Origin of the sequence: Pseudomonas sp. R43(2017), assembly GCF_002112345.1 — a bacterium.
Lineage (GTDB): Bacteria > Pseudomonadota > Gammaproteobacteria > Pseudomonadales > Pseudomonadaceae > Aquipseudomonas > Aquipseudomonas kribbensis.
In genome coordinates, this window is record NZ_NEHJ01000008.1 from 114,004 (window position 1) to 171,674 (window position 57,671).

Consider the following 57,671-nt stretch of genomic DNA (forward strand, 5'->3'; position numbering starts at 1 on the left):
CTGCGCCGTAGCGCATTGGCTGCCACTTGATGCTGGCCGTCGCGCAACGATTGCTCCAGTAACGGGCCGAGGTGAAAGCGGTTCAACGCCGCTAAAACCAGCATGCCGGCGAACAGCACGACCTTGATCGCCAGCAAAATCCCGTAGGTGCCGAACAGGACTTCGCCCAACGTCGGGCCAACGATAAACAGGTAGTTCACCACGCCGGTCACCGACAGGATGATTACAATCGCCGCACCCACGCCTTCGAAACGTTTGACGGCATCGGCCAGCGAACGAACCCGCGCTTCGCTGCACAGAGCGTCGAGCCGCGACATCAAGATCAGCGCCAACATGGCGCCCAGCCACGCACCCGCCGCGAGCAGGTGCAGGATGTCGCTGAGCAGATGCCAGGCGCCATCCATCGCGCCGTGCCCGCTCCGGGCCAGAGAGGCGAGGGCGAGTGCGCCGGCCATCGACGCCAGCCACAATCCCGGCCAGATCATCACGACGACCAGCGCAACCATCCGCACCGCCCACGCCAGCCCGACATCGGTTTCGAACAGCATCATTTGCAGATGTGGCCACAGCGCCGCGAATTCCGTTTCGCCACTCATGGCGCGAGTCATCAGCACCAGTCCGGCCACTGACAGCAATGCCCCGATCAACGCCATCCCGCGCAGCATCGGCCGAAACCGCAGCGTCGTGCCAACGTTGTACAACCCGAACAACGCCACCCCGAACAACAACAGCAAATCCACGTACAACGCCATCCGCAGGAGGATGTTGATCAGGTCGGCCATCGGTCACTTCACTTTGAACGTGACGTTGCCGGTGATCGGGTGCGTGTCCGACGACACCGCGCGCCATTCGACCTTGTAGGTGCCGGCGGGCAAGGGCGCGGGCGGGGTGATGAACATGGTTTTCGGGTCGCTGCCGGCGCTGACCTTGGCCTTCATTGGCATTGGCGAGTGGGCCATGCCGGGCATTTCGGTCATCACCAGTTTGGCGCCGGAGAACTGGGTCATCAGGTTCTCGGAAAAGTGCAGTTCGATCTTCTCCGGTGGTGCGCCGTCCGCACCTTCGGCCGGGGTCGACGACAGCAGTTTCGGGTGGGCCTGGGCCAGTGAACTCAGGAGCAGGCCAGTGGCGAGGACGAGGGAGATTTTCAGTGTGCGCATGCAAGACCTCTGTGTTGTTTTTTGAAGGGATTCAGAACCACAGCCGCACGCCAAGGACGAGTCGCGCTTCGCTGCGATCCTCGCCTTCTTCCCGTGCGTAATCGGCGGTGTTTCCGTAGGTGCGATTCCAGGTCACGCCGATGTACGGCGCGAATTCGCGGCGGATTTCATAGCGCAGGCGCAAGCCGGCTTCGGTGTTCGAAAGGCCTGTGCCGATCCCGCGTTGCGGATCGTTTTTGCCGTAGACGTTGAGTTCGGCGGTCGGCTGCAAGATCAGCCGGTTGGTCAGCAGGATGTCGTAGTCACCCTCCAGCCGTACCGCGCTCTGGCCGTTTTCGCCGAGGAACGCCGTGGCTTCGGCTTCGAAGTTGTATAGCGCCATGCCTTGCAGGCCAAACGCCGCCCAGGTTTGCGGGGCGCCGGGTTTGAAGTCCTGGCGCACGCCGCTGACCACGTCCCACCACGGCGAAATCGCGTGGCCCCAGAGCGCCTGGATTTCCGCATCTTCAGTCTTGCCGTTGCTGCGTTCGCCTTCCGAGCGCAGCCACAGGCGATCGATATCGCCGCCGATCCAGCCGGACAAATCCCAGGCCAGGGTGTTGGCGTCGTCGCCGTTCTGCCATTCGAGTTTGTCGGCGAGGAAGTAAGTGTTGATGACGCTGTCGTGCACCTGGTGGCCGGCGTGGCTGGTGAACACGGCGGCGCGGTCGGCGTCGGTCAACTTCGAGATCGGCGTGCGGCTTTCGGTCGGCGCGGCGGGCTGCATCATGCCGTCGTCCATGCTTTGCAGATCGCCCATCTGGCTGTGATCCATGCCTTGCATGTCGCTGGCGGCGAACGCCGAAGACAACGACAGAAGTGACAACGAAAACACGGTAAATCGAGTCATGGTCGGTGTTCTCATTCTTCCACCCGCACTTCACGGAACATGCCCATTTCCATGTGATAAAGCAGGTGACAGTGAAAGGCCCAACGCCCCAGCGCATCGGCAGTCACGCGATAGCTGCGGCGCGTGCCGGGGGGCATGTCGATGGTGTGTTTGCGCACCTGGAAGTCGCCGTTTTCGTCTTCCAGATCGCTCCACATGCCGTGCAGGTGAATGGGGTGGGTCATCATCGTGTCGTTGACCAGCACCAGGCGAATACGCTCGCCGTATTTCAGGCGCAGTGGCTCGGCGTCGGAGAACTTGATGCCGTTGAACGACCAGGCGAATTTTTCCATGTGGCCGGTGAGGTGCAGTTCGATCGTGCGGCCCGGATCGCGGCCGTCGGGGTCTTCGAAGGTGCTGCGCAGGTCGGCGTAGGTCAGCACGCGGCGCCCGTTGTTGCGCAGGCCGAGGCCGGGGTCGTCGAGTTTCGGCGCGGTGGTCATGGCTTGCATGTCCACCAATGGATTGTCCTTTTCGCTGTCGGGGTGCGACTGCATCGGGCCCATGTTCATGCTGGCGTGGTCCATGGCGCTCATGTCCATAGAGCCATGATCCATGCCGCCCATGCCCATGTCGTCCATGGTCACCAGCGGTCGCGGGTCCAGCGCCGGCACCGGGGCCGACAACCCGGCGCGGGCGGCGAGGGTGCCACGGGCGTAGCCGGTGCGGTCCATGGCCTGGGCGAACAGGGTGTAGGCGTCGGCGGCAGGCTCGACGATTACGTCATAGGTTTCCGCCACGGCGATGCGCAGTTCATCGACGGTCACCGGTTTGACATGCAGGCCGTCGGCGGCGACCACGGTCATTTTCAAGCCGGGAATGCGCACGTCGAAGTAAGTCATGGCCGAGCCGTTGATCAGCCGCAGACGCAGCTTTTCACCGGGCAGGAACAGCCCCGTCCAGTTGGAATCGGGGGCGTGGCCATTCATCAGGAAGGTATACGTGGCACCGCTGACATCGGCGATGTCGGTGGGATTCATCTTCATCTGCGCCCACATCGTGCGATCGGCAACGGTGGCGCCCCAGCCTTTTTCGCCGACGTCCTGGATGAAATCGCCGACGGTGCGCTTGTGGTAGTTGTAGTAGTCGGACTGCTTTTTCAGGGTTTTCATCAGGCTGGCCGGGTCTTCGTCGGTCCAGTCGCTGAGCATCACCACATGCTCGCGGTCGTACTGGAACGGCTCCGGGTCCCGGGCGTCGATCACCAGCGGCCCGTAGACGCCGGCCTGCTCCTGCAACCCGGAATGGCTGTGATACCAGTAGGTGCCGTGCTGGCGGACCTTGAATTGATAGACGTACACGCCACCCGGTTCGATGCCCTTGAAGCTCAGGCCCGGCACGCCGTCCATGTTGGCCGGCAGCAGAATGCCGTGCCAGTGGATCGAGGTGTCGGCCTTGAGCCGGTTGCGCACCCGCAGCGTCACGGTGTCGCCCTCGCGCCAGCGCAGCAGGGGACCGGGGACGCCGCCGTTGATGGTCATCGCGGTACGCGACTGGCCGGTGAAGTTGACCGGGGTTTCGCCGATGAACAGCTCGAAATCGGTGCCGGTCAGTTCGTTGAGTTGGCCGGGACTGTTGAGTGCCCACGCTGGTGTGCGCCACAGACCGAGGCCGCCGAGCAGACCGCCGGCGGCCAGGCCTTTGACGAAGGTGCGTCTTGAGGTGTTGGAAAACATGCGCTGGAAGTCCCCGTTTGACCAATGACGGGGGAGGCTAACCAGCGGCAGCTTTCAGTTGGCTGAGGCGCGGATTACAGTTGCGTCAGGTTCAACCTACAACCCGAGTCCTTCCTGGACTACCAGCAGCAGGTTGTTTTCCGTCAGCGCAATCGCGTCCAGTTGTTGGCCGGTCTCGATGGTCTGCAACCACCAGTGACTCTCGCCGTGTTCGTCGACGGTGCGCAGCAGCGATGTTTCCTTTCCCGGCAGATTGATCTGCACGCGCCCGGCGCCATCTTCGGTGAATCGCGCAATGGGATCGAACGTCAGGCTGTGATGGTTGGCTTCGATGATCAACTGGTCGATGGCGTAGTCGTGGGGCTCGCCGTCCGGTGAGCTTTCGCAAACATGGGTAGGATTTCGCCGAATCTTCAGCCCCACCTCGGTGACCGGTTGCAACCAGCTCTCGATGCGGTGATACAGGTCGTACACCACCGCCGGCCAGCAATCGATTTCCAGTTCGGCGCAGGTGATGTCGTCCGCGTGAGTGTGCCGGGTTTGCTTGAGCTTCGCGGCGAGTTCGTCTGCTTTACTCATTTCGGGATCCCTGTTTGTGGTGTCTGCTTATTAATCGTAGACCTTTCAACGTAGTACAGCTTTGCCTTGCGTCATGCGCCTGCAACACTGGCATGACTCAATCAGCCCCTGACCATTTGACGGTCAGACCACAAAAACCACGGACGCACGCGTCCCAAGGAACGGGAATATGAAAAAGCTTTTTACAATTATGGCGCTGATTGCGCTGACGGTCGGTAGCATCGGCCTGAGTTCGGCGCGCCAGTCACACGCCAACAAGGCGCCGACGGAGTCGGTGGCGGGGGTGTTCGATTACTACCTGCTGACGCTGTCCTGGTCGCCGACGTTCTGCCTCACCCACAAGGACGACCCGCAATGCACCGGCAAGGGCTACGGTTTTGTCCTGCACGGTCTGTGGCCGCAATACGCCAAGGGCGGCTGGCCGGAGTCTTGCCCGCCAGTGACTACGCTCTCGGCCGCTGAAACAGCCAAGGGCATGACATTGTTCCCGACGAAAAAACTCCTCGACCACGAATGGAGCAAGCACGGCACCTGCAGCGGCCTCGGTGCGATGGGCTACTTCGACGAAGCGGACAAAGCCGTTGCGGCGGTGACAATCCCGCAAGAGCTGCAACCGTTCAGCAACTCTTATTACTTCGAAGCACAGGAAATCGCCGACCTGTTCCGCAAGAGCAATCCGGGCATTCCGGCCGACGGTATCGCCGTCATCTGCAGCGGCCCGGAACTCTCGGAAGTACGGGTGTGCATGGGCAAGGACCTGCAATTCGGTGCGTGCGGCAAGGGCGTGAAAACCCAGTGCCGGGCGGGGGATATTCGGGTTCCACCGTCGCGGTAACGCAATCGGTCACCGGCCATAAAAAACAGGCGCCTTTTCAGGCGCCTGTTTTTTTGCGTGCAGATTTGATCAGCGCCACGACTTTGTTCATGCTGCGCGCCCCACGGATGATGACGCGATACTGCAAGGAGTTTTTTCATGAGCGGAAAACCCGCTGCTCGAGTGACCGACCCGACAGCCTGCCCATTACCGGGACATGGCACCAACCCGATTGTCAGTGGTTCGCCGAACGTGAATTTCGACGGGCTGCCCGCTGCGCGTATGACGGACAAGTCGGCGTGCGGCAGCCCGATTACCGGTGGCGTTTCCTCCACGGTTTTCATCAATGGTCTGAACGCCGCCACCCTGGACAGCACCGGTGGTCACGGGAATGTGGTCATTGGTGGATCCGGCACGGTCATCATTGGCGATACCGTGACGAACGCACCGTTCAGCGGCCTGTTGCCAATGCCGGTGCACTTCACAGACAAGTTGCAGTTGGTGAATGACACGACCGGCGAACCAATGCCGAATCATCCGTACATGATCCAGCGTGCGGACGGTCGGATGGAGCACGGCGTGTCCGATGCTGGCGGTTTCACCCACACCATCAGTTCGCATCTTCCTGAATCCATCAAACTGTTTCTGGAGGAATGAGGCATGTGTGCGGAAACGGTTACGTGCGAGAAAGGCAACAATTACAAGCTGCACAAGGAACATACACTGACGGACAAGAAGGATGTCAGTGTGAAGGCTGTTCCGGTGGAGAGTACCAAGGCGGTTGTTGTGTTTGTGGGAGGCGCTGGGGATAAGGAAAGTTACTATTTTTCTGGGCCATATGGAAACATTCAAGAAGCACGTAAGTACTTCGATGAGCGCGTTCAGGATTTGGCAACCGAGGGGAAATATAAATCGGATTGGTTGGGGTACAACCAAGTCAAAGGAAAGAAAGATATTCAGCGGTATGTTCTGGGCCTGATCCCTTACAAGAGCTGCCCCGTATATATCGTTGGTCACAGCCTCGGTGGCTGGAATGGCGCGCACCTGACAAAGATCATGTCTGAATGGGGATACCGGGTTCAGATGCTGGTTACCCTTGATCCTGTGGGAGAGGGCGCTTTGGTCTGGTTGGGCTCAGATATTTATTTTGATCGTCCTGACCCGGTTGCGGCCAATTGGGTGAACATCAAGGCTACGCCCAGCAAAAGAGACTCTTCAGATGGTGTCGCCGACTTTGGCGAGAAATGGCTTATCACTTGTGGCCCGTCACTGAACGTGAATGTGGATACCAATCATGCAAACGCTTTGGGTCTGTTTACCGCACGTATTGCGGGAAACAAGTCTGCTGGTGATCTGCTGTTTGACTCGATCATGGAGGAATTTTCCTGATGTTTAGATTGTTCGTTTGCCTGCTTATCGTGATCTGTTCGGGTTGTGCAAAAGACCATGCATGGCCTCCAGCGAACTTGAGCTATGTCTCAGTTGAGAGAGACAGGTCTTTATATGTAATCAGATATCAGTCGAATGTTGATGTCTTGGATCTTTTTGGCCGGGGAGAGAGGGTCGGAATGGCTTCAGGCATGCTTCATTGTGCCTTGGCTGAAGATCAGGATTTCTCGGTTGGTAAAGCGATTCGGTTTTCAGCGTTTGGCCTGATATCGCCCGATAAAAGAGACGGAGCCCCAGCGGGATACTCTTATCTGACCCATGCTTTCATTTCCGAGACCTCTAGCGACCGAAGCTCGGAAAGATACTTGTCAGTGGCAGAAATCAACCAACTCCTCTCAGGCAAACAACAAATCCCCTGCAAAGTCGTCGTCACCGCCTACGGCTACAAACCCTACTACTCGAACACCATGAACCTCCCGGTCGCAGACCTGCTGCGCGAAGTCAACAAGCCCTGAGTTCAGCGCCAATCGGGGGGATCAAGCCAGTCCCCCCGCATCCACCCCCAGTTCCCCCCGCAGAAACTCCACCAACCCTCGCTGCAACCCGCTCAACACCCCCTCGCGGCTGACCAGCGCCAGCTCCGTCGGTGGAAGCAGCGGCAAGTCTGTGCACACCCGATGCTCCGGCAACACTGCTGATGCCGGCAATACTGAAACGCCGAGCCCGGAAGCCACTGCCGCTTGAATGCCGGTCAGGCTGTGGCTGCCGAAGGCCACGCGCCAGGGGCGTTGCGCCACGTCGAGCAGGCGGATTGCCCGTTGCCGGTACAGGCAGCCTTGTGGAAACAGCGCCAGCGGCAGCACGCCACTGGATGAGTCGAACTCCGTGCCCTTGACCCAAACCAGTCGTTCCGGCCACGTCGCCCAAGCGGGGCCGCTGTCGGGTTCGCGTTTGATCAGGGCAATGTCGATTTCGCCGCTGTCGAGGCGTTGTCGCAGATCGAGGCTCATGCCGCTGATGGTTTCCAGCCGCGCTTGTGGGTGGCTGCGGGTGAAGCCGGCGAGGATCAGCGCCATGCGCCGGGCGTCGAAGTCTTCCGGCATGCCGATGCGCAGGATTTCCAGATCCAGATCGCTGGCCAGGGCTTCGCTGGCCTCGGCCGACAAGGCCAGCAAACGGCGCGCGTAATGAATCAGCAGTTCGCCGTGTTCGGTGACGCTGACGTTCAGGCCGGTGCGGTCGCGCAACAATAGGGCGTGGCCGACCAGATCTTCGAGTTTTCGTACCTGTTGGCTGACCGTGGATTGGGTGCGATGGACGCGTTCGGCGGCGCGGGTGAAGCTGCCTTCATCGACCACACAGACGAAGGTTTTCAACAGTTCCAGATCCAGCATGGCGGCGGTCTCGATATTTGTTTGGCAACTGACGGTTGGCTATTTATTTAATTTCACACTATCACCCCGAATTCATAAGCTGAAGCCCTCACTTGCAGAGGAATGCCCCCATGACGTTGATCAACACACCGCGCCCGCAATGGCTGACCTTCGATTGCTACGGCACCTTGATTCAATGGGACGAAGGCCTGCGCGCCGTGGCCGGGCGGATCCTGAGCGAGAAGGGCGAACACCGGGTCGATGCCGGGCGCCTGATCGAGGTCTACGACCGCCACGAACATCGTCTGGAGCAGACGCCGCCACACCGCTCGTTCCGCGAGTTGAGTACCCTCGGCCTGCAACTGGCCCTGCAGGAACTGGGGCTGGCGAGTGCCAGCGAAGACAGCCAGCGCCTGGCCGCCGCGATTCCGCAGATGCCGCCGTTTCCCGAAGTCGTCGAAACCCTCGCTCAGCTCAAGGCCAAGGGTTTCAAACTGTGTATCGTCTCAAACACCGATGACGACATCATCGCCGGCAATGTCGCTCAACTGGGCGGCCATATTGACCGTGTGATCACCGCGCAACAGGCCGGCGCCTATAAGCCGGCGCCCCGGCTGTTCGACTACGCTCATGAGCAATTGGGCGTCAGTCGCGATCAGGTGGTGCATATCTGCGCCAGCCCTATGCTCGATCACACGGCGGCCCGCGACATGCATTTTCGCTGCGTATGGATCGACCGCGGGACCGGTCGTCAGTTGCTGCCGGACTACCGGCCCGACGCGATCCTCAGCACGCTGGACGAAGTGCTGCCGCTGTTCTCGTCCCTTGGCTGGTAATGAACCTCGCCCGTCATCAAGGAGCTTCGCCATGGCCCATACCCTGACCGGCAGCGTCCGAGCTGCACGTTTCACCTCGTTGAACCTCGACCGCGAAGCCGTCATCACCGCCCGCCAGGAGCTGGCGGCGTGCTTTCAACTGGCGGCGCTGCACGGGCTGGAGGAGGGGATTTGCAATCATTTTTCGGCGATGTTGCCGGGGCACGATGACCTGTTTCTGGTCAATCCCTATGGCTATGCGTTTTCCGAAGTCACGGCGCATAACCTGCTGGTCTGCGATTTCGAAGGGAATGTGGTGGACGGCGAGGGCCAGCCAGAGGCTACGGCGTTTTACATTCATGCACGCCTGCACCAGCGACTGCCTCGGGTGAAGGTCGCGTTCCACACGCACATGCCGAATGCGACGGCGTTGTGCCTGCTGGAGGGGCCGCCACTGTTGTGGCTGAGCCAGACCGCGCTGAAGTTCTATGGGCGCACGGCGGTGGACGAGCACTACAACGGGCTGGCGCTGGACGAACGTGAAGGTGACCGCATCGCCGGGGTGATGGGTGATGCCGACATTCTGTTCCTGAAGAATCACGGCGTGATCGTCGCCGCGCCGACCATCGCCGAGGCCTGGGATGATCTGTATTACATGGAGCGTGCCGCCCAGGTGCAGCTCTTGGCGATGGCCACGCAACGGGTACTGAAACCGGTGCCGCATGCGGTTGCGCAACGGGCGTACGAGCAGATGCGCGAAGGCGATCCCGAAAGCGCGCGGGCGCATTTGCGCAGTGCGATGCGACGGTTGGCGAGTCAGGGCTGATGCAGGCAAAACCGTGCGGGCAAAAATAATTCGCATCGCAGGTCATCCAATTGACCTGCGCGCCGATATCAACGGGGTCGGGATTGTCTCGGTGGCACTTGGTTGCCCCGCACTATCCGGTGGGCTACGCTCACAAAAAAACAAGGGTTTCGGGCCTTTGCCCCTGTCGTACCTGCCCAGGACACGCTTTTGCCTATCCCCATTCACGATCCGCATCAGGCCCCCGGCGGCACTCTCAAGCGTTTGCCCCTGCGCAAGGCGGCGGTGCTGTTCATCGTTGCCGTGTGTCTGTGCCTGTCCGGTTTGCTGTATTTGCAGATCGAACAGTCGCGCCGGCAGGATCTGGCGAATGCGCAGATGGCTTCGGCCAACCTGACCCGGGCGATGGCGCAGCAGGCCGAAGACACCTTTCTGGCCGCCGATCTGGTGATGACCAGCCTGGTCGACTGGATTCAGGAAGACGGTTATGGCGCGGCGCAGAGACCGCGATTGCAGAGGACCTTCGCACGCCGGGTGCAGCAGCTGGAGCAGTTGCACGGCATGTTCCTGTTCGATCGCGAAGGGCAGTGGGTGATTACCTCATTCCCTGATCTGCCCCGCGGTAACGGCGTGGCGGATCGCGAGTATTTCAAATATCACCAGCAGAACGTGTCGTCCGTGGCGCACATCGGCCCGGCGATACGCAGTCGCGAAAACGGCGAGTGGATCATCCCGATTTCCAAGCGAGTGAACGACCACGCCGGCAATTTTCAGGGCGTGCTGATGGCCGGCATCAAGATGTCGTACTTCGACAAGTTCTTCAAAAGTTTCAGCCTGGACGACAACGGCACCATGTTCCTCGGCCTGACCAACGGCACCTTGCTTGCGCGCCGGCCGTTCGACGAGTCCTTGATCGGCACCTCGCTGGCCAAGGGCGAGATCTACCAGACATTGCTCCCCAACGCCTCGGCCGGCACGGCAATGATCGATTCGGTGGTCGACGGGGTCACGCGCCTTTATGGCTATCGGCAGCTCGAAAGTTATCCGCTGGTGGTGTCTGCCTCTTCATCGCGGGACACGATTCTCAAGGGCTGGCATGACCGTGCCTTTCAGTCCAGCGTGATCGTGGCGCTGGTGATGCTCGGCGTGGGGCTGTTTGGCTGGGTGTTCATCCATCAGGTGCGCGACGGTGAGCGGATCGAGAAAAACCTGATCAAGGCCCAGCGGGCGCTGGAGCTGATTGCCACGCACGACAGTCTGACCGGACTGGCCAACCGGCGCCTGTTCGAGCAGTCGCTGGAGATTGAGTTCGCCCGGGGCGCCCGGCAGTCGAGCCCGGTCAGCCTGATCATGCTCGATATCGATTTCTTCAAGCGCTACAACGACGCCTACGGCCATGTGGCCGGCGACCACTGCCTGACCCAGGTTGCCCAAGTGGTGAAGAACTGTTGCCAGCGCAAGCCCGATCTGGCGGTGCGCTACGGTGGCGAAGAGTTCGCGGTGCTGTTGCCGGACACCGACATCAATGGCGCGCTGGCGATTGCCGGGCAGATCCGCCGCAGCGTCATGGACAAACACATCACCCACAGCGGCTCCCCCACCGGTTACCTCACCGTGAGCCTGGGCTGTTATTCGTTCATTCCGCTGGGCAACGACAGCCCGGAACTGTTCATCCAGCGCGCCGATGCGGCGCTGTATCAGGCCAAGAACGCGGGCCGCAATCGCGCGGCGGTGTTGTCGATGGACGGTGGCGTTGGCGAGTTGATGCGTTCGGATCGCTGACGGAAAAGGGTTCAGACACAGACCATGATGCGCTCACCATGGCCTGCTCTTGTTCGTTCAGCCGCCGGTGCCGGCCCCGGAACCACCCGTTCCGCCACCCGCTGCGCCCGTTCCACCACCCGCGCCCGAACCTGAGCCGCTGGCGCTGCCGTTGGTTCCGGTTCCTGTTTTCATCCCGTCGGATGGGCCGTCGTTAGGTCGTTTAGTGGTGTTGTCTGGCGGCATGCTCGTCCCGCCGTTGGCGCCGGACTGGGTGCCCGACGTGCTGGCACCGTCATTGGCGGCAAAACTGGCGGCGGACGCTGTGGCCAACAAACCGGCCAGCAGCATCGAGGTCAATGTGCGCGTCTTCATGGTACGTCTCCAGAAAGGGGATTTACCTGATATTGGTCTGAAGCGCGCATCGCTTGGTGCCGACCGGGTGACCAGTGGTACTCAGAAATCCACGGTGGCCGAAACCTTTAACGTACGCGGTGCGCCCTGGGTCAGGTAGCCGCCATTGGCCGAGGCCCAATAGGCTTCGTTGGCAACGTTTTCCAGATTGGCGCGCAGGGTGATCTGCTTTTCATCGAGTTTGAAGGCGTAGCGCGAGCCGAGATCGAATCGGTTCCACGACGGGATGCTTTGGGTGTTGGCCGCGTTCAGGTACTGGCCGCCGGTGCGCAACATGCGGGCGCTGAGGGCTGCGCCTTCGAGTCCCGGAACATCCCAGTCGGCGCCGATGTTGAACTGGAAGCGTGGCACGCCAATGGCGCGGTTGCCGTCGTTGACGCCGTTGCTGCTGCCGTCGAGTTCGGTCTTCATCACGGTCGCGCCGCTGAGCAGGCGCAGGCCGTCGACGGGTTCACCGTAGACGTTGAGTTCCACGCCTTTGTTGGTCTGTTGGCCGTCGACCCGGAAGATCCCGTCCTGGGTGTAGCTTGACGGCTGCTCGATGCGGTAGACGCCGAGGCTGGCGCCATAGCTGCCCATGTCCAGCCGCACGCCGGCCTCGACCTGTTTGCTGCGCACCGGGGCGAAGGTTTCGTCGCGGTTGATCGCGCTGGTCGGCGGCGTCGGGCCCTTGGCCAAACCTTCGATGCGGTTGGCGTAGAACGACACATGTTCCCAGGGCTTGATCACCAAGCCGTAGACCGGAGTGGTGATCGATTCGTCGTAACTCGAGGTGCGCGCGCCGGTGGCCGTGGCCCAGCCATCGACTTTCATTTGCTGGCGGCGCAGACCGAGGGTCAGCAGCACGCGGTCATCGAGGAAACCGAGGGTGTCGGAAATCGCTTCGCTGCGCAGGGTGTTCTTGCCGACGACGCGCGGATCGTTGATGTCACCGGCGAACGAGGTGGCCGGCGGGCGCGGCTTGTCGGTGACGTTGTACAGATTGGTGGAGTAGCGCGAGGCGTTGCCGATGGTTTCGAACGCCGAGCGTTGCTCGCCCCAGATGCCTGCCCAGCCGACATTCAACTGATGGCTGACGGGGCCGGTGTCGAAGTGACCGTTGAGGCCGGCCATTGCGCTTTGGTTGTCCTCGTCGTGGGGCGGATAGAGCATGCCGCCACGGGCGTTGCCGTTGAGGTCGGTGACGGTCAACGACGAGTACACGCCGTTTTCCCGGGTGTGCTTGGCGCCGCCGGACACGTAGGCGGTCCAGTTATCGTTGAGGTCGTATTCGGCGCGGGCCATGCCGAAAGTGTCTTCGAGTTGCGAGTAGCTCCAGCTCTGGGCGTAGCTGGCGTTGGCGTGCGGCACCTTGGGGGCTTTGCTCAGGCTTGAGTCGACATAGATCACCGAGCGGCCCTGATTGATCACCTGCTTCTGATAGCCGAAGTCGGTCGAGACCCGCAGGCGCTCGCCGCGGTAGTCGAGGCCGACGCTGAACAGCGACGAGCGCTGGTCTTCTTGATCGACCGCGGTGTCGCCCTCGCGCTGCATCAGGTTGACCCGGGCACCGAAGCGGTTGTCCTCGCCAAAACGCTGGCCGAGGTCCAGATGCGTGCCGACCCGACCGTCGGCGCTGTAGTCGAGGGTGATGCTGCGGGTCGGGGTGTCCATGGCGCGTTTCGGTTGCAGGTTGATCCCGCCGCCAATACCACTGCCGCTCGGGGTCACGCCGTTGACGAAGGCATTCGGGCCCTTGAACAACTCGACGCGATCCAGCGCTTCGGTGGCGATGATCTGCCGGGGCAGCACGCCGTACAGGCCGTTATAGGAAATGTCATCGGAGGCCAGCGGCAGACCACGGATCATGAACATCTGCGAGAAGTTGCCGAAGCCATTGGACTGGCGCACCGAGGCATCGTTGAGCAACACGTCGCCGATGGTTTGCGCCTGCTGGTCGGCCATGGTCTTGGCGGTGTAACTGGTGACGCTGAAGGGCAGGTCGTTGACTGCCTGATTGCCGAGCATGCCGACCTGCGCGCGACGGGCGACCTGTTCGCCGCCGTAGGTGTCATCGCTGTTGTCGTGCAGGGCGCTGACGGTGGTGGCGCCCAGTTCCAGCGCGCCGTCCGTCGCGACTTTCGGCGCCACGGTGTAGCCGTTGTCGCCGGTGCTGATCAGTTCGAAACCGCTGCCTTCCAGCAGCCGGGCAAAACCGCTTTGCGCGGTGTAATTGCCTTGCAGGCCCGGGCTCTGACGATTGCCCAATTGCGCCGGGTCGAACGACAGCGGCACGCCGACGCTCACGGCAAATTGCGCCAGCACGTGGCTGAGCAAGCCCGGGCCGATGTTGACGTTCTGGCTGGCACTTTCGCTGATGCTGTCGGCTGCGTGGCCGACAGTCGGCAACAGTGCGCCGAAAGCCAGGGCCAGGCTCAGGGCCTTGAATGGAAAAATGGCGGGGCGGGGCGTGAGCAATGCGGTCATTCGGCGATCCTGTCGGGCGCGTGGAATTGAAAGGTCTATCCACTCACCGGACGAGGCGCGAAAAGGTATCAGTGAACATTGAAAGTTTTTTCCAAAGGCTCAGACGCGAGGCTCCACCGACAGCCAATAGCGGGTCAGGCTGTTGATATTCAGCGGCAGAGTTTCACTGAGCAGACGCAGGCTGGCGTCGGTGTCGCGCAGGGAAAACGCGCCGGACACACGCATCGCCGCGACGTCCGGATGACAGCGCAAGACGCCGCGACGATAGCGGCTCAACTCGCCGAGCAATTCGTCCAGACGCATGTTGCTGGCCAGCAGCATGCCCTTGTCCCAAGCCAGGCTGGCGGTGTCGAAGGTTTCGGCGCTGTCGAAGCTGTTGAGCTTGAAGCGCTGGCGCTCGCCGGCATTGATGATCGCGTTTTGCTTGAGCAATTCCGGGGTGATTTGCACTTGGCCCTCCAGCACCGACACCAGGCTGCGCGAACCCTCGGTGCGCACGCAGAAACGCGTGGCGAGCGCACGAGCGAGGCCTTGCGGGGTTTCGACTATGAACGGGCGGGCGGCAGCATCGCTGGCGGTGTTGATCAGCACCTCGCCGTTGAGCAGCAGCACCCGGCGCTCGACCGGGCTATAAGCAATGTTCACGGCGCTGTCGGTGTTGAGCAATAGTTGGGTGCCGTCCGGCAGTTGCAGCGTTTTTTGTTCGCCGACGGCGGTGCGCTGGTCGGCGGTCCATTGCTGCCACGGCACATGTTGCGAGGCGATGCCCAACGGCCCGGCCATCAACAGCAGGCCGAGGCGGGTGAGGGTCTGGCGACGACTGAGGCCTTCTTTGCGCGAAGCCCGTTGCAGGGTCTGGATCGCGACATTGGCCGGCACGCTGCGCAAATCACCGAGCAGGGCTTCGGCCCGTTGCCAGGCAATGGCGTGTTCAGCGCTGCGATTGCGCCATTGGGCGATGGCCTGATGATCGGACGGCGAAGCGGTTCCCGAATGCAGCTGCACCAGCCAGTCGGCGGCTTCACCGAGAATCTGCGGATTGATCATCGACGAACTCATCAGGCGACACTCAGGCAGGCAATGAACGCGGCGCGCATATGGCGTTTGACGGTGATCAGCGAAACATTCAGGCGTGTGGCGATCTGCGCATAGGTCAGGCCTTCGATCTGCGACAGCAGGAAAGTGTCGCGGGTCTGCGCCGGCAACTCGCGCAGCAACGCTTCAATGCGCCACAGGGTTTCGAGAATCAGGTAGCGGGTTTCCGGCGACGGCACCTCGGCGGCGGGCAGGCTGGCGATGGTTTCCAGGTAGGCGCGCTCGATGTCCTGACGCCGCCAGCGGTCAATCACCAGACCTTTGGCGATGTGCGTCAGCAGTGCCCGGGGTTCGCTGCCCAGCGGTTTGACCACCTGACGGCTGAGCAGGCGCAGAAACGTATCGTGCGCAAGGTCGGCCGCATCGCAGCGATTGCCCAGCTTGCGCTGCAACCAGCCCTGCAGCCACCCGTGGTGTTCGCTGTAGAGCGTCTGGACTTGCTGATTCAATGGCGGATCAAAAGGCGACATGGGCGGCAGATACTCGTTGCGGGCATCCGATGCCTGGCTGCAATTAGAGTGCAATTAAGAATGGATCGCATTCTAGTGGCGTGGAACGAGCGCTGGCAATTGCCCTGTTGCACTTTCTTTTCTGGCGCCAGAAAGGAGTGGCCTACCCGTCTTCCGGGAGATTGGCTATTTGTTTGGCCCGGCCCCGGGACTAACGTAGCCACACATTCACTCGCCCCGGAGAACCACCATGAAACCTCGTGCCGATTTCTACACCGCTTCCCCAGATGCCCTGAAAGCGATGATCGCCCTGGAAACTGCCGTCTCGAAACTGCCGCTGGAAAAGACCCTGATCGAACTGGTGAAACTGCGCGCCTCGCAAATCAACGGCTGCGCGTTCTGCATCGACATGCACACCGCAGACGCGATCAAGGGCGGCGAAACTCCACGTCGCCTGTTCGCCGTGACGGCCTGGCGTGAAGCGCCATTCTTCACCGACCGCGAACGCGCCGCGCTGCTGTGGACCGAGTCCCTGACCCAACTGAGCCTGACCCACGCCCCGGACGAAGATTACGAAGCCGTCGCTGCCCAGTTCTCGCCAAAAGAAATGGTCGACCTGACTGTAGCCATCAGCACCATCAACAGCTGGAACCGTCTGGCCGTGGGCTTTCGCAAAACCCCACAGGCCTGATCGGTCAATGTGCATCGGCACTCGGCGCGGCCGGTGGTTGCACCTTGCGCATCAAGGGCACCATCGCCGTGGCGATCACGAAGCACACCATGATCATCAGGAACGTATCGCCGTAGGTTTGGGTCTGCGCCTCGCGGTAGGTCAGCAGCCATAATTGATGCAGGCCGGCGGTGATGCCCACGTCACCGCTTTGACCCAGTGCGGCGAAGTTGCCGCCGACCTGGGCCAGCCACTGGTTCAAGGCTTCGTTGCTGCTGTTCAGATGCTCGGCCAACCGGGTGAAGTGCAGGTTGGTGCGGTCGTTGAGAATGGTCGCGCACGCGGCAATCCCGATTGCACCGCCCAGGTTGCGCATCAGGTTGAACAGGCCCGAGGCGTGTTTCAACCGCGCCGGGGCCAAACCGCCAAGGGTCAACGTCACCGCCGGCGGCACCGCCAGTTGCTGGGCAATTCCGCGCAGGGCTTGCGGCAGCAGCAATTGCCCGGCACCCCAATCGTGGGTGATCGGACTGAATTCCCACATCGACAAGGCGAACAACGCCAGGCCCGCCATCATGATCCAGCGCAGGTCGATGCGATTGGCCAGAAAGGCGTACAGCGGAATCGCCATGATCTGGAACACCCCGGTGGAAAAAACCGCCAGACCAATGTCCAGCGCCCCGTAACCACGCACCCGACCGAGAAACAGCGGCGTCAGGTAGATCGTCGCGAACAGGCCGATGCCGGTGACGAAGGAAAAGAAGCAGCCGAGGGCGAAATTGCGATCCTTGAGGGCACGCAGGTCGACGATCGGATTGGCCACGTGCAGCGTGCGCCCAACGAACGCCACGCCGGCGAGCGCGCTGATCCACGCGGTGGTGAGGATGGTCTGGTCGCTGAACCAGTTCCAGCGCGGGCCTTCTTCGAGGGTGTATTCCAGGCAGCCGAGAAACAGCGCCAGAAACACCATGCTCAAATAGTCCGCACCCTTGAGCAGCGACAGTTCCGGCTGATCGATCTTGACCAGCATCGGCACCGCCACGGCAACGAAAATCCCCGGCACCAGATTGATGTAGAACAGCCAGTGCCAGGACGAAATGTCGGTGATCCAGCCACCGATGACCGGGCCCAATGTCGGCGCCAGCGAAGCCACGGCGCCGATGGTGGCGGCAGCAATCACCCGTTGCTTGCCGGTGAAGAAAAAGAACGCCGTGGTGAACACCAACGGAATCATCGAACCGCCGAGAAACCCTTGCAGCGCCCGAAAGGCAATCATGCTCTGGATGTTCCATGCCGCGCCGCACAACAGGCTGGCAAGGGTGAAACCGACCGCCGAGGCGCAAAACAACCAGCGCGTGGAGAACACCCGTGACAGCCAGCCCGACAGTGGAATCACGATGATTTCGGCGATCAGGTAACTGGTCTGCACCCACGCCGTTTCATCGGTGCCGGCGGACAGTCCACCGCCGATATCCCGCAGCGAGGCCGAAACGATCTGGATGTCCAGCAGCGCGATGAACATGCCGATGCACAGGGTGGCGAAGGCGAACACTTTGGTCGAGGTCGCCATTTCGGCGGCATTGAACGGCTGCGCGGGGACGGCGAGGGCGCGGCTCATGGCGCGCTGGCCACGGCGGTGGTTTCAGGCTGGGCGCGGGTGTCGACTTCAGCGGTCACCGACAGGCCTGGACGCAGATGGCCGAGCACGCTGTCGGCGGGGTCGAGCAGGATCCGCACTGGCACCCGCTGCACGATCTTGGTGAAGTTGCCGGTGGCGTTTTCCGGCGGCAGAACACTGAACTGCGAACCGGTGGCCGGGGCGAGGCTGTCGAGGCGGCCATGGAACTCCTGGCCGGACAACACGTCGGCGCGGATGCTTACGCGCTGGCCCGGTTTCATCCGCGCCAGTTGGTCTTCCTTGAAATTGGCATCGACCCACAAACCGCTGGCCGGCACCACCGACAGCTGTTGTGAACCGGCCTGGGCGTAAGCGCCGACCCGCGCGCGACGGTTACCGATCACGCCGTCGACCGGGGCGCGCAATTCGGTGTAGCCGAGGTTGAGTTGCGCCAGATCACGCTCGGCCCGGGCTTGCTGGAGGGCGGCGCGGGCCTGTTGTTTCTGGGTTTCGATCACCGAGAGCTGGCGTTGCGCTGCGAGCAATTCGGCCTGGGCCTTGGCGCTCAGGGCTTGGGCAGTTTTGAAGGTGGCGTCGGCCCGTTGCGCGGCTTCCACCGAAACCGCATTGGTAGTGACCAGACGTTTGTAGCGTGCGTTGTCGTCCCGGGAACGGGCGGTTTCGGCACCGGCAGCATCGATGCCGGCGCGGGCCTGACCGATTACTGCTTGCTGCAATTGTTCGGTGGCATCGAGGTTGGCCAGCAGCGCTTCTTCAGCGGCGACGGCACCTTCGGCCTTGGCCAGATTGGCGCGGTAGTCGCGGGCGTCAAGACGGATCAGCACGTCGCCGGCCTTCACGGACTGGTTGTCGCTGACCAGCACCTCTTCGATGTAACCGGCGACTTTCGGCCCGATCACCGTGACATCGCCGCCGATGTAGGCATCGTCGGTTTCTTCGAGAAAGCGTCCGGCTCCCCACCAATGCACGGCATACAGCCCGGCGAATACCAGCGCGGCCAGCCCCGCAGTGGGCAACAGCAGGCGTTTGAGCAGGGGAGGTTTGGGAGCGCTGACCGGAACGGCGAGGTCGGGTTCAACGGTGGGCATGCTGGTCATGGCGTAATACCTGCGAAGCGAGGGTGTTATTACGGCTGTAATATGACGCGAGTAATATTTTGTGGCAATTGATTTTTATCGCCGGTCGTCAGTTGCTTATCTGAGCCAGGTGCCGGGTGTGCTGCCAGTCATGGATTTGAAGAACGCAATGAATGCGCTGTCGCTGGCGAAGCCCAGTTCAAATGCGCAATAGCCGAGGTTGCGCCCGGTGGCGAGCAATTCCATGGCACGCATCAGTCGCCACTGCTGGCGCCATTGTTGATAGCTCATGCCGGTTTCGCGCTGGAAGATCCGGCCGATGGTGCGGCTGCTGGCGCCGATCTGTTGCTCGAGCACTTGCAGTTCCGGGGGGAGTTTTTCGGGTGTGGCAAGAAGCGGCGCCAGACGTTTGTCCCGGGGCAGAGGCAGGAGCATCGGTTGCTGCGCCGCCCCGCGGATTTCACTCAGGCACAGCCCCAGCAGATGGACGAATTTGCCCTGCTGCCAATCGGTATCGAAATCGGCAATCGCCATCGGTTCCAGCACGGCGCGCAGCAGCGGGCTGACCTCGATCACGCAGACCTGTTGCGGCAGGTCGTGGCACAACTCGGGTGTCAGATAGATGGAGCGGTAATCGACGCTTTGCTGCATCACCGCTCGATGCGTGACGCCGCCGGGAATCCACGCTGCACGCGACGGTGGCAGCAGGCACAACTGCTGCGCCAGGGTGATGCGGGTGCAGCCCTGTCGGGTGTAGAGCAGTTGCCCGCGCTGATGTCGATGCAGACCGGAGTCGTGATCGCCGAGGGTGGAAGCGATGCCGACTACCGGCGCCGGGAAGCGATCCGGGTCAAAACGGTCGTGGGCTTCGAGCCAGGCCATAGGTTGTCCGATTTCAACGATAAATTGTCAGGGTTCGGATAATACGCCAGCCACAACTTTTTAAACTCCTCGGCGTTTTTGTTGAGGAGTCATGGTGATGAGCCATAGAACGTTTTTGATGTTGGCGATTGCACTGCTGATGTTTCCGCAGATCGCCCAGACGTTGTTCAGCCCGACGCTGGGGGATATCGGCCGGGCGTTCGATGTTGGTCCGCAAGTGGCGGCGCAGACGTTGTCGGTGTACTTCCTGGCGTTTGCCTTTGGCGTGGTGACATGGGGGCGGGTATGTGACCGGATTGGCCGGCGGCCTTCGATGCTCGCCGGTCTGGCGATTTATGCGGTTGCCTGCGTACTTGGCTTGAGCGTGCGCAGTTTCAACGGTCTGTTGATGGCCCAGGCGCTGGCGGCATTCGGCGCTGCTGTTGGCTCGGTGGTGACCCAGACTTTACTGCGCGACCGTTTTCGCGGAACCGAACTGGCCCACGTATTTTCTCTGGTGGGTATGGCACTGGCGGCCAGCCCCGCCATCGGTCTGTTCAGCGGGGCGAGTCTGGTTCAAGGCTTTGGCTATCGCGGTGTGCTCGTTGCGTTGTTGCTGCTGGCTTCGATCTTGTGGATTTGGAGTTGGCGCACCTTGCCGGAAACCCGTCCGCCACAACTGACCTCCGTCGGCCTGTTCGCAACCATGGGCGATATGTTGCGTGATCCCGGTATCTGGCGTTCGGCACTGTGGATTGCATCGTTCAACGTCGCGTTGCTCAGCTATTACAGCCTCGGACCTTTCCAGTTCGAACGTCTCGGCCTAAGCGGCGAGTGGTTCGGCTACAGCGGCGTGATGCTCGCACTGGCCTCAGGGTTTGGAGCATGGCTTAACAAAAAATTGCTGCAAATCGATTGCCATCCACTGCAGTTGATTCGCCTGGCAGCTCTGACCGGTTTGCTCGGTGGCATCGGCGTGTGGCTGCTGGAAGCGTACGTCTGGTTCGTATTGCCGATGCTGCTGGTGGTACTGGCGTTCGGCATGGCAATCCCGAATATCCTCGGCTCAGCCTTGCGCAATTACACGGATCGTTTGGGTACCGCCGGCGCATTGCTGGGGCTGTTTTATTACCTGCTGATCGGTGCGGGATTGATGTTGGCGGCGTGGTCTCAGGCCCTCGGGGAAACCCTGATGGTCTGCAACTTGCTGGCGTTATCGCTGGCGATCCGTGCTAAAAACGCATTTGTTTAAGAAATGTAAGCGATGTAGGAAGCGTCTTGCATTTGTGTAGGAAGGCTCTGACTATCACTGCAATTGATGGGATGGCATTAAGCCATTTGATTGCAAGGATGTTGAGTGCCGTATTCGATTCGCGCTGTTTCTCGTCGTAGTTATCTGCCTCGTCCGCTGTTGTCGGCCTTGTTGTTGAGTGTGTGTGCGCCCAGCGTTTTCGCCGCCGAACTGTCGAATCCAGGCCAGGAAGTGCTGCGCCAGCAGCAACAGCAACAGCGCGATCTGCAACAACTGCAACTTGAACAGCGCAAGCGGCAACTGGAGCGCGGCGCGTTCGGCCCGACGCCTGCCACCCCGGCCATTCCCGATTCGATCAAGCCCGACGAACGCTGCTGGCCCCTGAGCGGCACGCGCATCGGCGGGGTCACGCTGATCGACAAAGACCAGCTCAACGCCCGGATCAAACCACTGCTGGCGCCGTGCATGGGCGTCGGCCAGATCAACCATCTGCTGGCGACCATCACCGCGCTCTACGTGGAGAAGGGCTACATCGCCAGTCGGCCATATCTGAGCAGCGCGCCAGCGGCGGGGCAGTCGCTGGATATCCTGATCGACGAAGGCTACATCGAGTCCATCGAACTGGCCGACCAGAGCCTGCCGGTGTCTCTCGGTGGCGCATTCCCGGGCATGCTCGGCAAGCCGCTGAATCTGCGGGATCTGGAGCAAGGGCTGGATCAGTTGAACCGTCTGCGCTCGCTCGATCTGACCGCCGACATCGCCCCCGGCAGCCAGCCCGGGGCGTCAAAAATCATCCTGCGCTCGCGTACTTCCGGGCAGTCGCGCTGGGCCCTCGGCGCCGGTTTCGACAACCTTGGCAGCGCCAGCACCGGGCGCGACCGCAACACGCTGAGCCTGAGCCTCGATAGCCCGCTCGAACTCAACGACCTGTTGAGCGTGAGTGCCAGCGACACCCTCAATCAGGGCGACCGCTACAACCGTAACGCCAGCCTCTATTACGCAATTCCTTATGGTTACTGGACGTTCAGCACGTTCGCCAGCCATGCCGAATACCGTGCGCCGTTCAAACTGCCGGGCACGACGCTGTACAGCACCGGCATCACCGATCAGCTCAGCCTGCGCGCCGACCGCGTGTTGTGGCGCGACCAGAGCCATCAGCTCAGCGCCAACCTGCAACTGGCGCACAAGGATGTCGACAGCTATCTGGAAAACGTCCGCCTCGGCATCCAGAGCCCGACCCTGACCGTGGCCGAGGCCGGGCTCAATCTGTTCTGGCTCGACCGCGCGGTGTGGAACCTCGACTTCAACTACGCCCAGGGCCTGCGCTGGCTGGGTGCCGACGACGATGCCGATCATCAGGTCAAGAACCTGCCCAAGGCACAGTTTCGCAAGTACCGCGCCGGACTCAGCCAGTGGCGCAACGGCCAGTTCGGTGCGCAAGCCTGGCAATGGCAGAGCCAACTGAACGTGCAGTACAGCCCGGATCCGTTGCCGGCCATCGAACAACTGCTCGGCACCGACGATTCCGCCGTGCGCGGTTACCGGGTCAGCAGCGCGTCCGGCGCCAGCGGCGCGATCTGGCGCAACACCTTGCGCCTGCCGCTGCGCACCGATCTGCCGGTGCAGCTCACCCCGCGTGTCGGCCTCGACCACGGCTGGATCAAGGCCGATCACGGCGCCCCGGTTCAACGCCTGAGCGGCGCCAGCATCGGCCTCAACCTGGGCTGGAAAAACCTGCAGGTGGATGTCGATTACCAACGCAGCCTGAACACCCCGACCGGCCTGCACCGCGAGCCTGAAACCTGGCTGATGCGGGTCGGATTACAGATATGAACGTCAGTGAACAACAGCCATCGGACCTGAGCGCGACAGCCGTGGCCTTCAACTCAACGCGCAACGTGATGCCGCACTACATGGAGAGTTTTTTATGCCAATGAATACCTTTGCGTTTCATCTTTCCCCACGGGGCAAACTGCGCTGGGCCATCGCCAGCCTGTTCCTGGTCGCTCACCTGCCGGGCGCCATGGCCGGCGGTGTGGTGGTCGCGCCCGGCCCCGGCGGCACCGCGCAACTGCAAACCCAGGGCGGCGTCCCGATCGTCAACATCGTCGCGCCCAACGGCTCCGGCCTGTCGCACAACCAGTTCCTCGACTACAACGTCGACCGTCAGGGCCTGGTATTGAACAACGCCTTGCAGGCCGGGCAATCGCAGCTCGCCGGGCAACTGGCGGCCAACCCGCAACTGCAAGGGCAGGCCGCGAGCGTGATCCTCAACGAAGTGATCAGCCGCAACCCGTCGGCCATCAACGGCGCCCAGGAAATCTTCGGTCGCGCCGCCGACTATGTACTCGCCAACCCGAACGGCATTTCGGTGAACGGCGGCAGTTTCATCAACACGCCGAACGCCAATCTGGTGGTCGGTCGTCCCGAGCTGAACGACGGCAAACTGCAAGCCCTGAGCACCCGCGACGCTACCGGCCAGCTGCAGATTCAGGGCGGCGGGCTGCGCAATGGCGAAGGCTCGATCAACCTGATCGCGCCGCGCATCGACAGCCAGGGTGCGATCACTGCCCGTGATCAACTGAATCTCACCGTCGGGCGCAATCAGATCGACTACGCCAGCGGCCAGGTGAAAGCCGTGGACCCGGCGGGCAACACCACCGATCAACGAATCGACGCCAGCCTGTTCGGCGCGATGCAGGCCGGGCGCATCAACATCGTCAGCACCGCCGAAGGCGCGGGCGTGAAGGTCGGCGCGGTGCAAGTCGCCGGGCGTGACGGTGTACAGATCCGTTCGGCTGGCGACCTGAGCGTCAGCGGTCAGGCGATCCCCGACAGCCTCGACGTGACCCGCGCCGGCATTCGCAGCAGCCAGGGCGACGTCGGCCTGCACAGCGGCAAGGACCTGACTTTGGCCGCGACCGATGTCAGCGGTCGCGACGTCAAGGTCGATGCCAAGCGCAACCTGACCCTGACCACCGTCGAAAGCCGCAGGCTCCAGGAACAGCGCGAAAACTGGAACAACAGCACCATCGGCATCACCTGGGAAACCTACGAGCGCACCAAGACCGACAGCGATTCGCGCCAGCACGGCAGCCAGATCATTGCCAGCCGCGACGCGCAATTGTCGTCCGGCAAAGACACCGAACTGAAAGCCGCCAAGGTCGACGCGAAGAACAATCTCAGCGTGCAAAGCGGCGGCGACCTGCGCCTGACCGCCGCCACTGAAAGCCACGTGCAAACCGATCAAGGCAAACACCGCAAACACCTGTGGAAAGCCGACTGGGACAGCAGCAGCGAAGAGCAGCGCAGCGTCACCAGCCAGTTGAAGGGCGGCAACATCGCCCTGCAAACCGCTGCACTGTTGCGCTCCGAAGGCGCCGAAATCGACAGCGCCGGCGATCTGCAACTGGCCGGCAAACAGGTGGAAATCACCACCGCGACCCGCACCAACCGCAGCAGCGACAACCGCTATTCCGGTGATCTGGTCGGCGGCGGTTTCTTCGGCAAGACCGGCGACGCCGACAAGGGCCAGACCCAGCATCAGGGCAGCAAGATCAACGCCGCCGGCAAGCTGCTGGTCAAGGCCGATGACGTGCGCATCAGCGGCAGTCAGGTGCGTGGCGCCAAGGACGCCAGCGTGATCAGCGACAACGGTTCGCTGATCATCGACGGCGTGCAGGACACTTCGCACAGCAACAATCACGACAAGGACAGCAAGTTCTTCGGCATCACCAAGGACGAGTCGCGCCAGAACAGCAAGGACAGCACCACGGTGCGCAGCAAGCTGGCTTCCGACAGCAACCTCAAGCTGAAAAGCGCCAAGGACATCGAAGTCGCCGGCTCCACGGTCAAGGCCGGCGGCTCGCTGACGGCGGATGCGGCGGGTGATGTGAATGTGCATTCGACGCAGAACACCCACGACAGCAGCAACAGCACCCAGACCCGTGGCTTCGACGCTTACGCCAAGGAGCAGACGGCGGAGCAGTATCGCGCCGGCGTGCATTACGAAGACAAATCCCAGACCGTCACCGCCAACGACGTCGCGCAGCAGGGCTCCAGCCTCAGCGGCGGCACCGTGCAAGTGAAGGCGGGCGGCGACGTGACGCTCAAGGGCGCCGAGGTGAAATCCACCGCTGGCGACACCACCCTGAGCGGCAAGAACGTCTCGTTGTTGGCCGAGCAGGACAGCCACAGCACCTCGACCGAAACCCGCAGCACCGGCGGCGGTTTCTACTACACCGGCGGCCTCGACCGCGCGGGCAGCGGCGTGGATTTCTCGCACAGCACCTCGCAAGACACCACCGCTAAAACCACTGCGCAATCCACCGGCGTGCAGAGCAGCGGCAGCCTCAACATCAACGCGGACAAACTTGCCACCGAAGGCGCGCAGCTCAAGTCCGGCAACGGTCTGAACGTCGCCGCCAACGAAGTCGACAATCGTGCCGCCAGTAACACCGAAAGCAGCACCCACAGCGAGAGCAACTGGTCGGCGGACATCGGCGCCAACGTCGAGTACAAAGACATCGCCCGGCCGATTGCCGGCGCGGTGAAAGAAGTGCTCGACGGCAAGGTGCCGGACAAGGACGCACTGGCCAATCTCGGTCAGCCGAACGTCGGTATCGACGTGGCGGTCGGTCATGCCAGCGCCGATAAAACCGGGCAGAGCAGCAATGCCGTGGTCAGCCGGTTCGACGGCCAGACCGTGGACGTGAAGGTCGGCGGCACGCTGCACGATCTGGGCACCCAGTACAACGCCAGCGCCGGCAAAGTGAACATCAGCGCCGACAAACTGGTGGCCGACGCGGCCAGCAACACTCGCAGCAGCACCGACAACGCGGTGGATGCCAAGGTCGATGTGCGCGTCTACACCAAGACCGGCGAAGACGTGAACGTGGCCGGCAGCGGCGCGGGTGGCAGCAGCCAGTCGAGCAAGGACAGTTCCACGGCAGTGGTCGGCGGTTACGCTGGCAATCACGGCGTGAACATCAATGTCACCCGCGACGCACAATTCGAAGGCAGCCGTTTCGACGGCGGGCAGGGCGGTGTCAGCGTCAAGACCGGTGGTGATCTGGCGCTGAATCAGGCCAATGACCGTCAGAGCAGCGACAGCTCCAGCCTGCGCGGCAACGGCTCGCTGACCGTCGGCACCTTGCCGGGCACCGATGGCACCAACGTCGATCTCGGCGCCGGGTTCCAGCTCGATCACAAAGGCAACAAGATCACCGATAGCCAAGCGCACGTCGCCAGCCTCAGCGGTAACGGCCCGGTGCAATTGAGCAGCGGCGGCAATCAGGTTCAGCAGGGCACGAAGATCGACAGCGCTGGCGCTATCGACCTGAAGGCTGACGGCAAGCTCGACCTGCAAGCAGCCACTGATTCGCACATCGCCACCGGCAGCAATCTCGGCGGCGGTCTGAAGGCCGGCGGCAGCAAAACCAGCAGCGAGAAGAGCCGCGATCAGGGCGGCAACCTCAGCGGCAACTTCAACATCGGTCGGGTCAATGAGAACACGCAGACTCTTACCGGTGGCCAGCTCAACAGCCAGAACGGCATCGCGTTGAGCGGTGATTCGGTGCGCCTGCAAGGCACTCAGGTCACTGCGCCGAACGTCGGCATCGACGCGCAGAAGGGCGGTTTCGTTCAGGAGTCCGCGCAGTCCACCGACAACCGCAACAACTGGAATGTGGCGTTGAATGCCGGTGGCAATCTGAGCAAAAGCACACCGACCGCCGCCGATGAAAAAGTCAGCAGCGACCACGGCTTCAATGCCGGGGCCAAGGTGGGCGTGGATTACCTGCAAGGCACCACCCAGCAGAACAGCCAGATCAAGGCTGACTCTGTGGTGTTGAACAGCGCGGGCGATGCGAGCCTGAGCGGTGCGCGGATCGATGCGCGCAACGTCAGCGGCAACGTGGCCGGTGATCTGTCGGTAGAGAGCCGTCAGGACTCCAGCACTCATGCCAAGGTCGATGTGGATCTGGGCCTGACTGCCAAGAAAACCCCCGCAGACGACAAAGGCAAATTGGCCGGCACCGACTACAAGCCGACGCTGAAAGCCGAAGGCGAATACGCGCACAAGGACAGCGTCAAACAGGCTTCCGGCATCAGCGGTAGCCAGGGTGTGAATCTCACTGTCGGCGGCGCTACGCAGCTGACCGGCGCGCGGATTTCCGCCACTGAAGGCAAGGTCGATCTGGGTGGTTCGAAGGTCAGCAGCACCGACCTGAGCAACCGCGACTACGGCGTAAAAGCCGGCCTTGATCTGCCACACAAAACCGAAGAAAACGCACCGAAGGTTTCCCTTGAAAACGGCAACCTGAAAGTCGGCCCGGTGACCCTGAGCGGTCATCTGGACAGTCAGTCCCTGCAAGCGGGGATCGACGAAAAAGGTTGATTCACCGTCAGTGAAACCGGCGGGAGCGAGCCAGCTCGCTCCCGCTTCTGATGTGCGCCTCTCTCAAAACGGCAGCCACTGTCGTTTCCCGTCAAGTCGATAAATGCATGCGCTCTACACTCGGGTGAAACCGGGAGGCCGCGCCATGCACGACAACGTCCAACACCTGAGAATCCAGCTGGCCTGCGCCCTGCGCTGGGCCGCGCGCTTGAACCTGCACGAGTCCATCGCCAATCATTTCAGCGTGGCCACTTCAGCGGATGGCCGCGAGTTTCTGATCAATCCTTACGGCAAACATTTCTCGCGGATCCGCGCCAGTGATCTGCTGCTTCTCGACGCCGACGATCCGGCCAGTCTCGACCGCCCGGACGCCCCGGACATCACCGCTTGGGCCTTGCACAGTGCCTTGCACCGCAACCAGCCCCAGGCCCGCTGCATCCTGCATACCCACAGCAAATACGCGACGACGCTGGCCTGCCTGAAGGACTCGCGCCTGCCACCGATCGAGCAGAACAGCATGCGGTTTTTCGAGCGGGTGGCGATTGATGATGGCTTCGACGGCATGGGGTTGGGTGAAGAGGCGGAGCGGGTGAGCAGGCTGCTCGGCGACAAACCTATCCTGCTGATGGGCAATCACGGACTGCTAGTCGCGGCGCCCAGCGTGGCCCAGGCGTTTGATGATCTGTATTACTTCGAGCGAGCTTGCGAGGTTTACATCACGGCGTTGGCTACCGGGCGCGAATTGCGCGTGGTCAGCGATGAAGTGGCGCGCAAGACCTGCCGGCAGTGGCTGGATTATCCGGGGTTTGCCGACAAGCATTTCAACGCATTGATGGGCATCCTCGATGAGGAAGAACCGGTGTACCGGCAGTGACTCACTCCTGTGACACGTGCGCCTTGCTCAACGGCTGACGCATCACCGGCGCGCTCCACGCCTGACGCCGGTCCTCGCTCGGCGGGCAGCCGAAACGTGCGCGGTAAGTGCGGGAGAAATGCTCCAGCGAGCCGAATCCCGAGCACGCCGCCACCTGGGCCACGCTCATCTGCGTCTGTTGCAGCAGGTTGTGCGCCCGGGCCAGGCGCAGGGTGATGTAGTACTTGAGTGGCGAGAGTCCGGTCTGATGTTTGAACTGACGCTCCAGTTGCCGCCGCGACAGGCCGACTTCACTGGCAATCGCCTCGCAGTCCAGCGGTTCTTCCAGAGCCTTTTCCATCAATTGCACGGCGCGGCGGATCTTGTTGCCGTACATCCCGCTGTTGCCCAGTCCACCGTCGAGCTGATTGTCCGCCGGGGCGCGCATCTGGCCCATCAGCAGGTGCAGGCCGATTTCCCGGGCCAGATCAGGATCGATGCGCTGGCCGATCCAGCCCAGCAGCATGTCGAGAATGGTGGTCGCGCCGGCGCAGGTCAGGCGCTGGCGTTCGAGGGTGTAGAGCTGCGGTCGGGCGCGGACCTTGGGGTAACTCTCCTGAAAGCCTTGCAGGTTGTCCCAATGCACCGCCGCTTCGTAGCCGTCGAGCACACCGGCCGCCGCCAGCAACTCAGTGCCGGTTTCCACGCCGATCAACACCGCACCGAACAGCGCCTGCTTGCGCAGCCAGCTCTTGAGCGCCGGGTTGCGACTGTGTTGATGCACCTCGAAACTGGCCAGCACCACGCAGGCGTCGAAGGCCTGCTCGTTGCTCAAGCCGTCCTCGGCGATGCTCGCCAGACCGTTGCTGGCCGTCACCGGGCCGGGCTGCAACGACAACAGCGTCCACTCGAACAGCGTACGCTGGCTCAGCCAATTGGCGATGGCCAGCGGTTCCAGCACCGCCGCCAGACCGTAATTGGAAAACGCCGGCAACAACAGCACCGCCACTCGCAGCGGTGCTTCATGGCGCGGTACAGCTTCAGCGGATCGGGTCATCGCCATCTCTGCTTTATCGTTGTTCGGTCTGCCAGTGCGGATGGCTCCACACCGGTACATCGGCGGCTGGCAGCGGGGCGAGGTTGCGGATCAGGTCACTGGCCTTTTCCGCGATCATCACCGTCGGTGCGTTGGTATTGCCGCTGACGATCACCGGCATGATCGATGCGTCCACCACCCGCAATCCTTCGAGGCCGTGCACCCGTAGTTGTGGATCGACCACGGCTTCAGGGTCGCCAATCGGTCCCATCTTGCAGGTGCCGCTGGCATGGTAGCCGGTTTCCGTGACTTGCCGCGCCCAGGCGTCGAGTTCGGCGTCGGTCTGCACCGAACGGCCCGGCACCAGTTCTTCACCCTTGAACGAGGCCATGGCCGGCTGGTCGAGGATCTCGCGCACCAGCCGTGCCCCGGCGCGCATGTCGGCACGGTCCTGCGCGGTCTTCAGGTAGTTGAACAGAATCCTTGGCGGCCGCCGGGGTTCGGCGCTGTGCAATGTCACGCTGCCCAGGCTGGTGGGGCGCATCAGGTCGATGTGGATCTGGAACGCGTGGGTCGGCACCAGCTCGACACTGCCCGGTTGCACGGCCAGCGGCATGAAGGTCAGTTGCAGGTCCGGGTGCTCGATGCCGGCCCGGGAACGCAGGAATGCACCGGCCTCGAAATGGTTGCTCGCCGCCAGACCATCGTGACGGACGAACCAGCGCGCACCGATCCACCATTTGCCCGGCGCGGTGGTCCAGCGATACAGCGACACGGGTTGCTTGCAGCGAAACTGCACCACGGCGTCCGGGTGATCGTTGAGGCGTTTGCCGACGCCGGGCAGGTCGTGTACGACGCTGATCCCGAGGTCGCGCAGTTCTGCCGCCGGGCCCACGCCCGAGAGCAACAGCAACTGCGGCGAGTTGATCGCCCCGGCGGTCAGCAGCACTTCCCGACGGGCGCGGACGGTGTTCGTTTCACCGTTCTGTTCATAGTCAATCCCGACGGCTCGCCGACCCTCGAACAGAATGCGCAGCACCAGCGCATCGGTGACCACCCGCACATTGCCCCGGGCCAATGCTTCGCTGAGATAACCGCGCGAAGTGCTCCAACGCCGACCGTTGCGTGTGGTGCGATCCACCGGGCCGAAGGCTTCCTGACGGTAACCGTTCAGATCCTCACTGACGCCATAACCGGCCTCGGCACCGGCCGCGATGAACGCCGCGCACAACGGTGTTTCGACATCGCCGGGAGTGACGTGCAGATGGCCGCCGGCACCACGATAGTCATCACCACCGTCGGCGTGAGTCTGCGCACGCTTGAAGTACGGCAGCACTTCGCGATAGCTCCAGCCGGTGCAGCCCTGTCCGGCCCAGCCGTCGTAATCCCGGGCGTGGCCACGGATGTAGACCATGCCGTTGATCGACGATGAGCCGCCGAGAGTGCGGCCTCGCGGCGTGCCGATCCGCCGGCCGTCGAGGTACGGCTCCGGCTCCGACTGATAGCGCCAGTTGTAGCGCGACCCGCCCACCACAAGGCCTACGGCGGACGGCATGTCGATTGTCCAGCTCTTGTCCTCGGGGCCGGCCTCCAGCAGCAGGATGCGCACGTTCGGGTCTTCGCTCAGGCGATTGGCCAACACGCAACCGGCCGAGCCGGCACCCACGATCAGGTAATCAAACCCGGTTTCGTCCATGGTTTGCTCCGTTCTGACAAATGACGAAGGAAGGGCGGATCAGTCCACGGAGTGGCCGTGAATGCCGTTGAACACCAAGCGATGAAAGTGATGCACCAGATGCTCGCTTTCGTTGCTGCGCTGGGCGTCGATCATGTAGCGGCCCTGGTCGTAACCCAGCGAGCGCAGGCCCTTTTGCACCGAGATGTTCAGGGCGATGTCTTCGGGGCCGAGGTCTTCGTTCATCCACTTCATGCATGCCGTGCTGACGGCGGCCGTCTCGGGGTTGCTGGAGTAGTAACCGAAGCGCAGCAGCGAGCGCTCGGCATCCAGCGGAATCATGATGAACGAGCCGAGAAACTCGGAGAACGGGAAGGTGTAGAAGGTGTTGTTCGGCCACATGCCGATGTTGAAGAAGCATTCCTGCGGGTTCAGTTCGCTTTTCAAAGGCACGCCATAGGCCTCGGTTGCCGACAGGTTGGCCGGTGCGGCGTAGGTCCACCAGTTGTCGCGTTTGATCAACTGGTAACCCTTGAAATCGATCAGCCGGGCGAGGTCGATGTGGCACGGGCCGGACAGCTTGAAGTGATAGCCCTCGATGGAATTGTCCATGATCACCTTCCAGTTGGCCGGCACGATCACGTCCTGTTCCTCGATCAGGCGCATGTCGGTCAGGTCCGGGAACACCCGGTGCATTTCTTCGTGGGCGCCGGGGAACAGATCCCGCAGCGACGGCGCATTCGGGTCGAGATTGAAGTAGACGAAACCGCCGAGTTCTTCGGTGCGCACCTGGGGAATGTTGAACTGCGCCAGCTCGAAATTCTTCATCCGCTCGCAACGGGGCGCACCGCGCAGACTGCCGTCCATCTCGTAGCACCACGAGTGATAGGCACAGCGCACCACGCCGCCGGTAGTGCCACGGCGTTCTTCGAGCAAGCGATTGCCGCGATGCTGGCAGACGTTGTGAAAACCATGGATCTGCCCCTGCCGGTTCTTCGCCACCACCACGCTCTGGTCGAACAGATCGGTGACCACGAACTGCCCCGGTTCGGCGAACTCACTGACATGCCCGGCGACATGCCAGGCCTTCATGAAAATGTTGTCGCGCTCGGCACGGAACAGGCTGTCGTCGTAGAAATAGCGCGAGGGCAGGGTGAAGGCCTGCTCCGGATCCTGCTGATCCCAGGTATCGACCGGGCTGTGCTGCTTGCGGGTCTGGAAACTGTGCATGAGGCGATCTCCACGGCGTGTTGTTGTGGGATCTAATCTAGGGTGCGAGGCGGTGTAGGGGTTGATGGATTGCGACCAGTTGCTGGGCGGAATGATCAATCGCAGGCTGGGCCGGGGAGGCCTTGACAGCCCTGCGATAATCAAACTTCACCGCGATCATGATGCAGAGGAATTTTGTCCATGGACAATCAAGCACTCAAGGCTTTGTTCGACCAGCAGTCCGCTGTCTATGACAAGCAGTGGAGCGGCATGGCGCCCATTCGTGATGCGCTTTATTTGCTGCTGGATTCGGTGTTCGCGGGCCTGCCGGAGAATGCCCGGATACTCTGTGTCGGCGTGGGCACCGGTGTGGAAATGGCGCACCTGGCGCTGCGGTTTCCCGGCTGGCAATTCACCGGAGTCGACCCTTCGGGCGCGATGCTCGACGTGTGTCGTCAAAGAGCAACCGAAGGCGGCTTCCTGGCCCGTTGCCGTTTTCACGAAGGCTATCTCGATACGCTGACGGATGAATCCGCTTACGACGGGGCCACCTGTTTTCTGGTGTCGCAGTTTTTGCTCGACCCGCAGGCCCGTATCGATTTTTTCCATGAAATTGCCCGTCGTCTGCTGCCGGGCGCGGTTCTGGCGAATGCTGATCTCGCTTCTGACACCGCGTCGCCGGCCTACGAAGCATTGCTGCGTCACTGGATGACGCTGATGGCTTCGGCCCAGGTGCCGCCGCAAATGCTCGAACGAGCGCGTGCGGCGTATGCCAGCGATGTGGCGATCCTGCCGGCGCCAAAAGTCGCCGAACTGATCGAGTCAGCGGGGTTCGAGGCGCCGGTGCAGTTCTTTCAGGCGGGGTTGATGCATGGCTGGTTTTGTTCGCGCAAAGCGGAGATTGCCGCGAGTTAGAGCGCTGGAGTTATTGGAGGAAAACAGTTTGGTCGGCATTCCCGAGGAATCCATTGCTTCGGCTTAATAGGAAGCATTACTATTCACGCCCCTTTCCTCAGCACGCCGCAATGATCCCCATGCTGCCCCGCAGACCCGGCTTTCTCGAGCATTACGAAGAGTTGATCGGCACCTGGACCCGACGCCTGCGCAATCGCTCGCAGGCCGAGGATCTGGCGCATGACACCTTTGTGCGGGTGCTCGAATCCGATTCGTCGGCGGTGCAGCAACCCCGGGCGTATCTGCATCAGACGGCGCGCAACATCGCGGTGGACGGCTATCGGCGTGAGGACCGGCGGGGTGCCATGGAGTCGGAGGCGATCGATCTCAGTGAGTCGCCGACCGGCGACCCGGAGCATTACATGCATGCGATCCAGCTGGCCGATTCCATCGAACGGGCGCTTACCGAGTTGCCGGTCAACTGCCGTCGGATTTTCGTCTGGCAGAAGATCGAAGGCCTGACCCAGGCGGAAATCGCTGAACGCCTGGGCCTGTCCAAGAACATGGTGGAAAAGTATATGATCCGCACCCTGCGGCATCTGCGTGATCGCCTGGACGGGGCGCAATCATGAGCCGCGGCGTCTTTTCATCCCCAGCCAAACAGGACATTCCATGATGGATACTCGTGATTGCGCGTGCGGGCAAACAACGGTGCGCGATGAGGCGGCACGCTGGTTTGTGCGTTTGCAGGAGCCTGCTGTCGACGCCGAACAATATCGGAACTTCGAAGCCTGGCTGAACGAACATCCGCAGCACCGTGACGAATTCCAGTTGCTGCAAGGCCTGTGGACGGCGGCGGATCTGCTGCCGGCGCCACGGCTCAAGGCCCTGTGTGAAACCCCGCCAGCGCGTCGTGAGCGCCGTCCGTTGCTGCGTTATGCGGTGGCGGCCAGTGTGGTCGCGGTGGCCCTCGGGCTCGGTCTGTTCAGTGGCTTGAATCATCCGGCGGGTTACAGCGCCGAATTCGCCACGGCACTGGGCGAGCGCAGGCATGTCGCCTTGCCGGACGGCTCGGTGATTGATCTCAACAGCCGCAGCCGCCTGCAGGTGCGATTCGAGAAGGATCGGCGCCTGATCGAGCTGACCGAAGGCGAAGCGATGTTCAGCGTCGAGCACGACACTTCGCGACCATTTGTGGTCGAGGCCGGCAGCGGCAAGGTCACGGTCACCGGCACCCGCTTCGATGTGCGCCGTGATGTGACGCAAACCCGGGTCGCGGTGGAGCAGGGCACGGTCAAGGTGCAGGGGCGGCATGCGCCGGACAACGAGTTTATCAACCTGACGGCCGGCCTCGGCACCCATGTCGATGCCCATGGCGTTGTGGCCCAGGCCTATGCAGTCAACCCGGCGGAGCTGACGGCCTGGCGCAGCGGCAAACTGGTGTTCAACAATGCCAGTCTCAGTGAAGTGGTCGAAGAAGTGTCCCGTTACCGCGACAAACCATTGACCGTCGCCAACACGGCGGTGGCCAGTTTGCGTCTGACCAGCGTGTTCAAATCCGACAACACCGACGCCTTGCTCAAGGCCTTGCCGAGCATCCTTCCGGTGGCCGTGCGGACCCACGCCGACGGCAGTCAGGAAATAATTTCAAAATAAAATTCAGGTTTTTTTCGAGTTCGTCGTCTTCCTGTCCAACTGCAACTGGTTTGCATTAACAGCCGCACACTCTTGCGATCCACAGGACTCCGTACGACGTGAAAAACACCACTGCCAACAACAAAAAATCCCCCTGGTTGCCGCTGGCGCTCGCGCTGGCGGTCAACGCTGCGATGCCGCTGGCATTTGCCGCCGACGCCATTCATATCCGCGCGCAGCCACTGGGCCAGGCGCTGAGCGAATTGGGTCAGCAAACCTCGCTGCAGGTGTTTTTCAGCCCGGACCTGGTCGCCGGCAAACAGGCTCCGGCCGTCGATGGCAATCTTTCGCCGGAGGATGCGCTGCGCCAGTTGCTGCAAGGCAGCGGCCTGAACTATCAGATCAATGAAGGCTCGGTGACCCTGTCGCCAGCGCCGACCGCGGCCGCCAATGGCCCGCTGGAACTGGGCGTGACCGACATCAAAGTAGTCGGTGACTGGCTCGGCGACGCCGATGCCGCCGTGGTGCAGAACCACCCGGGCGCGCGGACCGTGATCCGCCGCGAAGCGATGGTCGAGCAGGGCGCAATGAACGTCAGCGACGTCCTCAAGCGTGTGCCGGGCGTACAGGTGCAGGACTCCAACGGCACCGGCGGCAGCGACATCTCGCTGAACGTCGGCGTACGTGGCCTGACTTCGCGCCTGTCGCCGCGCTCCACTGTATTGATCGACGGCGTGCCAGCCGCGTTCGCGCCGTATGGTCAGCCACAACTGTCGATGGCACCGATTTCCTCCGGCAACCTCGACAGCATCGACGTCGTGCGCGGCGCCGGTTCCGTGCGTTACGGGCCACAGAACGTCGGCGGCGTGATCAACTTCGTGACCCGTGCGATCCCGGAAAAAGCCACCGGTGAAATCGGCACCACCCTGGAAACCACCCGTTATGGCGGCTGGAAACACATCGATACCGCGTTCCTTGGCGGCACCGCCGACAATGGCATGGGCGTCGCGCTGTTGTACTCCGGCGTCAACGGCAACGGTTACCGCGAGCGCAACAACGGCAACGACATCGACGACGTGCTGCTCAAGACCCACTGGGCGCCGACCGATCAGGACGATTTCAGTCTCAATTTTCACTACTACGACGCCAGCGCCGACATGCCCGGCGGCCTGACGCAGAAGCAGTACGATGACAAGCCGTACGACTCGGTGCGTGACTACGACAACTTCAGCGGTCGCCGCAAGGATGTGTCGTTCAAGTGGATCCGCCAGATCGACGAGCGCACCCAGGCCGAAGTGCTGACCTATTACACCGACAGCTTCCGTGGCAGCACCATCGCCGCCCGCGACCAGAAAACCCTGAGTTCGTACCCGCGTTCCTACTACACGCTGGGCATCGAACCACGCGTCTCGCGGGTATTCGATGTCGGCCCGACCACTCAGGAAGTCAGCGTCGGTTATCGCTACCTGAAAGAGGCCATGCACGAGCAGTCGAGCCGTCTGGCGCTGGTCAACAATGAGCCGGTGGTCACCAAGACGTCCGACGGCCACGTGTTCCAGGACCGTACCGGCGGCACCGAGGCCAACTCGGTCTACGTCGACAACAAGATCGACGTCGGCAAATGGACCATCACCCCGGGCATTCGCTTCGAGCACATCAACACCGACTGGCATGACCGCGCCGTGCTCGACACCGCCGGCAAACGCGTGCCGGAGAAAAACCGCAGCATCGAGAGCAACGAACCGCTGCCGGCGCTGAGCGTGATGTATCACCTGTCGGATGCGTGGAAGCTGTTTGCCAACTACGAAACCTCGTTCGGCAGCCTGCAGTATTTCCAGCTGGGCCAGGGCGGTTCGGGTGACCAGACCGCCAATGGTCTGGAGCCCGAGAAAGCCAAGACCTATGAGATCGGCACCCGCTACAACGATGACGTGTGGGGCGGTGAAGTGACGCTGTTCTACATCGACTTCGACGACGAACTGCAATACATCAGCAACGATGTGGGCTGGACCAACCTCGGTGCGACCAAGCACCAGGGCATCGAGGCTTCGGTGCACTACGACATGGCGGCGCTCGATCCGCGCCTTGATGGCCTGACCGCCAACGCCGGTTTCACCTACACCCGCGCGACCTATGAAGGCGAGATTCCAGGCTTCAAGGGCCGCGACCTGCCGTTCTATTCGCGTCAGGTGGCGACGGTCGGCCTGCGTTACGACATCAACCGCTGGACCTACAACATCGACGGTTTCGCCCAGTCCAAGCAGCGTTCACCGGGCACCGGCGTGAATGCCGACGGCAGCTTCAGCAACAACTACATCACCGAAGGCACGGCGGACGGTCAGTACGGCGACATCCCGGGCTACGTGACCTGGAACGTGCGCGGCGGCTATGACTTCGGTGCGCAGCTGTCGAACCTGAAGCTCGGCGCCGGGGTGAAAAACATCTTCGACAAGCAGTACTTCACCCGCTCCAGCGACAACAACTCGGGGATGTATGTCGGCGCGCCGCGTACGTTCTTCGTGCAGGCCAGCGTCGGATTCTGACGCTGTTCGGCTCGTTCCCACGCTGCGTGGGAACGAGCTGGCTCAGACCTTCAGCGCTTTCCCGCCAATCGCTACTGCCACCAACAGCGCCGCCATCAACCCGAAGGCGAAACTCAGGCTGCTGGCATGGGCGACAAACCCGATCACCGCCGGCCCCGCCAGAATTCCCGCATAACCCAGCGTGGTGATCGCCGGCACGGCGATGCTTTCCGGCATCACCGTCTGCTTGCCCACCGCCGTGTACAGCACCGGCACGATGTTCGAGCAGCCAGCACCGACCAGCGCATAACCGACCAGCGCGGCTTCCCAGCTCGGGGCGAACGTCGCCAGAAACAAACCTGCCGCCGCCAGCAGACCGCCAAACAGAATGATCCGCGTCGCACCCAGTGCGCGAACAATCCGGTCACCGGTCAAACGACCTGCAGTCATCGTCAGCGCGAACGCTGCGTAGCCGAGGCCTGCATACGCCGTATCGATCCCGCGTTCCTGCGCCAGAAACACCGCGCTCCAGTCCAGCGCCGCGCCTTCGGTGAGGAACACGATGAAGCACATGCCACCGATGAACAGCACGATTCCGTGAGGGATCGCGAACGCCGGTCCCGAGCTTTCACTGCCGTAAGGCAACATGTGCGGCACAGCCTTGAACAGCGCCGCGATCAGCACCACGACCACCACCAGCATCGCCGCCAATGGCGACAACCCAAGGCCAAGCAGGGCGCTGACGCCTGCCGCGCCGACGATCCCGCCGAGGCTGAACAGGCCGTGAAACCCCGACATCATGTTCTTGCCGCTGGCCCGCTCGACGATCACCGCTTGCAGGTTCACCGTCGAGTCCACCGTGCCGAGCCCGGCGCCGAACATGAACAGCGTGGCGATCAACGCCGGGATCGACGACACCGTCGACAGCAACGGCAACGCTGCACAGATCAGCAACGTGCCGCCGGTAGCCACGCGCCGACAGCCGAACCGCGTAGCCAGAATCCCCGCCAGCGGCATTGCCAGAATCGACCCGACGCCAAGACACAACAGCAACAGACCCAACGTCCCTTCATCGAGCCCGGCCCGCGCCTTGGCGTACGGCACCAGCGGCGCCCATGCGGCGATGCCGAGTCCGGCGATGAAGAAGGCGATGCGCGTGGACATCTGTTGCAGGCGTCCGGGAGCGAGGGGAGGCGGGGTGTTGATGGCAGTCATGAAACGTCCTTGGTCTTGCGGTCTATGGCGTGATGCAGGGCAACATCCTTGCATATCAGTCCATGGGCCGCGACCTTGAGTTCCCGATCAGGCCGGTCGGCGAGAACGGATCACTGCTCGCGGATGCTTTGCGTCAACTTCAAAAAGCGCGGTACGACAGCCTCGGGCGGGGGCACCAGATCTTTCAGGCCGTCGGTGCCTTTCTGGAAAGTAAACATCTGCGCTGCGATCAGCGGGCTGGCGAGACCGCCGACATGGGCGATGGCGAACCAGGCGCGATCCTGTTCGGTGGTTTCCGGACGAGGGTCAAGACGCCAGCCTTCGAGGGTGGTCATGCGATCGCCGATGTAGAACTTCTCCATGATTTTCGACTTTTTCCAGATCTCGGCGTCGTAGCCGGGGCGGTAGTCGGTGTCGTAGGTGCCACGCGTCGGTTTGGTCGGATCGTTTTGCGAGGCGTTGATCAGACTCATGATCACGTTCGGAGTGCTGGTAAAGCGCAGGCTGTTTTTGACACTAAAACCGGTTTTGCCGTCGTCATGGATAAAGCCGTAAGGCATACAGACGCCGGGGCCTTCGGGCACTTGATAGAGGTCGCGGGCTTCGAAGCGGGCGGCAAGGTCCTTGATCCGTTGTGCGGAGTTTTCGGCGGGTTTGTTCATGTTGAAGTAGAACACCCGATTGTTGCGCCAGAGCAGGAATTCATAAGGCGTTTTTTTGCTGCCCAGGACATGGGAATCGGGTATGCCCAGGTCGTGTTCGTATTTTTTTGTCTTTTGAATTCGTTCGTCCAGCTGACTGATTCGTTCTTCTTGGGTTTTGACGATGTCGGCTGAGTATTTCATCTGTTTGATGGTCGCGAGCAGGCGCTTGTTGGTTTTGAGATCGTCCTGCAGAACCTTTTTATAGTGTTCGGTTTCGTAAACGATAGCGTTGCGTTGTCTTTCAAAACTCTCTCGTGTCGTGACATCGCTGACTCTGATGGTCATTTCGTCATAGTTGTAACTTACGAAATCGCTCACCGCATGAACGTTTTTCGAAAAAACATGGCCTCCAGCACTTTTCATGTTGCTGCGTTCAATTGCGAAGGTTGCCCACTCAAATGTTTCTGGCGACTGGAACCGCATGCGACCCAAGCACTCTTGCAGCTCAGTTTCAGCCCAAGCTGAGTGGGCGCCAAGCATGGTGGCGAAGGCGATGATGACTCTTATCATGAACTGTGCTCGTTTGAATGGGGCGTCTTGTTCGCGCTTGCGATGCGAACATCATTTTTCTTCTCGTCATGGTGAGCAATAATCGTCAGGTTCAATCCCGAATCGTTATTCTCACCCTTTGTCCAATTGATAGGTAACTCCGTGATGAAACCTTGAATCCCGATGGGGGCAGGATACGTTTTTACTCCAGCTAAAGTCTTGCTTTCCCAAAAGCCTTGTTCATGGGGCAATAGATCTGATGTCTGGCCACCTTGATCGAGATACAAAGTTGATCGATAAGTCCAAGTTGGCCAGATGGAAGCAGGGAAACCATCCTGATAAAGCTCTACAGTTGAGGACTCGATAACTTGCGATCGATTGTAGTTTTGCGGAATGAAGTTAAAGGAATACTCATAAGCCTTGGAATTGTCGGCTGCCTTGTTTTGAATGGCTTTCCAAGTTTTTTCAGCTGCTGGCTGATTGAGAAAGTCATCATCAACTTCAAAAGAGGACACAGGGCCATCTTTCTTCGCCTGACTCATCCCGAAGTGCTTCTTCCACAAATCCTTGCGCAACTTATTGATTGTCTTCCCTACCTTCTGGTTGTGTTTGCCGTCCAGCTTGGCTTCAGTCGATTCGCTGTCGCGCACAATGACTGCCAGCTCTGAGTCACGTGTCCCGCATTGACTGCGGTCATTGATATTGGCGCTGCCGAGAATCGCCACCCGATCATCCGCGATCAACAACTTGCTGTGCACGTAGATTTGTTCAGTGACGACTCTATCACCGAGGGTGGCCCAAGTCCGAAGGTTCAGCAGGGTCAAATATTTTGACCAGTCCTGTTGCGCATAAACTGGCTTATTTTTGCTATCCACCCGCTCAATAATCTTCCCTGCCTCTTCCTTGCTCGCCCCGCGATCCATCATGTCCTTCATCGCCATGTGCCGTTGAATGCGTTTGACCAGACTCTGTTCGCCAAATACCAGACTTTGCATGGTCAGATGAATCTGGTGCATGAGGTTCAGCACATTCAGCGCGCCTTCCGGGTGCACCGGCAAAATCAGGTACACGTGGAACGGACGGTTTTCGGCAATTGCCCGGCCGATGCGGTCGGCCAGCGCCTTGCCGATGCTGTTGGTGAGCTTCTGTTCTTTTCCCAGTTTCTGCGTCAGCCAGCCCTGTGCGTTGGTCTGCCAGATCGCCAGGAAACTTTTGAGAAAGGTGCGGGCCTCTTCGCCGGGTTCCTTGCTGATGGCGTTGACTTCTTTCCAGTCGATCCGGGTGAAGTCCTGGTCTTCCATCGCTTCACGCAACTTGATCCGGGCGACGAAATTCTCGTTCAAAGTGGACGGGTCGCGCAGGCTGGCCATCGGGCCGGACAGTGGCCGGCCTTCCGCCAGTTCGCCCTCGTCACCGAAGTCGGTCTGGAAGAACTGGTTCTCGATGTAGATGAAGTGCTGGGCACTGGAAATGGTCTGCAGCATGGCGCGCAGGCAATTGTCCTGGACGCCGCCAACGTTGAAACCTTCGGGCAGCGGCAGGTGGACCTTGGCCTGGTTTCGCCCTTTGGCTTCCTGAGTGGTCATCGCGGCTGAAGCGCTGCGCAACACCTGCACGCTGACGCCGCCTTGCGCCGTCTGTGGCGGTGTCGGCAGGGTCGGGGCCTGGTCGATCCACACCGGTTTGGGCATTGGCAACTTCAGGCTGATCTGATTGTTGAGGTCCAGGTGGTGGGGCAGGCCGGCGTCCCTGACCAGGGTGTTGACCCACTCCATCAGGGCGACGATGACAGTGGTCTTTTCCAGGCTCTTGATCTCGGCGATGTAGGCCTGTTGTCCGTTCCAGCGGTCGATGAAGTTGCGCGACAGGTCGTACACCGACGGCCCCTCGATGCGGCTGTGAACGTCTTGCCACGGCATGCGCGGCTGATCCTTGTCCAGCCGGCTGTAATCTGCCGAAGCCAGCGGCTGCGGTTTGTGTTTGAGATAGACAAAGGGTTCCTGGTGATTGGCCACGCGGTCTTGCAGCAACGCGTAAAAGTGCCCGAGCAATGAAGTGGTCAATTGACCGATGTTGTTCAGCCAGCCCATTTTTTCTGCGGGCATCGCGTCGTAACCCTTGTCGCAAAACATCGCGACGAGGCGGCCGAGATCGGTCGAATTCGTCCAGTTGTTGATCAGCTCGTAACTCTTCAGACGCAGCGAAGCCTGCAAATTGCCGGCGCTGCTTTCGACTTCGCGAATCCACACTTGAGCCTGGCCCTTGAGCGGTTCGGCAAGCGGCAGACGTGTCCAGTTGTGTTTGATCAGCGCGGTGATATTGCGGATGGCCGCGTCGGTCAGATATTCCCTGGGCCTGGCCAAAGGATCGATGGAGGACACGTATTCCTTCAGACTTTTGCCCGCCTTCATTGCCCGATCCAGAACGGGCAGGGGCGGGCTGGCGAAGAAGTTCTGAATCGCCGCGACGGCGTTGATCACGGCAGCGCGACTGGGCAACGCCAGTTTGACGTTGGTTTTTTCGGTGCCGATGGTCGTTTCGGCCAGTGGTCTGGACAGGTCGAACAGCGTGCCCAGCAGCAGGCCGGCTCGACTGACGTGTTTGTCCATGTCCATCCAGCCCAGATGCGGGATCCCCGGGTTGTAGGCGTCGTTACCCTTGCGGTCGCTGGCATCCAGGCTGAAGTTGTTGTCGTCGCGACGCCCGTACGCCAGGTCAATACCTCCGACATAGCCGATCTTGTTGTCGATCACCACGCACTTCTGGTGATGGGAAAAAGTCGAGCCCAGGCCCTTCATGTCGCTTTGCTGGATGGCCGGTGTGCAGAAGGCACGCGGCACCTTCAGCCCGGCGTTGAGCTGGAAAACCGCGAGCATGGTTTCGAAGTCATGAGTGCCGACGCTCGCTGCCGGGCTCAGCCACGGCATGACGTAGATTTTCAGGCCGGGCTTTTTCAGGGCGTTGCTCAGGCATTCCCACAAGGTCTGCTTGCCGTCCAGGGTGACGTCGTAGTTGACCTGCCAGCCGGTAATGAAAATCGAGGTTTCGGCCTTGGCGATTTCCTTGGCCAGATCCTTGTAGTAATCCTCGCCAGTGGTGAAAAAACGCACCTGGTTGCCACTGCGCTTGGGCGCGAAGGCAGACTTGTCCTGAATGAAAAAGTCTGGCGCATTGACGGCGGCCAGCGCTTTGCCGGCGGCCGTGTTGATCTGGCTGACTTCCTTGTGGCGAACGCCGTTGTAGGGGGTAGCGGAATCCGTCATGGTCATTCGTCCGTGCTGTGCAGTCGGCTGTACAAGTCACCGTCGGTGAGCAAGTCCTGCTTGCTGCGTTCGTTGCTGGCGCTGTTGATGGTTCGGTGGCGTGTGCTGTCATGAAAGTCGAGGGCGGCGAGGGCGAAGCGTTCCTTGTCGGCGTCTGCCGGCTCGTCATGCAGTGCCACGGGAACGCGTTGCCCCGGATAGCACAGCCACAACGGGCCGGCTTCGGCATAGGCTCTGGAGAGTTTCAGGCGTTGCGGTTCGTCGATATTGACGCGTCCGTTGTCGTCGGTCTGACCTTCGAGCAACGGTTCATCCACGCCGTCCTGGACGATCTGCCAGAGCGTGTGGGCCAACGGGAAACCTTCATCACCGGGCACGTCGGTCAGGGTAATGTCGAAAAAGTATTCCCGTGGCTCGGGCTTGGTCGGCATTACACCGGGTTGTGCGGGCACCATGAGATTGCCGGCCTTGGCCGACGGCGCAGGAATCGGCAACAGCGGCATCAGGATCGCAATCCCGGAACCCGTTCCCGCCGAACCACCGGCGTTGATCTTCACCACCGGCCCGACCACGGTGATGCCGCCGCCATCGAGTTTGATGAAGCTGCCACCGGCCTGGATGGTCAGTTCGCTGCCGGCCTCGATGACCATTTTGTCCCCGGCCTTGAGGTGGATTTCCTTGCCTACGCTGGTCAGTTGAGCCGTACCGAGCTTGATGTGCTGATCCTGGTTCACGGTCAGGTGGTCATTCGCCTTCACTTCCACCTTGCGATCAGAAATCGTGGTGCGATGTTCTTCAGCCTTCAGCTCGGTGTAGGTGTTTTTCACCACGGTGTCGTGGCGTTCATTGCCGACGCGGATTTTCTGGTCGTGCTCGACGTTTTCATCCCAGTCCCGCTGGGCGTGGATGAAGATTTGTTCGGCGCCTTTTTTGTCTTCGATGCGCAGTTCGTTGTAGCCACCGCCGCCCGGGGAGCTGAGGGTTTTGAAAACGGTGCGGGTTTTGTTCGCCGGGAGGGCGTAGGGCACCGGGTTTTCCTTGTGGTACAGGCAGCCGGTGACCAGTGGCTGGTCGGGGTCGCCTTCGAGGAAGGTGACGAGGACTTCCATGCCGATGCGCGGGATGGAGATGGCGCCGTAGCGGTCGCCGGCCCAGGAACTGGAAACGCGCAGCCAGCAGCTGGTTTTGTCGTCGGCCTGGCCTTCGCGGTCCCAGTGGAATTGCACCTTGATGCGGCCGTACTGGTCGCAGTGGATTTCTTCGCCTTTGGGGCCGGTGACCATGGCGGTCTGGCTGCCGAGCACGCGGGGTTTCGGGTGCTCCAGCGCCGGGCGGTAGAACACGTCCCATGGGGTGGCCAGGAAGCGGTTGCGGTAGCCCTGGTGGAAGTCGTCCTTGTTGTCGGTGGTGTCGCTGGTCACCGACTCTTCGAGGACTTGCGGCTGTTTGCCTTCGTGGAAGATTTCGGTGAGCAGCCACAGATCGTTCCACTCGCTGCGCGGGTGGTCGGACATTTCCATGAAGTGGCCGCTGACGAGTCTGGTCTGGTCGCCGCGACCCTCGGCCTGGCGGTAGTCGGCGCGGTGACGTTCGAGGGCGCGCTGGCTGAGGAACTTGCCGCGCGCGCGGTCGATGAAGCGGCCGGGGTAGTCGTAGTCTTCCAGATCCGGTTCGGTGCTCTCGCCATCGGGTTTGTAAGCCGCTTCCATTTGCAGGCGCGGTTTTTCGAAGTCGTAGTCGCGGCGGGTGGTGCGGCTGGTGCGGGTTTCCAGGCGCAGCCGGAAGCCTTTGATCACCGGCTCTTCAGCGACCATGCCGCTGCCCTGCACATAGGCGGTCGGTTGGCCGAGGTTCGGGAACACGGTCTGGTCATCGCCGAACACCAGCAGATGGCCCTTCTTGCTGTGCTGGAAGTGGTAGTGAATGCCTTCCTCTTCGCACAGGCGCTGGACGAAGTGCAGGTCGGTTTCGTCGTACTGCACGCAGTAGTCGCGATCCGGGCACGGCTGGCTCAGTTGGAAGCTGTAGGCGTTGCCCTTGATGCCGTGTTCGTCGAGGATCAGCGCGATGATTTTCGGCGCCGACATCTGTTGGTAGATGCGCTGGTTGGTGCGGTGATGCAGGTATTGCAGTTGCGGCACCAGCGAGACCTTGTAGCGGGTCAGGCGCTTGCCGGCATCGCCCTGGGCGACGCGGTAGATCTGGCCGTGGATGCCCGAGCCCTGTGGGTCGAGGGCGAGGAAGGCCTGTTTGTGCAGGAGCTTTTCCAGGTCCAGATCCGGGTTTTCGCTGACCAGTTCCAGGTCGAAACGGAACGGCTGGCTGATGCCTTCGGTGCCGGTGAACGACAGGACTTGCAGGTCGCCCACCTGCCCGCCTTGAGAGCCGTCAACGGTCAGGCTGAAGTGCGTTTCGTTAGCCGGATTGAACATTTGGCGCTCCTTGAAATGAAACCGAATCTCCTGAAAGTTCTACCGTCGGCGAAGACCTGATCCAGAACCGAGTCGGATCATAAAGGCTAAAAGTTGCGCAAAAAGTTGCGCACATGCCATGAAAGCACCGGTTTAGAAGGCTTTTTTGAAGTTGCTACGAAATATTTCTTGGCAAAGTGATATCGCTTTTGCTGATGCTTAAGCGTGGTTGTCGATCCCGTCAGGCAGTAGAGTGGAGCGCTGACAGGAACGTGAGAGCAGGAAGACGCATGGCCAGGTTCTACGATGCACGGGGCAATATCTATGGCGTGGTTTCACCCCGACAGGTGCGTGAGGCGGGCATCAACCTGCCGGCCAGCGCTGAAGATGCCGCTTTACTCAGAACCGCATGGAGCGAGCAGGCCATTGAGACATTCTGCCAATGGCCTGACGCGATTCGTCCTGCCGGTGCCAGACATCATCGCAGCGATGGCTTGTTGATCGGCCCGTTCCAGTTCTCGCCACCCTTCGATCTGCTGATCGTAAATACCGATGGCACACTGGCCGAGCGCAGTGGCAACGGCCTGACGATTTTCTCTCAGGCGCTGCTCGAACAGAAGCTGATGCCGGAAGTGGGCGTGACGTTGCGGGTGCATCACGACAAACAGGATGCGCCGTCGCCCGTACCGACCTCGGTCAAACCGGCCGAGGTGGCCGGCGTGCAAGGCTTCTGGCTGGATCTCGGGCAACCCGGTTTCGGTCCGGCAGCCGTCGGTGCAGTCGGCGTTGAACCCGTGCAGTTCAACAACGTGGAAGTCAGCCGCGTGAGGCCATTGGCGCAACTCGATCCTGCCTGGGAACACAGCCAGTTCGTGCGCATCGGCAATCCCCATTGTGTGACGCTGGTGCAGGATGAAGCCGCACTGCCGGGCAACGCGCAGATGCTTGAGTTGCCGCTGGCCGACAGCCTGACCGCCATCGCCTTCGCCATGCCCGTCGGCGCCGGCCAGCCGTGCCCGGCCGGGGTCAATCTGCAATGGGCGATGCACGCAGGCGATCAACGCATCGCCGCGCGAGTATTCGAACGGGGCGAAGGCCCGACGGCGTCTTCCGGCACCAGTGCCAGCGCGGTGGCGTGTGCGGCGTGGCGGGCGGGCTGGGTGTCGGCGGGAGAGGTGCAGGTGGTCATGCCGGGCGGGACAGCGCCGGTATTACTGGAGGAACAGGGCGGTGAACTGACTGGCGTGCGTCTGTTCGGCACCGCGCATCAGACAAAAAGGTGAAGTCCCTTTCATGATCGTCCCCCCGGGAACGATGGATCCCTTGGACTTCACTGTGAGCCGGTTCGCTGCGGTTGTCGCCTGTCAGATCTGACAGGGCGGCTCTATCGTTTTGCGATAAGGCCGCCCCGACCCATAACCTTCAGATCCCTTGAATCAGTAAGCCTTGAACAGTTTCACTGCAATCACGCCAGCGGTGTCCACCGTCAGATGCAGCAGTGCCTGCGGAGTGGTTTGAGCATCCTTGAAACATTCGACGATGACCGCTTGCGCCGCACAGGCCTGTATCGCCAGCCGGTCAGCGTCGCGCAGTTGCCGTTTCACCGCCGCACTGACCGGGATCGGTGGGTGGCCCTCACGAACCGCTGTGCAGAATTTCAGAGAGATTTCTCTTGGCGTGGGCGGTGGCGGTGAGGCCAGGCCTGCTTCTGCAAATAAATGATTGAGCTGCTCCGCCGCACTGACAGCTCGCGGAAAACCGGCAAAGGCTGAGGCTTGCAGCAGCACCTCGGTCATTTCGCCGGGCGCCAGGCCCGATGCGAGCCCGGTCTTGAGGTGCACGCTCAGCGGTGGCCCCACCATGCCCGATGCCACAACGGAGGCAAATGACACGGCCTCGCGCAATCGCGGGTCGAGACCGGGGCGCGAATGCAAATGCCCGTACACCACGCCAACGGCCAGTTCGCCCAACGCGGGAGCGGTATGAAACAAGGCATCGAGCCGGGCGCCGCCATCGGGCACCAGATCGATGAACGTATGACGGCCTTCGCGATACAGCGTGGCCATGGGATCGGAAGCAGTTTTGGGGTTCATGTCGCGTCCTCATGCAGCAATGAGGATGGCAGCGGAGCAACTACGCGCGAACTACGGCATGACAGGGCGTCCATCGGGAAAGGTCGGCGCCGTTGCGACGCCGACCTCTACACCTTAGACGAACTCCACCACCGGCATCTGCCGCTTCATCAACACCTTGCCGCCACGGATCGAATACAGCGGCAGGCCCTGGCTGCGGATGACTTCGTAATCGCTGTCCGCCGACAGGATCAACAGATTCGCCGGGCGACCCTGTTCCAGGCCATAACGCTCGCCGAGGTGCATGGCTTTGGCGCTGTTGTCGGTGACCAGGTCCAGTGCGCTTTGCAGATTGCGGTAACCGAGCATGTGGCAGATGTGCAGCCCGGCTTCGAGCACGCGCAGGATGTTGCCGTTGCCCAGCGGATACCACGGGTCGACGATCGAGTCCTGACCGAAACAAACGTTCATCCCGGCTTCGAGCAGCTCGTTGACGCGGGTCACGCCACGGCGTTTCGGGAAGTTGTCGAAGCGGCCCTGCAGGTGAATGCTTTCGGTCGGGCAGGAGACGAAACTGATCCCCGAGTGCCCGAGCAGGCGGAACAGTTTGGCGCAGTAGGCGTTGTCGTAGGAGCCCATCGCGGTGGTGTGGCTGGCCGTCACGCGTGCGCCCATGTCGCGGCTGCGGGCCTCTTCGGCCAGCACTTCAAGGAAGCGCGAATGCGGGTCGTCGGTTTCGTCGCAGTGCACGTCCACCAGGCAGCCGGTGCGTTCGGCCAGGTCCATCAAAAACTTCACCGAGCTGACGCCCTGGTCGCGGGTGTATTCGAAATGCGGAATCCCGCCGACCACGTCCGCGCCCATGCGGATCGCTTCTTCCATCAGTTCGCGACCATTGCGGAACGACTCGATGCCTTCCTGAGGGAACGCGACGATCTGCAGGTCGATCAGGTGCCGGCTTTCCTCGCGCACTTCGAGCATCGCCTTGAGCGCGGTGAGTTGCGGGTCGGTGACGTCGACGTGGGTGCGCACGTGCTGGATGCCGTGGGCGGCCAGTGTCTGAATGGTCTTTTTCGCCCGGGTTTTGGTGTCTTCCTGGGTGATGGTGACCTTGCGCTCGCCCCAGCATTCGATGCCTTCGAACAACGTGCCGCTCATGTTCCAGCGCGGCTCGCCGGCGGTCAGGGTGGCGTCGAGGTGAATGTGCGGCTCGACGAAGGGCGGCACCACCAGATTGCCGCCGGCGTCGAGGTCGTCGGGGCCCAGGGTCGGCGCTTCGGTCTGGCGCGCGATGCTGCGGATCAGGCCGTCCTCCAGGTGCAATTCGTGCAGACCTTCCTGGTTGCGCAGGCGGGCGTTGATGATGTGCATCAGGCAAATCCTTCTTATAGGTCTTGTAGTGGCGCGCTGGCGCGGCGGGCGCCCAGCAGGCCGGTGACGATGACATACGTTAGCGCGGCAGCGGCGATCCCCACCAGCGGCGCGATCCACGGCGAGTGAAACGCCGCGAGGGTGCCAACGGCGTAGGCCCCGAGCCCCGGCCAGTTGAAGGCCGGCAGCCGTGCGTCGGCCAGACGCGGATAGTGACCGCGCCAGCGGAAGAAAAAGTCCGCCATGATCACGCCGCCAATCGGTGGAATCACGGTGCCGAGCAGGATCAGATAAGGCACCAGCATGTCATACATGCCCAACAGCGCGAGCAGCGTACCGATCACCGCACCGGCCAGGGTGACGGTCTTGCGCCGACCGGTGCGCAGCAGGTTGCAACCGGCGACGGCGAAGTTGTAGATGGTGTTGTCCTGGGTGCTCCAGATGTTCAGCAACAGCATCGCCATCGCCGCCATGGCGAAACCTTGCAGCAGCAACACCTCAACCACGTCGGGCTGCTGATAGACGATCGCGCCATAGGCACCGATCAGCACCATCAGACCGTTGCCGATGAAAAAGCCGATCAGGCTGGCCAGCACCGCGACCCGCGCCGAGCGTGAGAAACGCGTCCAGTTGGTGGCCTGGGTCGCGCCGCTGACGAAGGTGCCGAACACTAGCGTGATGGCGGTGGACCAGTCCAGCGAACCGGTCGGCACCACGGCCAGCAAACCATCAAGGCCGCCGACCTTCACCGTGGCCACCCACATCGACAGCATCAGCAGCAACATCATGGCCGGCACCGCGATGTACGACAGAATCTCCAGCCCGCGATACCCGACGTACGCCGTGGCGCAGAACACCAGGCCGAACAGCACCATCAACCCGAGCACCGTGCCGTCGTCCAGGGCGAAATTTTTGCCGAGCACCACCGCTGCCGTCGCCGTACCCCAGGCGTACCAGCCGATCTGGGTGAAACCCAGGATCAGGTCGCTGAGCTTGCTGCCGACCTCGCCAAAACAGAAACGCCCCATCAGCACCGAATTCAGGCCGCTCTTGAAGGCGATGTAACCCAGCGCTGCGGCGTACAGGCCCAGCAGCAGATTGCCGATGATGATCACCGCCATCATCTCGCCAAAGCCGAACGCCACGCCGAGCTTGCCGCCGGCAAACATGGTCGCGGTGAAGAAGGTGAAGCCCAGCAGCACCATGGCCGTCGAGGCCAGGCCTTTGCGTGCATGGGGACTTCGCTCAGGGGGTAGTCGTTGCCGGGATCGTTCTGCGTCATGGCGGGCGTTCCTTGCTGGAAAGGGGAGGACGCGAAGAGGTTGCAGCGGTCGTGCCAGTTACCGATTGGCGAGATTATGTATAGACGAGGGAGCGGATTTGGCGCGAAAGCGGTGCGCCTGCCTCCGCTGAAGCACAATGTGGGAGCCATCAGGCCGGTTATTTTTCGGCTCAGAGAAAACGCAGCAGCGCGGCGACAATGGCTTCCGGCGCATCTTCCTGCACCAGATGCCCGGCATTCGGGATCGGATGAAACTGCGATCCGGGGATCATGTTGTGCAGCTCGCGTCCGCGTTCGATGGGAATCCACTGATCCTCTTCGCCCCAGAGAATCTGCACCGGGCAGCGGATCGTCGGGTACAGCGGTTGTACTTCCTGCGTGTAGCGCTGATCCATCTGCGCGATCTGCCGGTAGAACGCCGCTTGCCCCGGATCACCCAGCCACGGCTGCACGTAGGGCGCCAGTTCATCATCGGGAATATCCCGGTGAATGGCCCCGCGAATGTAGGTCGGGACGATGGCGCGCTGGATGTAATCCGGCAGGCCGCTGAACGCCGCTTCATGCTGGCGCACGTGCTGCACGAACGGCGAGCCCCAGGGCGTCAGCGCCACCGGGTCAATCAGGGTCAGGGTGCGGTAATCCTTGCCGTTGAGCAGATGCGCGCGCAGGGCGGTGGCGCCGCCGAAGTCGTGGGCGACCACGTCCGGGCGTTGCAGGCCCCAGTGATCCAGCAACTGCGCGAGCAATTCGTTCTGCACGCCGAGGGAGACGTCGGCGTCCGGTTGCTCGGAGCGCCCGTAGCCCAGCAAGTCGAAGTAATGCACCCGATGCGTGGCAAAAAAATGCGGCGCGATGCGCTGCCACACACAGGAAGAGAAGGGCGTGCCGTGCACGAACACCAGCGGCGGGCCGTCGCCACGCACTCCGTGGCGAATCTGCCGTCCGTTGAAATCAAAGACCTGATCCAGCAGCCAGTCCGTCATGGGCCTGTCCTCTTGGCGGGTTCGAGCCAAAAAGCATAGGCGTAAAAAAACCACCGGTCTCGGTGGTTTTTTTGTGTCGCGAGATTTACTCGCCGCGATAGATGCAACCGCTGGTGCAGGTTTCGTGGATGCGGATCGCACTGAGTTCCGGCAGCAGGGGCTTCAATTCATTCCAGATGAACTTGGCCAGCACTTCGCTGGTCGGGTTCTCGAGGCCCGGAATGTCGTTCAGGTAGTTGTGATCCAGACGCTCGTACAGCGGCTTGAAAATCGCCTTGATCTCGGAGAAATCACGGATCCAGCCGGTGTGCGGATCGAGGTCGCCGCTCAGGTGAATCGCCACTTTGAACGAGTGACCGTGCAGGCGTCCGCACTTGTGGCCGTCCGGTACGTGGGGCAGGCGGTGGGCGGATTCGAACGTAAATTCCTTGAAGATTTCCACAGTGATTTCAGCTCTGTTCAGATGGCGTTCGCCGCAGCGAATTCGGGCAGGCGGCGAGTTTATCAGCTTGTTCCCGGCTGTGCTGACTAAAGGGTCAGCAAGCGCTCGGCGAGGCGACCATTGGCAGTCAGTTCAAGGAATTCATCGCCCAGCCGGCGACTTTCGTCCATCGCCGCGCGCCAGTATTTCTGCCGGCTCGGTGCATCGCCCATGAAGCGCTTGAAGTCGTTACGGTCAGGGAGTTTGCCGTAGGGCAGGCGCGCCAGGTATTCCTTGGACGGCGCCAGCAACAGCACGTCCTGCAGGCGCTCGGTTGAGGCCTTGCGCCACGGCAGGGTCTTGTCGAACCAGCCCGGGATCACCCGGTCGGTGAAGTGCGGATAGAGCACGATGCCGTCGCCGCTGTAGGGCAGGTCGAGGTGATAGTCCAGCAGGCCACCGTCACGAAAGGTGCCGGCGCCGGCACCCGGCAGGTCGCGCACGCCTTCCATGACCATCGGGATCGACCCCGAGGCCAGCAGCGCCTGACGCAGGTTGCCGGCATTGAGGGCGACGAAACGCGACGGGAAATCGTTCAGTGCATGCACCGGCGGCGCCAGGCGCGGGTCGTGGATGATCAGCCGTTCGAAGTGCCGCGACAACCGCGCCCGGCCCCGCAAGTTGTCGGCGATCACCGAACCCAGCGCCAGCCCGAGCCGGCCACGATGGTCGTTCGCCAGCCCGCCGTGGCTTTTGACCACCATGATGTTCAAGCGGTAATGGGCATTGTCGAGCAGTAGCGCATCGCGGCCGTCGAGCAGATCGTCGAGCATGCGCTGCGAACTGCGGCTGACGTCGCTGATGGTCACGCCCTTGTTGAAGTTCTGCTCGGTGTACAGATGACCGAGGCGGCGAATGCCTTCGGCGGCGTCCGGCAGACAGGCGCTGGCGAAGCGCCAGGAGCCGACCGACGCACCGATCAGCGACCGGTCACGCGGTGCCGCCGGCAGCCACTCGCCGAACAGCGCCAGATCCAGCCCCTGAATCCCCAGCGCCTTCGGTCCGCCGGCTGCGCCGGGCAGAGTACCGACGTCGGCAGCGTTCAGGCCCTGGGCGCGGATGCGTGCCATGGCGCGCGGGCCGGCCTTGAGGGTGAGGGCAGGGAACTTGATGTGGATGGCTGTCATACCGGTCTCGATCGTTAGCAAGCGAAAGATTATAAGCACATGTTGCCGGCCTTGCTGAAACTGGCCCGGTGATGGCCATTCAGCTTCAGTTAAGTTCGAATCACTAAGGTGGCGCTCAGGAAGAAACACCGGAAATCAGGAAAACCCATGAAAATTCTCGCGCCCCTGTTCATCGCGCTGCTCCTCTACGGTCTGACCTCGAACCTCGCCCATACCCGCGATCTGCTGGCGGATGAAGCCCGAAAACTGATCGACGCTGGTACCATTGTGCCGATTGAAACGGTCAAGGCCACGGTCATGACTCGCCATCCGGATTCGACCGTCATCGATATCGAACTGGAAAAGCGTTACGGCATTTATCTGTACCAGATCGAGCTGAAAGATTCGCAAGGCGTGGAATGGGAAATGGAACTGGACGCGAGCGACGGGCTGCTGCGCAGGGATCATCAGGACACTTAATGAAACTGTTTTTGCCGTATTCATCGACGCGCGCCACGGGACTTCTGGCCCTGGCGCTTGTTACGTTCTGCTCGGTGACGCTTGCTCGTGACCTGAATCAGGACGAAGCCCTGCGCCTGCGTCAGCAAGGCGTGATTCTGCCGCTGGAGCAGGTGCTGCATAACGCGATGGAACGCTATCCCGGTGCCAAATTGCTGGAAGCCGAGCTGGAAGAGAAACACGATGTCTATATCTATGAAATCGAGCTCCTGACCGCCGAAGGCGAGGCCCGCGAGCTGCATTTCGAAGCCGCCACCGGCCGTTTGCTGAAAGACAAGGAAGATTGATCGATGCGTTTGCTTCTGGTGGAAGACCACGTCCCTCTGGCCGATGAGCTGATCGCCGGCCTGCAACGCCAGGGTTATGCCGTGGACTGGCTGGCGGACGGTCGCGATGCGGTCTATCAGGGCCGCAGCGAACCCTATGATCTGATCGTGCTTGACCTCGGCCTGCCGGGCGTGCCGGGCCTTGAAGTGCTGGCGCAATGGCGTGCCGGCGGGCTGGCGACGCCGGTGCTGATCCTCACGGCCCGGGATTCCTGGGCCGAGCGCATCGAAGGCCTGAAGGCCGGTGCCGACGATTACCTGACCAAACCCTTTCACCCGGAAGAACTGTATTTGCGCATCCAGTCGCTGCTGCGCCGCTCCAAGGGGCAGGCCAACCAGCCGACGCTCAAGGCTGCGGGGTTGCATCTGGATGAGGGCCGACAGTGTGTCGTGCGTGACGGCGCCGACATACAACTGACCGCCGCCGAGTTCCGCCTGCTGCGTTACTTCATGCTGCACCCGGAGCAGATTCTTTCCAAAAGCCACCTCGCCGAACACCTCTACGACGGTGAAACCGAGCGCGACTCCAACGTGCTGGAAGTCCACGTCAATCACCTGCGGCGCAAACTTGGCAAAAGCGTGATCGAAACCCGGCGCGGCCAGGGTTATCTGTTCGGCGGACAGGCTTCGTGAGATCGATCCAGCGCCGCTTGAGTCTCGGCCTGATCAGCGTGATGGTGGTTGTCGGCGTGGTGCTGGCGCAAACCAGTTTGTGGCTGTTCGAAGTCGGTTTGCAGCGTTACCTCGAAGCCGGTCTGCGCAACGACAGCGAGAGCCTGCTGGTGGCGCTGGTCCGTGGCCCGCAAGGCTTGCAACTGGACGAGCGACACCTGTCGCCGGCTTATCAGCGACCGTTTTCCGGCCATTATTTCCGCATCGACTTTGCCGACAGTCACTGGCGTTCACGCTCCTTGTGGGATCAGGACCTGCCGCTGCTGCCGGAGCCCGGTCTGCACAGCAACCTGCAACTGGGCCCGGACGGACAGCAATTGTTGGTCCTGCGCTCCGACTATCGACGGCTCGGCCTGTCGATCTCCATCAGCGTTGCCCAGGATTACACCCCGGTGCGCGAGAGCTTCCAGCGCATGCGCCAGATCGGGCTGGGCCTTGGACTGGCCGGGTTGCTGCTGATCCTGATTCTGCAGCGGCTGACCGTGCACCGCGCCTTGCGACCACTGGAAAAGGCTCGCGAACAGATCGCCCAGTTGCAGCAAGGCCAGCGCTCACAACTCGATGAGCAAGTGCCGGCAGAACTGGAACCGCTGGTGGCGCAGATCAACCATTTGCTGGCCCACACCGAAGACAGCCTCAAGCGTTCGCGCAATGCCCTGGGCAATCTGGGGCACGCGCTGAAAACCCCGCTGGCGGTGCTGCTGAGCCTGGCCTCGAACGAAAAACTCGATCCCCATCCCGAGTTGCGCAAGATCCTCAAGGAACAACTGGAACAGGTGCAGCAACGGCTGAACCGCGAGCTCAACCGTGCGCGGCTGTCCGGTGATGCACTGCCGGGGGCACTGTTTGATTGCGATGCGGAGCTGCCGGGGTTGCTGGCGACATTGAACATGATCCACGGCGAACACCTTTCGTTGAGCTACGTCGCGCCGACCGGGCTGCAATTGCCGTGGGATCGTGAAGACCTGCTGGAACTGCTCGGCAACCTGCTGGACAACGCCTGCAAGTGGGCGGATGCCGAGGTGCGGCTGAGCGTGGTCGAGACGGCTGAAGGTTTTGTGCTGAGCGTGGAAGACGATGGGCCGGGGATTCCCGAGGCGCAGCGGGCTCAGGTGTTCAGCCGGGGCACGCGGCTGGATGAGCAGACCCATGGGCATGGGTTGGGGCTGGGAATTGTGCGGGATATCGTTGAGACGTGGGGTGGGGTTCTGGTGTTGGGAGAGAGTGAGTGGGGTGGGTTGAAGGTGGAGATTCAGTTGCCTCGGCGGTGAACCCGCCCCCCACAGGAATCTGTGGTGAGCGGGTTTGAGCGTCAGACCCGAAACTGATCCATCAAACTCTGCTGCTGATTCGCCAGGCTATTGAGCGACTGACTCACCCGCGCCGATTCATTCGCCTGCCCCGACAGCGACTCCGTCACGTCACGAATCGTCGCCACGTTGTTGTTGATCTCTTCGGCCACCGCGCTCTGTTCTTCAGCGGCGCTGGCGATTTGCAGGTTCATGTCGCTGATCACGGTCACCGCATCGCCGATCTGGCGCAGTGCGGTTACGGCCTGGCCGACCTGTTCGACACTGCCCTGGGCCTGACGATGGCTGTTGCCCATCGAACCGACCACATCCTGTGTGCCATTTTGCAGTTGCTCGATCACCTGGCGGGTTTCTTCCACCGATTCCTGGGTGCGGCGGGCGAGGTTGCGCACTTCGTCGGCGACCACCGCAAAGCCACGTCCGGCTTCACCGGCACGGGCGGCTTCGATGGCGGCGTTGAGAGCCAGCAGGTTGGTCTGCTCAGCGATGGCGCGGATGGTCTCCAGCACCGTGCCGATCTTCTCGCTGTTGGCGGCCAGGCCTTCGACCTGGACCATCGCCGCACTCATGTCGGCGGCCAGGGTGTCGATGCTGGCGGTGGTGCGGTCGATCACGGTCAGGCCCTGACGCGTGGCGCGGTCGGCATCCTTGGCCGCTTCGGCGGCTTGCGCGGCGCTGCGGGCCACATCCTGGGCGGTGGCGCTCATTTCGTGGGACGCGGTGGCCACTTGATCGACCTGACGGTATTGCTGCTCCATACCGGCGCTGGTCTGGGTCGCAATGGCTGAAGACTGGTCCGCGGTGTTACGCGCATCCTGCACCGAGCGTTTCACCTCGGCGATGATCGGTTGCAGCTTGTCGAGGAAGCGGTTGAACCAACCGGCCAACTGACCGAGTTCGTCTTTCTTGTCGTAGGCCAGACGACGGGTCAGGTCGCCTTCGCCGCTGGCGATGTCTTCCAGCATGTGCGCCACGCCGAGAATCGGCTTGGTCACGCTGCGTGCCATCAGCCACACCAGCAGCAGGCCGAGCAGTGCTGCAAGCACGCCAAGGCTCAGTTCGATCAGGGTGCCCGAGGTGTTGCTGGCATCCAGTTGTTGCTTGAGCGCTTCGGCGCGACTCACCAGCACTTTCTCCGGCACATCGAGCAGCACGCCCCACGACGGACCACCTGGAATCGGCTGGAACGGCGACAGCACTTTCAGCTGCGCGTTGCTGTGCAGGCTGCTGACGGTTTTGCTCGAAGCCAGCAAGCGCAGCAGTTCGGCGCCGCTGGTGGTGTCCACGACATCAAGACGCTGGCTGAGTTTGTTGGCGTCCGGGCTGTAACCGGCGAGCAGGCCGGCGGGGCTGATGATGCTCACGGCGGTCTGGCCGTCATAGAGCTTTTTGCTCGCGCCCTGGCTGATCGCCTGCAGGCTGTTGAGGTTGATGTCCACCGACAGCGAGGCGATGACTTTGCCGTTGACCATCAGCGGGAACACGATGCTGGTCATCAGCACCTTTTGCCCGTCGATCACATAGAAGTACGGTTCGATCACGCACGGCTTGAGCGTGGTGCGCGGGCAGGTGAACCAGGCGTTGGCGGCCTGGCCGCTGGGGCCGGTGCTGGTGTCGGCCATGTCGCTTTCCGGCAGTGCCATCGAGGTCACTTTGCCCGGCGTCGGCTGCGACCAGTACAGGGCGAAGCGGCCCTTGTCGTTGCTGCCTAATTCACTTTGCCCGGCGAACAGCTCGTCCTTGCCGTCCAGTGCATTGGCTTCGAACACCAGCGACAGGCCGAGCAGCTCCGGGTTGGCTTGCAGTGCGGATTTCACCTGACGGGTCATGTCTTCGCGCAGGTCGAAGGCATCGAGAAAACGCTTCTCGGCCTGTTCGCGCAGGAACAGCACCTGACGCGAGAATCCGTGGCCATATTGATAGGCGTCCATAAACTGCTGACGAATGCCCGCGGCTTGAACTTCGCCCTGGGATTCGATGCGCGCCTGGGCCGATTCGGTGAGCATCTCCATGCTGGAGGCTTT

The 57,671-nt window shown here is 61.7% G+C and carries 48 protein-coding genes and 2 pseudogenes (2 of these 50 only partly in view); 22 read left to right on the top strand and 28 right to left on the bottom strand.

The window, feature by feature from the left end; all coding sequences use genetic code 11:
* The 5 genes from copD to CAG02_RS22090 all read right to left on the bottom strand — a co-directional run.
* Positions 1-782: the 5' portion of a copper homeostasis membrane protein CopD gene (copD, locus tag CAG02_RS22070; protein ID WP_085712575.1), read on the bottom strand. Its footprint begins 82 nt before the window's first position; only the first 782 of its 864 coding nucleotides appear in the window; the start codon lies at positions 780-782; its stop codon lies beyond the left edge, outside the window.
* 3 nt (positions 783-785) lie between these two features.
* Positions 786-1,160, bottom strand: a complete 375-nt coding sequence (copC, locus tag CAG02_RS22075) for a copper homeostasis periplasmic binding protein CopC (protein WP_085712574.1) — start codon at positions 1,158-1,160, stop codon at positions 786-788.
* A 31-nt stretch (positions 1,161-1,191) separates the two neighbouring features.
* Complete coding sequence (locus tag CAG02_RS22080) at positions 1,192-2,049, bottom strand: copper resistance protein B (protein WP_085712573.1); 858 nt, start codon at positions 2,047-2,049, stop codon at positions 1,192-1,194.
* An 11-nt stretch (positions 2,050-2,060) separates the two neighbouring features.
* Positions 2,061-3,764, bottom strand: coding sequence for a copper resistance system multicopper oxidase (locus CAG02_RS22085; RefSeq protein WP_085712572.1), 1,704 nt, complete (start codon positions 3,762-3,764; stop codon positions 2,061-2,063).
* A gap of 96 nt (positions 3,765-3,860) precedes the next feature.
* Positions 3,861-4,343, bottom strand: a complete 483-nt coding sequence (locus CAG02_RS22090; protein WP_085712571.1) for a hypothetical protein — start codon at positions 4,341-4,343, stop codon at positions 3,861-3,863.
* Between the two features lie 169 nt (positions 4,344-4,512).
* Here CAG02_RS22090 and CAG02_RS22095 point away from each other — a divergent pair, with 169 nt between their 5' ends.
* The 4 genes from CAG02_RS22095 (at position 4,513) to CAG02_RS22110 (ending at position 7,061) form a co-directional block, all read left to right on the top strand.
* Positions 4,513-5,178, top strand: coding sequence for a ribonuclease T2 (locus tag CAG02_RS22095; protein WP_085712570.1), 666 nt, complete (start codon positions 4,513-4,515; stop codon positions 5,176-5,178).
* Positions 5,179-5,316: 138 nt separating this feature from the next.
* Complete coding sequence (locus CAG02_RS22100) at positions 5,317-5,814, top strand: PAAR domain-containing protein (protein WP_085712569.1); 498 nt, start codon at positions 5,317-5,319, stop codon at positions 5,812-5,814.
* A gap of 3 nt (positions 5,815-5,817) precedes the next feature.
* Positions 5,818-6,546: an alpha/beta hydrolase gene (locus tag CAG02_RS22105; protein WP_085712568.1), complete on the top strand. Its 729-nt coding sequence runs from the start codon at positions 5,818-5,820 to the stop codon at positions 6,544-6,546.
* Positions 6,546-7,061 carry a hypothetical protein gene (locus CAG02_RS22110; protein ID WP_170931632.1) on the top strand — a complete coding sequence of 172 codons (516 nt, stop codon included), beginning with the start codon at positions 6,546-6,548 and terminating at the stop codon, positions 7,059-7,061. The genes CAG02_RS22105 and CAG02_RS22110 overlap by 1 nt, the downstream gene beginning before the upstream one ends.
* 21 nt (positions 7,062-7,082) lie before the next feature.
* Here the strand turns inward: CAG02_RS22110 and CAG02_RS22115 are convergent, their stop codons facing one another.
* The gene (locus CAG02_RS22115) at positions 7,083-7,940 is read right to left on the bottom strand and encodes a LysR substrate-binding domain-containing protein (protein ID WP_085712566.1); all 858 of its coding nucleotides are present in this window, start codon (positions 7,938-7,940) and stop codon (positions 7,083-7,085) included.
* Between the two features lie 110 nt (positions 7,941-8,050).
* On the opposite strand from CAG02_RS22115, the gene CAG02_RS22120 reads away from it, so the two are divergent.
* The 3 genes from CAG02_RS22120 (at position 8,051) to CAG02_RS22130 (ending at position 11,321) form a co-directional block, all read left to right on the top strand.
* A complete protein-coding gene (locus tag CAG02_RS22120; RefSeq protein ID WP_085712565.1) occupies positions 8,051-8,755 on the top strand; it encodes a haloacid dehalogenase type II in 705 nt (234 codons plus the stop codon).
* 31 nt (positions 8,756-8,786) lie between these two features.
* A complete protein-coding gene (locus CAG02_RS22125; protein ID WP_085712564.1) occupies positions 8,787-9,560 on the top strand; it encodes an aldolase in 774 nt (257 codons plus the stop codon).
* Between the two features lie 189 nt (positions 9,561-9,749).
* Entirely contained in the window at positions 9,750-11,321 is a 1,572-nt protein-coding gene (locus CAG02_RS22130) for a diguanylate cyclase (RefSeq protein ID WP_085712563.1), read from the top strand.
* A gap of 57 nt (positions 11,322-11,378) precedes the next feature.
* Here the strand turns inward: CAG02_RS22130 and CAG02_RS22135 are convergent, their stop codons facing one another.
* The 4 genes from CAG02_RS22135 to CAG02_RS22150 all read right to left on the bottom strand — a co-directional run bounded on the left by CAG02_RS22135 (position 11,379) and on the right by CAG02_RS22150 (position 15,745).
* On the bottom strand, positions 11,379-11,675 hold the full coding sequence (locus CAG02_RS22135; protein WP_085712562.1) for a hypothetical protein: 297 nt from the start codon (positions 11,673-11,675) through the stop codon (positions 11,379-11,381).
* A gap of 81 nt (positions 11,676-11,756) precedes the next feature.
* The gene (locus tag CAG02_RS22140) at positions 11,757-14,180 is read right to left on the bottom strand and encodes a TonB-dependent receptor (protein ID WP_085712561.1); all 2,424 of its coding nucleotides are present in this window, start codon (positions 14,178-14,180) and stop codon (positions 11,757-11,759) included.
* 99 nt (positions 14,181-14,279) lie between these two features.
* Positions 14,280-15,239 carry a FecR domain-containing protein gene (locus tag CAG02_RS22145; RefSeq protein WP_085712560.1) on the bottom strand — a complete coding sequence of 320 codons (960 nt, stop codon included), beginning with the start codon at positions 15,237-15,239 and terminating at the stop codon, positions 14,280-14,282.
* Positions 15,239-15,745, bottom strand: a complete 507-nt coding sequence (locus CAG02_RS22150; RefSeq protein ID WP_085712559.1) for a sigma-70 family RNA polymerase sigma factor — start codon at positions 15,743-15,745, stop codon at positions 15,239-15,241. Before CAG02_RS22150 ends, CAG02_RS22145 begins: the two co-directional genes overlap by 1 nt.
* A 229-nt stretch (positions 15,746-15,974) precedes the next feature.
* Here CAG02_RS22150 and CAG02_RS22155 point away from each other — a divergent pair, with 229 nt between their 5' ends.
* Positions 15,975-16,415, top strand: a complete 441-nt coding sequence (locus CAG02_RS22155; protein ID WP_085712558.1) for a carboxymuconolactone decarboxylase family protein — start codon at positions 15,975-15,977, stop codon at positions 16,413-16,415.
* A gap of 4 nt (positions 16,416-16,419) precedes the next feature.
* On the opposite strand, the gene CAG02_RS22160 is transcribed toward CAG02_RS22155, so the two are convergent.
* From CAG02_RS22160 to CAG02_RS22170, 3 genes are all read right to left on the bottom strand, one after another.
* Positions 16,420-18,012 carry a DHA2 family efflux MFS transporter permease subunit gene (locus CAG02_RS22160; protein WP_085712557.1) on the bottom strand — a complete coding sequence of 531 codons (1,593 nt, stop codon included), beginning with the start codon at positions 18,010-18,012 and terminating at the stop codon, positions 16,420-16,422.
* Positions 18,009-19,130 (bottom strand): HlyD family secretion protein, encoded by a 1,122-nt coding sequence (locus CAG02_RS22165; protein WP_085712556.1) that lies wholly within the window; start codon positions 19,128-19,130, stop codon positions 18,009-18,011. The genes CAG02_RS22160 and CAG02_RS22165 overlap by 4 nt, the downstream gene beginning before the upstream one ends.
* 96 nt (positions 19,131-19,226) lie before the next feature.
* Complete coding sequence (locus CAG02_RS22170) at positions 19,227-19,991, bottom strand: helix-turn-helix transcriptional regulator (protein WP_085712555.1); 765 nt, start codon at positions 19,989-19,991, stop codon at positions 19,227-19,229.
* 97 nt (positions 19,992-20,088) lie between these two features.
* Between CAG02_RS22170 and CAG02_RS22175 the strand changes: the two genes are divergently transcribed.
* The 4 genes from CAG02_RS22175 (at position 20,089) to CAG02_RS22190 (ending at position 28,493) form a co-directional block, all read left to right on the top strand.
* On the top strand, positions 20,089-21,222 hold the full coding sequence (locus tag CAG02_RS22175) for an MFS transporter (RefSeq protein ID WP_085712554.1): 1,134 nt from the start codon (positions 20,089-20,091) through the stop codon (positions 21,220-21,222).
* A 105-nt stretch (positions 21,223-21,327) separates the two neighbouring features.
* The gene (locus CAG02_RS22180; protein ID WP_085712553.1) at positions 21,328-23,055 is read left to right on the top strand and encodes a ShlB/FhaC/HecB family hemolysin secretion/activation protein; all 1,728 of its coding nucleotides are present in this window, start codon (positions 21,328-21,330) and stop codon (positions 23,053-23,055) included.
* A gap of 94 nt (positions 23,056-23,149) precedes the next feature.
* Entirely contained in the window at positions 23,150-27,619 is a 4,470-nt protein-coding gene (locus CAG02_RS22185) for a hemagglutinin repeat-containing protein (RefSeq protein ID WP_085712552.1), read from the top strand.
* A 145-nt stretch (positions 27,620-27,764) separates the two neighbouring features.
* Positions 27,765-28,493 (top strand): class II aldolase and adducin N-terminal domain-containing protein, encoded by a 729-nt coding sequence (locus CAG02_RS22190; RefSeq protein WP_085712551.1) that lies wholly within the window; start codon positions 27,765-27,767, stop codon positions 28,491-28,493.
* 1 nt (position 28,494) lies between these two features.
* Here CAG02_RS22190 and CAG02_RS22195 read toward each other — a convergent pair whose 3' ends face one another.
* From CAG02_RS22195 to CAG02_RS22205, 3 genes are read right to left on the bottom strand one after another with little or no spacing between them, the layout of a single operon-like run.
* Entirely contained in the window at positions 28,495-29,529 is a 1,035-nt protein-coding gene (locus tag CAG02_RS22195) for a GlxA family transcriptional regulator (protein WP_085712589.1), read from the bottom strand.
* Positions 29,530-29,542: 13 nt separating this feature from the next.
* The gene (locus CAG02_RS22200; RefSeq protein ID WP_085712550.1) at positions 29,543-31,204 is read right to left on the bottom strand and encodes a choline dehydrogenase; all 1,662 of its coding nucleotides are present in this window, start codon (positions 31,202-31,204) and stop codon (positions 29,543-29,545) included.
* A 39-nt stretch (positions 31,205-31,243) separates the two neighbouring features.
* A complete protein-coding gene (locus CAG02_RS22205) occupies positions 31,244-32,413 on the bottom strand; it encodes an aromatic ring-hydroxylating dioxygenase subunit alpha (RefSeq protein WP_085712549.1) in 1,170 nt (389 codons plus the stop codon).
* Between the two features lie 180 nt (positions 32,414-32,593).
* Here CAG02_RS22205 and CAG02_RS22210 point away from each other — a divergent pair, with 180 nt between their 5' ends.
* The 4 genes from CAG02_RS22210 to CAG02_RS22225 all read left to right on the top strand — a co-directional run bounded on the left by CAG02_RS22210 (position 32,594) and on the right by CAG02_RS22225 (position 37,464).
* Positions 32,594-33,307, top strand: coding sequence for a class I SAM-dependent methyltransferase (locus tag CAG02_RS22210; protein WP_085712548.1), 714 nt, complete (start codon positions 32,594-32,596; stop codon positions 33,305-33,307).
* 110 nt (positions 33,308-33,417) lie between these two features.
* The gene (locus CAG02_RS22215) at positions 33,418-33,918 is read left to right on the top strand and encodes a sigma-70 family RNA polymerase sigma factor (RefSeq protein ID WP_045121794.1); all 501 of its coding nucleotides are present in this window, start codon (positions 33,418-33,420) and stop codon (positions 33,916-33,918) included.
* A 40-nt stretch (positions 33,919-33,958) separates the two neighbouring features.
* Complete coding sequence (locus CAG02_RS22220) at positions 33,959-34,942, top strand: FecR family protein (RefSeq protein WP_085712547.1); 984 nt, start codon at positions 33,959-33,961, stop codon at positions 34,940-34,942.
* Between the two features lie 98 nt (positions 34,943-35,040).
* Positions 35,041-37,464: a TonB-dependent receptor gene (locus tag CAG02_RS22225; RefSeq protein WP_085712546.1), complete on the top strand. Its 2,424-nt coding sequence runs from the start codon at positions 35,041-35,043 to the stop codon at positions 37,462-37,464.
* 42 nt (positions 37,465-37,506) lie between these two features.
* On the opposite strand, the gene CAG02_RS22230 is transcribed toward CAG02_RS22225, so the two are convergent.
* The 3 genes from CAG02_RS22230 to CAG02_RS22240 form a co-directional block, all read right to left on the bottom strand.
* Entirely contained in the window at positions 37,507-38,658 is a 1,152-nt protein-coding gene (locus tag CAG02_RS22230) for an MFS transporter (RefSeq protein WP_085712545.1), read from the bottom strand.
* A gap of 110 nt (positions 38,659-38,768) precedes the next feature.
* On the bottom strand, positions 38,769-39,872 hold the full coding sequence (locus tag CAG02_RS30075) for a hypothetical protein (protein WP_085712544.1): 1,104 nt from the start codon (positions 39,870-39,872) through the stop codon (positions 38,769-38,771).
* Positions 39,869-42,727: a phospholipase D-like domain-containing protein gene (locus CAG02_RS22240; RefSeq protein WP_305881756.1), complete on the bottom strand. Its 2,859-nt coding sequence runs from the start codon at positions 42,725-42,727 to the stop codon at positions 39,869-39,871. Before CAG02_RS22240 ends, CAG02_RS30075 begins: the two co-directional genes overlap by 4 nt.
* A gap of 12 nt (positions 42,728-42,739) precedes the next feature.
* Here CAG02_RS22240 and CAG02_RS30145 point away from each other — a divergent pair, with 12 nt between their 5' ends.
* Positions 42,740-43,228, top strand: a complete 489-nt coding sequence (locus CAG02_RS30145) for a hypothetical protein (RefSeq protein ID WP_305881757.1) — start codon at positions 42,740-42,742, stop codon at positions 43,226-43,228.
* On the opposite strand, the gene tssI is transcribed toward CAG02_RS30145, so the two are convergent.
* Positions 43,117-45,546 (bottom strand): type VI secretion system tip protein VgrG, encoded by a 2,430-nt coding sequence (gene tssI / locus CAG02_RS22245; protein WP_085712542.1) that lies wholly within the window; start codon positions 45,544-45,546, stop codon positions 43,117-43,119. The genes CAG02_RS30145 and tssI overlap by 112 nt on opposite strands.
* A gap of 269 nt (positions 45,547-45,815) precedes the next feature.
* Between tssI and CAG02_RS22250 the strand changes: the two genes are divergently transcribed.
* The gene (locus tag CAG02_RS22250) at positions 45,816-46,808 is read left to right on the top strand and encodes a diaminopimelate epimerase (RefSeq protein WP_085712541.1); all 993 of its coding nucleotides are present in this window, start codon (positions 45,816-45,818) and stop codon (positions 46,806-46,808) included.
* A gap of 153 nt (positions 46,809-46,961) precedes the next feature.
* On the opposite strand, the gene CAG02_RS22255 is transcribed toward CAG02_RS22250, so the two are convergent.
* From CAG02_RS22255 to CAG02_RS22280, 6 genes and pseudogenes are all read right to left on the bottom strand, one after another.
* Entirely contained in the window at positions 46,962-47,618 is a 657-nt protein-coding gene (locus CAG02_RS22255; RefSeq protein ID WP_085712540.1) for a carboxymuconolactone decarboxylase family protein, read from the bottom strand.
* Positions 47,619-47,732: 114 nt separating this feature from the next.
* On the bottom strand, positions 47,733-48,968 hold the full coding sequence (gene codA / locus CAG02_RS22260; RefSeq protein ID WP_085712539.1) for a cytosine deaminase: 1,236 nt from the start codon (positions 48,966-48,968) through the stop codon (positions 47,733-47,735).
* 14 nt (positions 48,969-48,982) lie between these two features.
* Positions 48,983-50,250, bottom strand: a pseudogene (gene codB / locus CAG02_RS22265) (cytosine permease).
* Between the two features lie 170 nt (positions 50,251-50,420).
* Positions 50,421-51,233 (bottom strand): alpha/beta fold hydrolase, encoded by an 813-nt coding sequence (locus CAG02_RS22270; protein ID WP_085712538.1) that lies wholly within the window; start codon positions 51,231-51,233, stop codon positions 50,421-50,423.
* An 85-nt stretch (positions 51,234-51,318) separates the two neighbouring features.
* Entirely contained in the window at positions 51,319-51,675 is a 357-nt protein-coding gene (gene queD / locus CAG02_RS22275) for a 6-carboxytetrahydropterin synthase QueD (protein ID WP_007955941.1), read from the bottom strand.
* A gap of 86 nt (positions 51,676-51,761) precedes the next feature.
* Positions 51,762-52,841 carry a hypothetical protein gene (locus CAG02_RS22280; protein WP_085712537.1) on the bottom strand — a complete coding sequence of 360 codons (1,080 nt, stop codon included), beginning with the start codon at positions 52,839-52,841 and terminating at the stop codon, positions 51,762-51,764.
* Between the two features lie 147 nt (positions 52,842-52,988).
* Here CAG02_RS22280 and CAG02_RS22285 point away from each other — a divergent pair, with 147 nt between their 5' ends.
* From CAG02_RS22285 to CAG02_RS22300, 4 genes are read left to right on the top strand one after another with little or no spacing between them, the layout of a single operon-like run.
* Positions 52,989-53,300 (top strand): PepSY domain-containing protein, encoded by a 312-nt coding sequence (locus CAG02_RS22285; protein WP_085712536.1) that lies wholly within the window; start codon positions 52,989-52,991, stop codon positions 53,298-53,300.
* Positions 53,300-53,626, top strand: a complete 327-nt coding sequence (locus CAG02_RS22290; RefSeq protein WP_085712535.1) for a PepSY domain-containing protein — start codon at positions 53,300-53,302, stop codon at positions 53,624-53,626. Before CAG02_RS22285 ends, CAG02_RS22290 begins: the two co-directional genes overlap by 1 nt.
* A 3-nt stretch (positions 53,627-53,629) precedes the next feature.
* A complete protein-coding gene (locus CAG02_RS22295; RefSeq protein WP_085712534.1) occupies positions 53,630-54,298 on the top strand; it encodes a response regulator transcription factor in 669 nt (222 codons plus the stop codon).
* Complete coding sequence (locus CAG02_RS22300; protein ID WP_085712533.1) at positions 54,295-55,608, top strand: sensor histidine kinase; 1,314 nt, start codon at positions 54,295-54,297, stop codon at positions 55,606-55,608. Before CAG02_RS22295 ends, CAG02_RS22300 begins: the two co-directional genes overlap by 4 nt.
* Before the next feature lie 41 nt (positions 55,609-55,649).
* Here the strand turns inward: CAG02_RS22300 and CAG02_RS30305 are convergent, their stop codons facing one another.
* Complete coding sequence (locus CAG02_RS30305; protein ID WP_371807414.1) at positions 55,650-56,405, bottom strand: methyl-accepting chemotaxis protein; 756 nt, start codon at positions 56,403-56,405, stop codon at positions 55,650-55,652.
* A 102-nt stretch (positions 56,406-56,507) separates the two neighbouring features.
* A pseudogene (locus CAG02_RS30310) lies at positions 56,508-57,671 on the bottom strand (HAMP domain-containing protein) (its annotated part continues 126 nt past the right edge of the window); the annotation flags it as partial.

Coding starts and splice junctions, on each gene's coding strand:
- CAG02_RS22270 (WP_085712538.1), bottom strand. CDS start 51,233: ATGACGGACTGGCTGCTGGATCAGGTCTTTGATTTCAACGGACGGCAG.
- CAG02_RS22280 (WP_085712537.1), bottom strand. CDS start 52,841: ATGACAGCCATCCACATCAAGTTCCCTGCCCTCACCCTCAAGGCCGGC.
- CAG02_RS30075 (WP_085712544.1), bottom strand. CDS start 39,872: ATGATAAGAGTCATCATCGCCTTCGCCACCATGCTTGGCGCCCACTCA.
- CAG02_RS22085 (WP_085712572.1), bottom strand. CDS start 3,764: ATGTTTTCCAACACCTCAAGACGCACCTTCGTCAAAGGCCTGGCCGCC.
- CAG02_RS22145 (WP_085712560.1), bottom strand. CDS start 15,239: ATGAGTTCGTCGATGATCAATCCGCAGATTCTCGGTGAAGCCGCCGAC.
- CAG02_RS22120 (WP_085712565.1), top strand. CDS start 8,051: ATGACGTTGATCAACACACCGCGCCCGCAATGGCTGACCTTCGATTGC.
- CAG02_RS22230 (WP_085712545.1), bottom strand. CDS start 38,658: ATGACTGCCATCAACACCCCGCCTCCCCTCGCTCCCGGACGCCTGCAA.
- copC (WP_085712574.1), bottom strand. CDS start 1,160: ATGCGCACACTGAAAATCTCCCTCGTCCTCGCCACTGGCCTGCTCCTG.
- CAG02_RS22210 (WP_085712548.1), top strand. CDS start 32,594: ATGGACAATCAAGCACTCAAGGCTTTGTTCGACCAGCAGTCCGCTGTC.
- CAG02_RS22135 (WP_085712562.1), bottom strand. CDS start 11,675: ATGAAGACGCGCACATTGACCTCGATGCTGCTGGCCGGTTTGTTGGCC.
- CAG02_RS22285 (WP_085712536.1), top strand. CDS start 52,989: ATGAAAATTCTCGCGCCCCTGTTCATCGCGCTGCTCCTCTACGGTCTG.
- CAG02_RS22290 (WP_085712535.1), top strand. CDS start 53,300: ATGAAACTGTTTTTGCCGTATTCATCGACGCGCGCCACGGGACTTCTG.
- CAG02_RS22165 (WP_085712556.1), bottom strand. CDS start 19,130: ATGACCAGCATGCCCACCGTTGAACCCGACCTCGCCGTTCCGGTCAGC.
- CAG02_RS22090 (WP_085712571.1), bottom strand. CDS start 4,343: ATGAGTAAAGCAGACGAACTCGCCGCGAAGCTCAAGCAAACCCGGCAC.
- CAG02_RS22100 (WP_085712569.1), top strand. CDS start 5,317: ATGAGCGGAAAACCCGCTGCTCGAGTGACCGACCCGACAGCCTGCCCA.
- CAG02_RS22150 (WP_085712559.1), bottom strand. CDS start 15,745: ATGTCGCCTTTTGATCCGCCATTGAATCAGCAAGTCCAGACGCTCTAC.
- tssI (WP_085712542.1), bottom strand. CDS start 45,546: ATGTTCAATCCGGCTAACGAAACGCACTTCAGCCTGACCGTTGACGGC.
- CAG02_RS22110 (WP_170931632.1), top strand. CDS start 6,546: ATGTTTAGATTGTTCGTTTGCCTGCTTATCGTGATCTGTTCGGGTTGT.
- CAG02_RS22240 (WP_305881756.1), bottom strand. CDS start 42,727: ATGCTCGCGGTTTTCCAGCTCAACGCCGGGCTGAAGGTGCCGCGTGCC.
- CAG02_RS22255 (WP_085712540.1), bottom strand. CDS start 47,618: ATGAACCCCAAAACTGCTTCCGATCCCATGGCCACGCTGTATCGCGAA.
- CAG02_RS22195 (WP_085712589.1), bottom strand. CDS start 29,529: ATGACCCGATCCGCTGAAGCTGTACCGCGCCATGAAGCACCGCTGCGA.
- CAG02_RS22125 (WP_085712564.1), top strand. CDS start 8,787: ATGGCCCATACCCTGACCGGCAGCGTCCGAGCTGCACGTTTCACCTCG.
- CAG02_RS22200 (WP_085712550.1), bottom strand. CDS start 31,204: ATGGACGAAACCGGGTTTGATTACCTGATCGTGGGTGCCGGCTCGGCC.
- CAG02_RS22140 (WP_085712561.1), bottom strand. CDS start 14,180: ATGACCGCATTGCTCACGCCCCGCCCCGCCATTTTTCCATTCAAGGCC.
- CAG02_RS30145 (WP_305881757.1), top strand. CDS start 42,740: ATGAGTGCCGACGCTCGCTGCCGGGCTCAGCCACGGCATGACGTAGAT.
- CAG02_RS22190 (WP_085712551.1), top strand. CDS start 27,765: ATGCACGACAACGTCCAACACCTGAGAATCCAGCTGGCCTGCGCCCTG.
- CAG02_RS22170 (WP_085712555.1), bottom strand. CDS start 19,991: ATGGCCTGGCTCGAAGCCCACGACCGTTTTGACCCGGATCGCTTCCCG.
- CAG02_RS22095 (WP_085712570.1), top strand. CDS start 4,513: ATGAAAAAGCTTTTTACAATTATGGCGCTGATTGCGCTGACGGTCGGT.
- CAG02_RS22080 (WP_085712573.1), bottom strand. CDS start 2,049: ATGACTCGATTTACCGTGTTTTCGTTGTCACTTCTGTCGTTGTCTTCG.
- CAG02_RS30305 (WP_371807414.1), bottom strand. CDS start 56,405: ATGGAGCAGCAATACCGTCAGGTCGATCAAGTGGCCACCGCGTCCCAC.
- CAG02_RS22160 (WP_085712557.1), bottom strand. CDS start 18,012: ATGAGCCGCGCCCTCGCCGTCCCCGCGCAGCCGTTCAATGCCGCCGAA.
- CAG02_RS22175 (WP_085712554.1), top strand. CDS start 20,089: ATGAGCCATAGAACGTTTTTGATGTTGGCGATTGCACTGCTGATGTTT.
- CAG02_RS22205 (WP_085712549.1), bottom strand. CDS start 32,413: ATGCACAGTTTCCAGACCCGCAAGCAGCACAGCCCGGTCGATACCTGG.
- CAG02_RS22295 (WP_085712534.1), top strand. CDS start 53,630: ATGCGTTTGCTTCTGGTGGAAGACCACGTCCCTCTGGCCGATGAGCTG.
- CAG02_RS22215 (WP_045121794.1), top strand. CDS start 33,418: ATGATCCCCATGCTGCCCCGCAGACCCGGCTTTCTCGAGCATTACGAA.
- codA (WP_085712539.1), bottom strand. CDS start 48,968: ATGCACATCATCAACGCCCGCCTGCGCAACCAGGAAGGTCTGCACGAA.
- CAG02_RS22250 (WP_085712541.1), top strand. CDS start 45,816: ATGGCCAGGTTCTACGATGCACGGGGCAATATCTATGGCGTGGTTTCA.
- CAG02_RS22185 (WP_085712552.1), top strand. CDS start 23,150: ATGCCAATGAATACCTTTGCGTTTCATCTTTCCCCACGGGGCAAACTG.
- CAG02_RS22155 (WP_085712558.1), top strand. CDS start 15,975: ATGAAACCTCGTGCCGATTTCTACACCGCTTCCCCAGATGCCCTGAAA.
- CAG02_RS22220 (WP_085712547.1), top strand. CDS start 33,959: ATGATGGATACTCGTGATTGCGCGTGCGGGCAAACAACGGTGCGCGAT.
- CAG02_RS22105 (WP_085712568.1), top strand. CDS start 5,818: ATGTGTGCGGAAACGGTTACGTGCGAGAAAGGCAACAATTACAAGCTG.
- CAG02_RS22115 (WP_085712566.1), bottom strand. CDS start 7,940: ATGCTGGATCTGGAACTGTTGAAAACCTTCGTCTGTGTGGTCGATGAA.